Genomic DNA, 55289 nt, shown 5'->3' with positions numbered 1-55289 from the left:
GCAGGACTGGCCGGCCATGCCCTGGCCGCCCATGTGAGCCGCTGTCACGTTGATCACCCGTAGGGTGCCTGCCCACCGCCGGACGGCTCGTTAGGCTGACGGTCATGGAGTCTTGGGCGGGACACGAGGTGCCACGGCTGCCGGGTGACGGCGAGCCGCTGCGCTTGTACGACTCGGCGCGACGCGGCGTGCATCCCAGCCGCCCCGACGGCGCGGCGGCCAGCATGTACGTCTGCGGTATCACCCCGTACGACGCCACCCACCTCGGCCACGCCGCCACCATGATCACGTTCGACCTGGTCCAGCGGATGTGGCGCGACGCCGGCCTGACCGTCCGGTACGTGCAGAACGTCACCGACATCGACGATCCGCTGCTGGAGCGTGCGGCCCGCGACGGCGAGGACTGGAAGGTCCTGGCCATGCGGGAGACCGCGCTGTTCCGCGAGGACATGGAGGCGCTGCGGATCATCCCGCCGGAGCACTACGTCGGCGCGGTGGAGTCGATCCCGGACATCGCCGAGAAGGTCCTCGTCCTGCTCAAGGACGGCGCCGCGTACCGGCTCGACGACGGCACCGGCGACGTGTACTTCGACGTCTCCGCCGCCCCGGCGTTCGGCTACGAGTCGAACCTGACCCGGGAGCAGATGCGGGAGATCTTCCCGGAGCGCGGCGGCGACCCCGACCGGGCCGGCAAGCGCGACCCGCTCGACCCGCTGCTGTGGCGCGGCGCCCGCGAGGGGGAGCCGTCGTGGCCCGGTGGCGAGCTGGGCGCGGGCCGGCCGGGCTGGCACATCGAGTGCGCGGTGATCGCGCTGAACCTGCTCGGTGACCGGATCGACGTGCAGGGCGGCGGCAACGACCTGCTCTACCCGCACCACGAGTACTCCGCCGCGCACGCCGAGCGGCTCACCGGCGAGGCGCCCTTCGCCGCCCACTACGCGCACGCCGGCATGATCGGCCTGGACGGCGAGAAGATGTCGAAGTCCAAGGGCAACCTGGTCTTCGTCTCCCGGCTGCGGGCTGACAAGGTCGACCCGATGGCGGTGCGGCTGGGCCTGATGTCCGGGCACTACCGCGCCGACCGCGCCTGGACCGACGAGCTGCTCACCGCCGCGCAGGCGCGCCTGGACCGCTGGCGGCGGGCCGCCGCTGCGCCCGCCGGGCCGTCCGGGGCGGAGTTCCTGGCCGGGGTACGCGCCCGGCTCGCCGACGACCTCGACACCCCGGGTGCCCTGGCGCTGGCCGACGACTGGGCCGACCGCGCCCTGGCCGGTGCCGGCGACGACGCGCAGGGGCCGGCCCTCTTCGCCGACACCGTCGACGCCCTCCTCGGCGTCCGCCTCTAAGCCTGTCCGGCGGCGGCCCGCCCGGGGCCGCAGCCCATGATTCAGTCGCATTTTCCGACACGACACGCCGTCCCCGGCGTCGGAAAATGCGACTGAATCATGAAGGTCGGGCCTGCCGGGCGGCTGTCCGCCCCGACGGCAGGCGTCAGCCGAGGACCAGGCCGGGGTCGGGGTCCTGGTCGGGGGCCGGGGCGGGGATCTGGTACTCCTCGGTGAGGGTGGTCATCGGGCCGGGCCAGGTGGCCTGGGCGACCTCGATGGGCTTGCGCCGCTCGTCGTAGGCGATGTGCAGCAGGTGCAGCACCGGGGTGTCCGGGCGGATCTGGAGGGTCTCCGCCTCCTCCCGGCTGGGCTGGCGGGCGCTGATGGTGTCGGTGGCCGAGACGTACCGGCGGCCGGTGGCCTCCTCGGCCTCCTGGTAGAGCGGGCGGCCGAACGCCTCGGCCCGCTCCAGCGACGTGCCGGCGGTGTCGGCCGGGAGGAACCAGGAGGCGCCCACCTCGACGGGCGAGTCCTCGGTGCGCACCAGGTGCCGGCGGCAGAGCAGATCGGTGCCGTCGGCCACCCCGAACGCGTCGGCGACCTCCGGCGGGGCGGGGGCGCGGCCGACGGAGACGAGTTGCTGCTTGTACCGGGCGGCCAGGTCGGTGTGGTAACCGCGGAAGCCGCCGTAGCGGCCCCGGGAGAGCCGGTTGAGCCGGCGGCGGGTGCCTCGCACGTACGTACCGGAGCCGGGCTTGGTGATCAGGATGCCCTCGACCCGCAGCTGGTCGACGGCGCGCTGCACGGTCTGCTTCGCCACGCCGAACATCTCGGCGATGGCCGGGATGGACGGCAGCCGCTCGCCCGGTGCCCAGTCGCCGCGGCGCACCTGGGTCTTGAGCTGCGCGGCGATCTGCCGATGGGGGAACTCGGCGGCCCCCGGGTTGATCTGCACACCGCCTCCTCATACCACTAGGTTCCTAGGATGCCCTACGGGGCGTGACCCGCGCCACCCCGGACACGCACGAAAAACGGCCCCGGACGCGATCGTCCGGGGCCGATGACTCAGCGGGGGAGAGGCGCTACCAGGAGCCCGCCGTGGGGCCGGCGGAACCGCCCCGGCGGCGCAGGTACTTCTCGAACTCCTGGGCGATCTCGTCCCCGGTCAACGGGGTGATGCCGGCGTCGCCGACCCGCTCCTCCAGCTCGCGGACGTACTCACCGAGCTCGGCGTCCTGCTCGGCGGCGCCGCGCACCCGCTGCTCCCACTCGGCGGCCTCCTCGGCCAGGTCGGCCATCGGCACCGGCAGGTCGAGCACCTCCTCGACCCGGTGCAGCAGGGCGAGGGTGGCCTTCGGGCAGGGCGGGTTGTTGGCATAGTGCGGCACGTGCACCCAGAACGACACCGCGTCGACCTCGGCGCGGGTGCAGGCGTCCTGCAGCACGCCGACGATGCCGGTCGGCCCGTCGTACCGGGTGGGGGTGAGCTGGTAGCGCTGCGCGGCCTCGGCGTCGGAGGCGCTGCCGCTGATCGGCAGGGGACGGGTGTACGGCACGTCGGCCAGCAGCGCGCCGAGCAGCACCACCCGCTCGACCTCCAGGCTGTGGCAGATCTCCAGCACCTGCTCGCAGAAGGTGCGCCAGCGCATGCTGGGCTCGATGCCGCGGATCAGCACCACGTCCCGCTCGGTGCCCTCCGGGCTGGCGACCATGAACTTCGTGGTGGGCCACTCGACCCGCCGGGTCTCACCCTCGGCCATCGTGATCGTCGGACGGCTGACCTGGAAGTCGTAGAAGTCCTCCGGGTCCAGCTCGGTGACCGGTCGGGCCTGCCAGACCTGCTCGAGGTGCTCCACGGCGGCGGTGGAGGCGTCGGCGGCGTCGTTCCAGCCCTCGAAGGCGGCGATCGCCACCGGGGACCGCAGCACCGGCAGCCCGTCGAACTCGGTCACGCCGTCACCTCACCCTGCTCGTCGCCGACGGCGCCGGGCGCCGACCCGGTCCTCCGCCCGCCGTGCACGGTGGCGTCCCTGATGTCCTTCACGTCCGTCAGCCTACGTGGCGGCGCCAGGTGCGGCCCGTCGGCCGCGCCGGTCCACCGCACCGGCCGACCGCCGAAAGGGTACGAAAGGGATACGTGTTGCGGTGGGCAGAATGTGGGACCGGCGGTGGCTGTCGACCGATCGCCCGGTCGTCGCATTAACCTGGACCGGTGCGGACTTCGTTGCTGGATGTGCTGGCCGACCGGATCCTCGTCGCAGACGGGGCGATGGGGACGATGTTGCAGGCTGCCGACCTGACCCTCGACGACTTCGAGGGCCTGGAGGGGTGCAACGAGATCCTCAACGTCACCCGCCCGGACGTGGTGCGCGGCGTGCACGAGGCGTACCTGGCCGCCGGGGCGGACTGTGTGGAGACGAACACGTTCGGCGCCAACCTCGCCAACCTCGCCGAGTACGACATCCCGGAGCGGATCCGGGAGCTCTCAGCCGCCGGCGCGCGGATCGCCCGGGAGGCGGCCGACGCGTACGCCACCGCGGAGCGGCCCCGGTTCGTGCTCGGGTCGATCGGGCCGGGCACCAAGCTGCCCACCCTCGGGCACACCGCCTACGCCACGCTGCGCGACGCGTACCAGGAGAACGCCGCCGGTCTGATCGAGGGCGGCTCGGACGCGCTGATCGTGGAGACCTGCCAGGACCTGCTCCAGGTCAAGGCGGCGGTGGTCGGCTGCCACCGGGCGATGGCCGAGCTGGGCCGGAAGGTGCCGATCATCTGCCACGTGGCGGTGGAGACCACCGGCACCATGCTGGTGGGCAGCGAGATCGGCGCGGCGCTGGCGGCCATCGAGCCGCTGGGCGTGGACCTGATCGGGTTGAACTGCTCGACCGGCCCGGCCGAGATGGGCGAGCACCTGCGCTACCTGTCCCAGCACTCCCGGATTCCGCTGTCGGTGATGCCGAACGCGGGCCTGCCGGTGCTGACCGCGGACGGGGCGTACTTCCCGCTGACCCCGGTGGAGCTGGCCGACGCGCTGGAGCGGTTCGTCACCGAGTACGGCGTGACGCTGGTCGGCGGCTGCTGCGGCACCACGCCGGAGCACATCCGGGTGCTGGCCGAGCGGCTGCACGGCGCGACCCCGGTGCCGCGCGAGCCGCGGCACGAGCCGGGCGTCTCCTCGATCTACCACCCGGTGCCGTTCGCGCAGGACGCCTCGGTGCTGATGGTGGGGGAGCGGACCAACGCCAACGGTTCCAAGGCGTTCCGCGAGGCCATGCTCGCCGCCGACTGGCAGGCCTGTGTGGAGATCGCGCGCAGCCAGGCCCGGGACGGCTCGCACCTGCTGGACCTCTGCGTCGACTACGTCGGCCGGGACGGCACGCAGGACATGCGCGAGCTGGCCGGGCGCTTCGCCACCGCCTCCACCCTGCCGATCATGCTGGACTCCACCGAGCCGGCGGTGATCGAGGCGGGGCTGGAGATGCTCGGCGGCCGGTGCGTGGTCAACTCGGTGAACTTCGAGGATGGTGACGGGCCGGAGTCCCGCTACGCCCGGGTGATGCCGATCGTCAAGGAGCACGGCGCCGCCGTGGTGGCGCTGCTGATCGACGAGGAGGGGCAGGCGCGGACCGCCGAGTGGAAGGTCCGGGTCGCGTCCCGCCTCATCGAGGACCTCACCGGACGGTGGGGGATGGACCGCTCCGACATCCTGATCGACGCGCTGACCTTCCCGATCGCCACCGGGCAGGAGGAGACCCGGCGCGACGGCATCGAGACGATCGAGGCGATCCGGGAGATCGCCCGCCGCTACCCCGGCGTCAACTTCACCCTGGGCATCTCCAACGTGTCGTTCGGGCTGAACCCGGCGGCCCGGCAGGTGCTCAACTCGGTGTTCCTGCACGAGTGCCAGCAGGCGGGCCTCACCAGCGCCATCGTGCACGCCAGCAAGATCCTGCCGATGAGCCGCATTCCGGACGAGCAGCGGGAGGTGGCGCTGGATCTGATCTATGACCGGCGCCGCGAGGGGTACGACCCGGTGCAGCGGTTCATCGAGGCGTTCGAGGGCGTGGACGCGGCGTCGGCGCGGGCCGGGCGGGCCGAGGAACTGGCCGCTCTGCCGCTGGACGAGCGGCTCAAGCGGCGGATCATCGACGGCGAGCGCAACGGCCTGGAGGCCGACCTGGACGCGGCGATGGCCGGCGGCCGGTCGCCACTGTCGATCATCAACGACCTCCTCCTCGACGGCATGAAGGTCGTCGGCGAGCTGTTCGGCTCGGGGCAGATGCAGCTGCCGTTCGTGTTGCAGTCGGCCGAGGTGATGAAGACGGCGGTGGCCTACCTGGAGCCGCACATGGAGACGGCCGAGGACGGCGGCAAGGGCCGCATCGTGCTGGCCACTGTCCGCGGCGACGTGCACGACATCGGCAAGAACCTGGTCGACATCATCCTGTCCAACAACGGCTACGAGGTCGTCAACATCGGCATCAAGCAGCCGATCAACGCGATCCTGGACGCCGCCGAGGAGCACCGCGCCGACGCGATCGGCATGTCCGGCCTGCTGGTCAAGAGCACCGTGATCATGAAGGAGAACTTGGCCGAGATGGCCTCCCGCGGGGTGGCCGAGCGGTGGCCGGTGCTGCTCGGCGGGGCCGCGCTCACCCGCGCGTACGTCGAGGACGACCTGCGGGCGATGTTCCCCGGCCAGGTGCACTACGCCCGCGACGCCTTCGAGGGGCTGTCCCTGATGGACCGGGTGATGACCGCCAAGCGCGGTGGCGCGCCGGTGGTCGACCCGGAGCGGGAGGCCGCCCTGGCCGCCCGGCGGGCCCGCCGGGAGCGGCAGCGCACGATGGTCAGCGAGGCGCTGCCCGAGCTGCACGACGCTTCGGTCCGTTCCGACGTGGCCACCGACGTGGAGGTGCCCACCCCGCCGTTCTTCGGCACCCGGGTGGTCAAGGGCGTGCCGCTGGCCGACTACGCGGCGCTGCTCGACGAGCGGGCCACCTTCCTCGGGCAGTGGGGGCTGCGCGGCGCCCGCGGCGGCAAGGGCCCGTCCTACGAGGAGCTGGTGGAGACCGAGGGCCGGCCCCGGCTGCGCTACTGGCTGGACCGGCTGATCGCCGACAAGGTCCTCGAGGCGGCGGTGGTGTACGGCTACTTCCCCGCGTACGCCGAGGGCAACGACCTGGTGGTGCTCGACGAGAACGGCAGCGTCGAGCGGGCCCGCTTCTCGTTCCCGCGGCAGCGGCAGGAGCGGCGGCTCTGCCTGGCCGACTTCTTCCGGCCCAAGGGCGACCAGCTGGACGTGGTGGCGTTGCAGCTGGTCACCGTCGGGCAGCCGATCAGCGAGTACACCGCGAAGATGTTCGCCAGCAACGAGTACCGCGACTACCTGGAGGTGCACGGCCTGTCCGTGCAGCTCACCGAGGCGCTCGCCGAGTACTGGCACCGGCGGGTCCGCGCGGAGCTGACCCTGCCCGGCGGTCGTACCGTGGCCGACGACGACCCGGCGGACCTGGCCGGGCTGCTGCGCACCGACTACCGGGGCTGCCGGTACGCGTTCGGCTACCCGGCCTGCCCGGACCTGGAGGACCGGGCGAAGATCGTGGAGCTGCTGGGCGCGGAGCGGATCGGGGTGCAGCTGTCCGAGGAGTTCCAGCTGGTGCCGGAGCAGGCGACGGACGCGATCGTGGTGCACCACCCGGAGGCGAACTACTTCAACGCCAAGTGACGCTGTCACCCTGCCTGAGCTGCGCAAACATGGCTTCGAAGCCCTGCTGGGCCGTCGCCAGGCCGTCGGGGTCGGTCGGGCCGTGTCCGAAGGCGGCATCGATCGCCCGGCGGGTGCGGTTCTCGCTGGTCGGCAGCAGGTGGGTGTAGACCCGCAGCGTGAAGCCCGGGTCGGCGTGGCCGAGGTACAGGGACAGCGCCTCCCGCCAAGGTCTGAGCAGGTCTTAGGCCGACCGGCCGCCGGCGGTGTCGGGTCTCGGGACATCCGTAACAGATCAGTCTCGGGACATGGGTTACACGTCCGACTGGAGGATCTTTCGCTACGGGACCTTGCCACCGTCCATGGTGCGGAAGCCCAGGCGTGTGACAGGCCGGAGATACCGAAGTCGAACACGGGGTGATTGTGCCGCCGGAGCCTGTGTCTGGGCACGTAGCGAAGGCGTCTGATAGCAATCGGAGTCGATCAGCTTGGGTGACCGACTGAGTGACGATCGGTACGCACGCCGACGGACGGGCTCGGACGACATCGGATTGGCGCAGCAGGTCAGCAGGGCGACAGGGCGACAGGGGCAGCTCGCCACCCGCCGCTCATTCGTTCGGGACGAAGCGGTTCCCTTGGATTGGTTTGTCGCTCTCCGACTACCTTGATCCGGCCGAGGTGATCCACGGATGCCCAGCGACCACGGCACCGTCTAGCTTCCGCGGGTCGATGCTCCATCGGCCTGCGAGCGTGAGCACGGTTTCCTCATCCGGCCACGGCGAAGTCTCGTCATCCTCGTCCCACGGTTCGTCCTCGTCGTAGGTGGCCTCGCCTACGTCTAACAGCACCACGCCTTGGTCGCCGAGATACACAGTTTCCTCGCCCGGCCACGGCGAAGTCTCGTCATCCTCCTTTGACTGTTCGTCCTCGTCGTAGGTGGTCCCAACTCCGAGCTCTTGCTCTTCCACTGTGGGCTCGCCTACGTTGAACAGCACCTCGCCTCGCTCGCCGAGATAGGCGAATGCCCGTTCCACAACGCCGCCCCTGGCGCGTCCCCAACCGTGATACTCAATGACGCGATGAGTTCCGAAGTACTGAACCTCACCTAATAGGTGGCTTATCGCCGCCAGCCAAGCGGCAAATCGGTCGTCTTCAGGTGCGGGCACATCTCTTGAAGCAGCAAGCGTCCAGCCATCGAGCGGCGGTGTGAGAAGCCATTGCCCGTGACCGGCGTAGGCAGCGGCGACCGCATCGCGCCAGGTGGTCGGAGTGGGACGGCTGAGGTTCAGCGCGGCAGCGACAGCGTCGGCGGCCCGGTCACGCACCGCGAGCCACTGAAGCTTGTAACCGAAACCGAGCGCGGGGTCGGGCATTTGGCCATCGTAGGTGCCTGGCAAGGGCCTCGGGCGGGCCGCGTGCCCGTTGTGTGCTCGACACAGCGGTCAACAGGGGGACGCACAGGCACGCAACGTCGCCGGGGATCGACAGTTGGCAGCGATGTTCCAGGTGACGCGACTACCCGCCGTACAGATCAACACGATTCCCAAGCTGATGCGCGGCACCTTGCAACCTGGCGGTGGGGTTGAGGTCGACGGAGCCGCTTCGGGTCAGGGAGCATGTAGCGGTGAGTTTTGATCTTGTGGTCCTGGCGGTCGAGCCTTGCACGACGGCAGACGATGTGCGGCAGATGGCCGATCACTGCAACGGCATGGAACACCGAGACGGTGAGCCTGACCAGCGGATTGTCTCCTTCTACCAGGAACTGTGCGCGCGATTTCCGGATCATCCGCCGTACGACCCGGAGTCGCCCTGGATGTCGGCACCTCTCGGTGTCGGCATCGACCACGTGAGGATGAACATCAGCTACTCACCGCGGGGCAGCGAGGCGGTAGACGTCGTCCTGGACCTGGCGGAGCGGTACGGCCTGGTTATCTACGACCCTCAGGGTGACGAGGTCACCGGCTTGCGTGGGGACTACGAGGTCCCGGTGACCGGGTGACTAACTGAGTGACGACCGGGATCGACGTCGGCGGACAGCCGTGGACGCCGGGGGACCGATCTCGCAGCTCACCTGTCGCGGGGGAGCAGGTCAGGCGGTTGTGTTGGTTGCCGGGGGGTCAAGGCGTCGCCCCGGCCACACGGGTACCGCAAGATGGTGGCGTGATGACCGAGCCCGTCACCGTCGGCCGGATGGAGCTGATCGATGACCTGGAGGGGCTGCCCGGCGGCTTCGATGGGTGTCTTCTTGCCCTGACGTTGGAAGTTCCGGCCTTCCTTCGCGTTGGCGATGTCTGGTGGGTTGAGGACGAGATGCTGTACGTCCAGCGAGGGGATGTCCCGGCCGTGGCGCATCCGGGCCGCCTCGAATGGCGCCGGAAGTGGTAGGGCGGAGGCCGCGGGGCAAACAGGGGGCACAGACCCGTCAAACGTCGTCAACCAGCGAACAACCTTGACAGCCCAAGAAGCTGGGTGAGCAGGTGCCGAACGGTGTCGCCGCTGGTAGCAGGACAGGCGCACTGAGTTCCGCTTCAATATCTGTACCTGCGGCAGAAGGCTGCCTTAGCCGAGACCGTCTTGGTTGGCCTCACTCCCAAGCACCTCGCCGAACCACCACCCGGGTCGGTCAGACTCTTGCCAACGCACTGTCAGAGTGCAGCCGCCGGACTCCTGAATGAAACCAAGCAGCGCTGCCTGCGCTTGCGTCGGAGAGACGTCAGACGGCAGGGAGAGAGCTCCGTCCAACACGCCCTTGCCGGAATACACGGCGTACCGCCACTTCGGTGCGGCGCGGTAGAGCACTAGACCGGTCGGCCGGCGCAGGGCTGCACGCCAGTCGGCGCGCCCAGAAGCCATGCCACATTGTGGCATCGCAGGTGTTCCTCTGAGGGGCCGCAGACGCGACAGCAACAGTGACAGCAACGGGTCCGAACAGAGACAGCCAGGGCGAACACCCCGTGGACAGCCGGCCGACGTCGGCGACGTGAACGGACGCCGGCGGACGATGCGCGCAGTTCTTACAACCGAGGGATCGCCCTCGGCGCTGACCGCCACTAGTGTTCGCGCCGTGAACCTCACGATCGACGAGAGCAGCCGCCAGGTACGAGAGTTCGTCTGCCACTGCTGCAACACGCCGGCGGACCGGACTTGGGCCAACATCTACGAGGGCGACACTGCTCTAGCCGCCTACTTCGCGAGTTGCTACCACCACAACGGGGTGCACGAGGTCTGGATCGATGCCATCTTGGGGAGCTGGGGCCACGACCGCTTCGACGATCACATCACCTTCGGCTGCCGGGTTGGCCCTGTAGTTGGCTCGCCGACGCCTGCTGCGACGCTCGTCAACGGTGGCGAGGTTGCAGGCGACAGTCCGATCTTCGGTCGCAAGCTCAGCCGTGAAGAGGGGCTGAGCCACCCTCGGCTCTCTGAGTTCTGGCAGGTCGTCGACTTGGTTCTGGAGCAGGATGACCTCGTCCGCCGCCATGTAGACGGGCCGGTGGCACAGGATGGTGCGCAGCCCGCCGAGTGACCCCGCCCGCTCATCGACGAGTAGCCACGTGAGTAGCCAAGGCAGTGCATCCCGGCGGACATCTCCGTAGGTTGGCGGATTCGTTGAGCAGCGCCGGGCGACATTGACCGAGCCTCGCCCGCTGCTGGCAGTTTGGGGGTCTGGCAGCGGCTGTCGACAGCTACGGTGACAGCAACGGATCCCGACAAGGTCAGCCGCAGGCGGTCGGGCGCGGACAGCCGCCCGAGGTCACGGACGCGGACGGACCCTACCGAACAGAGCGCCCAGACCTTACAAGCGAGGGGTCAGGCACCGCCCTGAAGGCTGGACGTGGGCGACTAGCCGGAGACATGCGTCCGGGCACTAGCCGCCGAAAGCCTCGGCCATCAGGGTAAGCCGGTGGATCGGCGATTCCGGGTGCCGAGGGCTGTGCTGGCCGAGGCAGACGGGCAGGCCCTTGCGTTCGGTCCACTCGCTGTCGCCCCAGAATCGACGGCCTCCGGCCAGTAGCTCCCCGGCAACTTCGTTCTGTTGCTGTTGGGCTCCGATAGTGGTGACGGCCGAGGCGACTACGTTGTTGGCCCCGCTTGGGATACCGGCGTCACCCACGGCTGGAAGGAGTAGGAGGAGACGTTCCGCCTGGCTGCGCATCGAGTCCGGTTGGTTGGCTGTCATGAGCAGTTCCGACCATGGGAGGGCCGGCCCGTGGAAACCTCCCTCTAGTGCCGCGGCGATGATCAGAGCATCAGATCCCGCCGGCTGAAGCAGGTAGTCCCATCCCGAATCGTCGTCAAAGTTGCAAAAGAGGATGTACAGGCGGTGGCCTCGGGCGAGGTCCATGGTGATGACCGGCCAACTGCCGGCCTGGTGCATCTCCTTTGCGTAGACCTCGACATCCGCTGGATCGATGCCGAAGGCCACCGCAGCGGTATAGGAGCCGCCTACGGAGAGCAGGAACGCTGGCCAGAACAAGGGGTCATCGAGCCAGGGCGTGGCGTCTACGAGCACGGACGGGTCAACCGGCGGTGCAAAGCCACCGAGATAGCCACGCAGAGGCATCTAGCCATCCTTGCAGACCATGCTGGTCGCCTTGGCCGTCCTCACCGTCCGAACTCGCCCCGCCGGCGGCAGAGATGCCGGCAGCGGTAACACTACCGACGCCAATTGTTTGCGCAGCTCAGCGCCCGAGTTCACCAATTTCGCCCGACAGGCCGAGAGGCGGGCGACAGTTCAACGCCAACTGATCACCGCGGGCACCCTGACCTGCGACCGAGCACCGAGAGCTGGGCATGCCCGAGGACGACATCGCGATCACGCTGAGCCACGACCAGGCGCTGGTGCTGTCAGACTGGCTCGATCGCGTCATCGGGACGCAGGCGTTCGACCGCCTTGTCGACGACCCTGCCGTCTGGTCGGCGTTGTACGGCATCAGCGGTCCCTTGGAGACGTCGCTGCCTGAGCTGTTCATGCCCGACTACAAGACGCGCTTGGAAGCTGCTCGCGAACGCCTCCGGGGGAGCGGGCGGCCCACGACGGGTGAGTGACAGCCTGGGTGACGACAGGAGTGGACGCGGCTGGCCGAGCCGGGACTGCTACGTGATTCCCGCGTGCAACATCGACGCGAGCTTCGCTGGGAAGCCCTCCTCGAGCGGCAGTTGGCGCAGCACGACGCGGACCCAGACCGCGCCCGCGAGTGTGTCCATGATGAGCATCGGGTCGGCGTCGGCGGCCAGTTCGCCACGCTGGGCGGCACGCGTGAAGATCGGCATCTCGGCGGCGAGGCGGTCGGCGAAAAATGCCTTCGCGTATGCCGACAGCTCGGCGTTCTGTGCGGCGGCGCCGAACGCGGCGACCGCGACGGCGGCCGATTGCGGCTCGGTGAGCAGCCTGACCAGTGCCCGGACGAGGGCCGTCAGGTCGCCGTGCAGGCTGCCGGTGTCCGGTGCGGTGAACCGCAGCAGGGGTGCGTCGATCAACGCCGCGCCGAGCAGCGCGGCCTTGGACGGCCACCAGCGGTAGATGGTGGTCTTGTTCACGCCGGCGCGCTCGGCGACACCCTCGATCGTGAGCCGCTCGTACCCGCGTTCGGCGAGCAGGTGCAGCGTCGCGTCGAGGATCTCCGCGGTCCGCCGCGGTCCACTTCCGTCAGCCATGACCGGGAGCCTACACTAGAATTGCAACGCAACGTTGCGTTGGATTAGCGAAGGGGGCGCCATGGCCGCAGCCGGCACGATCCCTACGGTGTTCGTCCACGGCATCCGGCTCAGCGGCAGCATGTGGGGGCCGGTCGCCGCACTCGTCGGCGGCCGTACCGCCGCGCCGGACCTGCCCGGCCACGGCACGAGGCACGCCGAGCGGTTCACCACGCACAGCGCGGTCGAGGCGATCCTTGCCGCCATCGACGATGTGGGCGGTCGGGCCGTGCTGGTCGGGCACTCGCTCGGCGGTTTTCTGGCGATCGCCACCGCCGCCCGATACCCGGACCGGGTCGCGGCCCTCGTGGCAGGCGGCTGCACCGTCCGGCCACGCGGAGCGTTCCTCTCCGTCTACCGCCTCATGGCCCGGCTCGCGGCGGGCAACCCGGAGGTCGCCGACCGGGTCAGCGCGTACGGATTCCGGCGAGCGCTGCCAGGCCCGATCGCCGAGGCGATGATCGCCGGCGGCATCCGATGCGCGGTGATGCCCGAGGTCGTCGCGGCCATATCCGCGTTGGACCCGATCGCGGACCTCCGCCGTTATCCGGGACCCGTGCTGCTGTTCAACGGCGCCCGTGACCCGTTCCGCGCGGACGAGCGACAGTTTCTGGCCACCGCGCCACACGCCCGCCTCGTGCTCGTCCCGCGCCGCGGCCACATCGGCATCATGGCCGAGACACCCACCCTCGCCGGACTCGTCGCGACCGCGGGCGTATCGGTCGCACCAGCCCCGCAGCCGTTCCATGCGCCTCGACGGTCTAGCAACGATCACGAATGCGGGGCCGCCGTCGATGGCGCATGATTTGGCGAATGCCGCGGCCCGCGGGATGCACGATCCAGTACGCGGCTAGCTCGTCCGCCGATCACGGCTGGCGTGCCGGCCAGATCCCTCGCCGGACGAGGCGGTCAAGGTGATCGAGCAGCTTCACCTCACTGCGAGCGAGCCTGTCACGCTCCGGCATGGACAGATCGGCAAGCAGGTCCGGGAGGTGTTCGTTCCGCGGTACGAAGACCATGGCGGCGGAGTACTCGCGGCAGATCGAGCACCACGCCACGCCGACGCGGCGCTCGTAGAAGCTGTCGGAGGGCGCGTACAAGCGGTACCGGTAGGAGTAGATCTCGCCGGCACACTCGGCGGTGTCCCCACCACGGACCTCGTGAACCGTGCTGACCTTCGACCATGCCCACCTGGCAGACCTGTGTCCCATGGCCTTGATCCTCCCCGGCGGCACGCCCGAGCCCCATCCTGAGCTGCCGCGAGACTCGCCGTGGCCATGGCACGGCGAGGGCCTCGATCAGGTGTCCAGGTCGGTAAGCGACGGGTGGTACCGCCGCAGCCGGATGCCGAGCGTCAAGATCCGACGCGGGTAGAGATCACCACGATCGCCGTAAACATGGTCAGGAGGGAAGGTCCAGGCGAGCGACGGCCCCGATCTCCACGAGCTGGGCCGGCAGGGCAAGTTCCACCACGCCACTGGCGGTGCTGGTCGGACGGTGGTCCCCGAAGTACCGTGCGTGTGCCGCAGCCGCGGCGTTGAAATGTTCGCGCAGGCCCACGACGAGGACCGTGGTCTCCACCACCTGGCGCCGGGAAGCGCCGAAGTGGGCCAGCACCTTGTCCAGGTTCTCGAACGTCGCCTTCATCTGGGCGTCGAAGTCGCCCTCTCCCACGAAGTTCCCCTCGGCGTCGTGTGCGAGCTGCCCCGAGATGTAGATCGTGTCGCCGACCTGCATCGCCTGGCTGAATCCGAACTGACCCTCCCAGGGAACGCCGTAATTGAAAGACTTCACCGTGGCGCTCAAGAGCCCTCCATGTGAGATGAAGTAATGCGTGTCCGCGCAGCAACTACATAGGCGGGGTGGCCTCCGCGTCAGGCTGGGGAGTCATTCATACGGTCGGAGTCGAAGGACTTCGCTGCGCAGGTGGCACGGCCTTCGCTTCCCTCGATGCGCTGGCGCCGCACGTCGACCGTGGCCTTTCGAGGAAAGATCCGTGGCTGTGAGAAACCAGCATTCGCCGGCTCCTGAACTGCGCGGGCAGGCACGTTTCTTTCTTGGCAGCCTACGGGAGGCAGTGGGCATGCGGCGCCGAGTTGGCGGATGATCCAACGCCGCGGGAAGGACTGCGCCGCTCCTGCTGGGGTCCTTGGGCGGCAGGCTCCTAGGACGCCTGGCGGACGGGCATGTCGGCCCGCCAGGCGTCGGCCAGGTCGCTGAGGGGGACGTCGAGGGCCTGGCTGAGGCAGACCACCGTGCCGAACGCCGGTGCGGGAAGGCGGCCGGCCTCGATCTTGCGCAGCGTCTCGGGGGAGATGCCGGCTGCCAGGGCCACCTCGACGAGGCTGCGGCCGGCCCGCGCGGCCCGGAGGGCGACTCCGAGGCGTCGGCCGGCGGCGATCTGTTCGGCGGTGAGCGGCTGGCGAACCATGTCAGCAGGATATCCCGCCGGAGCGTCCCGACCTGGCGTGGTATAAAAATACTGGGTATAAAAATACCGCATCCGGAGGGGGAGGCTGTCGTGATCGAGCTCAAGTCCGCCGAGGAGATCGGCCGGATGGCGGTGGCCGGCCAGTTCGTCGGCGAACTGCTCGCCGAGCTGAGCCGTCTCGCCGCAGTCGGCGTGAACCTGCTCGACCTCGAACATCACGCCCGCCGCCGGATCGCCGAACGCGGCGCCGAGTCCTGCTACTGGGACTACGCCCCTTCGTTCGGCCGCGGCCCGTTCCGCAACGTGCTGTGCCTGTCGGTGAACGACGCGGTGCTGCACGGCCTGCCGCACGACGACGTGTTGCGCGACGGTGACCTGCTCAGCATCGACATGGCGGTCGGCATCGACGGCTGGGTCGCCGACTCCGCGCTCTCCGTCGTCGTCGGCACCCCCGACCCGGCCGACCTGAAGCTGATCGAGGCCACCGAGGTCGCGCTGGAAGCCGCCATCGCCGCCGCCCAGCCCGGCGGCCGCCTCGGCGACATCTCCGCCGCGATCGGCGAGGTCGCCCACTCCTACGGTTACGGCGTCAATGCGGAGTTCGGCGGCCACGGCATCGGCCGCACCATGCACGAGGACCCGCATGTCTCCAACAACGGCCGCGCCCGCCGCGGCATGAAACTGAACCCCGGCCTCACCATCGCCATCGAGCCCTGGTTCTGCCGCTCCACCGACAAGATCAGGTTCGACGACGACGGCTGGACCATCCGCTCCGCCGACGGCTCCCGCACCGCGCACTCCGAGCACACGGTCGCCATCACCGCGTCCGGCCCCCAGGTCCTGACCCGCCGCCCCGCCCACGACAGCACCCCGGCCGGCCCCACCAGGAAGTCCGCCACCGCCTCCTGACCCACGTGCCCGCCTCGGCCTGACCCAGGGCGGGGGATCGCCTGCTGAAGCACCAGGGTTCCGCCTATCCGCGTCGGCGGCCCCGACCGGCGTGGTACGACTGCGTCAACAGTGGCGCGAGGCGGAGCGGAAACGGGCGGCAGATGACGGTCGGTGGCCTGCGTGGCCTGCTCCGCGGCCGCGAGGGGGAGCTCCTACTCGACCTGGTGTACGTCTTCGCACTCACCGGGATCTCGGAGCGGCTGATCGCGGACCTCACCACGCAGCGCCCGGCCGTGCTGCCGGAACTCGGTCAGACGGCGTTGTTGCTGCTGGCCTTCTGGTTGACCTGGGTCCGCGCGGCGCTCGTGACCAGCGCCTTCGACCCTCGACAGCCGTTGATCAGGCTCGTGACCGTCCTGGCCATGTTCGGCAGCATGATCATGGCGGTGACGCTGCCATTCGCGTTCGGCGATCGAGGCGTGGTCTTCGCGGTCACCTACGTCGCCGTCCAACTCGGCAAGTGCGTCGTGCTCCTGCTCGGCCGGTACGACCGTGAACGGCACACCCCCGTGCGGGCACTCTGCTGGACAGCGGTGTCCGCCGTACCCTGGATCGCCGGGGCGGTTCTCGTCCCGCAGAGTCCCATGCGCGGGGTCCTGTGGACGTTGGCGCTGACGTTGGACTACGCGGGGCTCGCCCTCGGCTGGCCCGTTCCGCGACTTGGCCGCACCCGTGTCGACGACTGGAAGCTCGCCGGCGAGCACGTCGCCGAGCGATTTCAGCAGTTCATCGTCATCGCGCTCGGCGAGACGATCCTGCTCACGGGAGTGACGTTCGCCGAGGAGTTCAAACCCGATCGTGTGGTGCCGAGCGTCGTGTCCTTCGCCAGCACGATGCTGATGTGGCGAATCTACTTCCACCGCGCTGGGGCGGTGCTGCCCACCGCCATCGAGGCCATCCCCAACCCTGCTCGGCTCGGTCGGTCCGGCTTCCACACCCATCTGATCATCGTGATCGGCATCCTCGCGACCGGCGTCGGCCACGCACTGGTCATCCACCATCCGGCCCACCATGGTGATCCGCTGTGGCTCGCGGTCATCCTCGGTGGGCCCGCGCTCTTCCTGGCCGGGCGGGCCCGCCTCGAATACGAGGTGTTCGGCCGGGTGTCCCCGTCCCGGGTCAGCGGCCTTTTCGCGCTTGCCGCACTGGCACCCGTGATGCTCCGTCTGCCGCCGCTGATCGCCACCGGCAGCGCAGCCACCGTGCTGGCCGGCATCGCGGCATGGGACACGCTGCGCGAGCGGAAGAACCCAGGTGAGGCGCCCTCGCCGCCGCAGTCGACCCGACGGCAACGCTGAGCGCCGCCGAGCAGACTCCGGACCGCATCCGACCCAGGCTCGCTCTGCTCCTCCTGAGCTGCGTGAACAGCTCAAGGGCCAGCGGTACGCCCGGACCTGTGCGGGCCCGGCCCGGAATCGAATGATCCCGGGCCGGGCCGGACTCGTCGGCCGATCAGTGGAACGCGGCGGCGAACATGCCGGGCTGGTAGGAACCTCCCTGCTGGTGCACGATCACCGCGAGCCGGTTGGCCGCGTTGATCAGGGCGACCAGGCAGACCAGCGCGGCGATCTGGTCGTCGTCGTAGTGGTCGCGTACCCGTGCCCAGGTCTCGTCAGAGACGCCGTGGTGGGCGTCGGCGAGCCGGGTGCCCTCCTCGGCGAGCGCCAGCGCGGCCTGCTCGGCCTCGGTGAAGACGGTCGACTCGCGCCAGGCGGCGACCAGGTTGAGCCGGACCGAGGTCTCACCGGCGGCCGCGGCCTCCTTGGTGTGCATGTCGATGCACCACCCGCAGCCGTTGATCTGGCTGGCCCGCAGCGACACCAGCTCCTGCGTGGTTCTGGGCAGCGGCGACTGATGGATCACCAGGCCGGCGTTGGCGAAGCGCGCGAAGAACTTGGCCGCCATCTCGTTGTCGAGCATGTTGAATCGAACGTCCATGAGTTCGTCCTTCCTCGTGGTGTGGCACGGGACGGACACGAGATGCCGGCGATCAGGTGCGTGTGACAGCGTGGCTCACGTGACGCCCGCCACAACCAGGCTTCGATGTCACACCACCGCCGGGCCCGGCATCTGGTGGGTGACACAGTCGCGCGTGAACAGGAGTCACCCATGATCGGCACGTCGCAGACCGCACCCGACGATCGGGGCAGGGGCAGCAGCGGCGACGAGCGCCCGGACCTCGCCACCGAGGCGTTCGTCGCCCACCGCAACCTGCTGTTCACCGTCGCCTACGAGATGCTCGGCTCGGCCGCCGACGCCGAGGACGTGCTGCAGGAGACCTGGTTGCGATGGGCCGGCGTCGACCTCGGCACGGTGCGGGACCACCGTGCCTACCTGGTCCGGATCACCACCCGCCAGGCACTCGTCCGGCTGCGTACGCTCGGCCGTCGCAGGGAGTCCTACGTCGGTCCGTGGCTGCCCGAGCCGCTGCTCACCACGCCGGACGTGGCTGAGGACGTGGCGTTGGCCGACAGCGTGTCGATGGCGATGCTGCTGGTGCTGGAGACGCTCACGCCGACCGAGCGGGCGGTGTTCGTGCTGCGCGAGGTGTTCGACGTCGGGTATGACGAGATCGCCGAAGCCGTCGACAAGAGCCAGGCCGCGGTCCGCCAGATCGCGCACCGGGCCCGGGCACACGTTGCGGCGCGTCGACCGCGCGGGGTCGTCTCCGCGGTCGAGGCCCGGGACGCGCTCGAGGCGTTCCAGCGGGCGACCGAGACGGGCGATCTGCAGAGCCTGCTCGACATCCTCGCACCGGATGTCGTCCTCCTGGGTGACGGTGGCGGGATCAGGCAGGCCGTCCCGCGGCCCATCGTGGGGGCCGACAAGGTGGCCCGCCTGCTGGCCGCCGGGTTCGGCAGGCTCGCCGGCACGGCGTCGCTGCGGCCGGCGCAGGTCAACGGCTACCCGGCTCTGATCCTCTGGCAGGCCGGCGAGATCGACACCGTTGTGGCGGTACGCATCGACGACGGGCTGATCAGCGGGCTCTACGCCGTGCGCAATCCCGAGAAGCTGTCGCACATGGAGCGGGCGACCGCCCTGCGCCGCTGACTCGTGACGCGGGCGGTTGCCGAACGCATTCCAGGACGTCAGGGCCGCTCAGCCGGCACCAGGGCCCCGTCCGAGCGCTGCCGTCTGAAGAACTCCACCGCCGCGACCCCCGACAGGACGATGACGGTGCCGAAGCTCAGGACCAGGTTCGAGAGGTGCGGGGTGGCCGGCGCGAGGGCGGCGGCGGCGAGGACACCGATCACGTGCGAGAGCGGGATGCGTCCGAGGACCTCATGGTCGAGGGCGGCCCGCCCGATCAGGAACAGCGCCGCGCCGCCCAGCATGAGCGCGATGATGGTGTCGTCCGGCCGCTCCGTCGGATGCTCGATGACGTGCTTGAATCCGGCGGCGACGCCGACCACGCCGACCACCATGAGCCAGTGGACGTACGGGTTGGTCTGGACGAGCCGTTCCCGGTGCGGGGACTGTTCGATGGCGGTCCTCAGCCTGGCCCCGGCTCCCCGGGCGTAGCTCCACCACAGCAGCATGGCCGCGACGAATGCGGTGGCGAACGCCGTGATCCGACCCGTACTGAACGGCATGTCGCTCAGCGTGAGGACCGTTACCAGGATGAGCTCGCCCAGGCTGAGGACGTAGATCTGCTGGTACCGCTCGGCCAGGTGCTCCGGCACCACGTCGTACTTGGGCAGCGGCGGTCGGCCGGGTATCGGGAACCGCAGACCGAAGCCGAGGTAGTCCACGGTGAGAGCGGCCAGCCACACGGTCAGACGCGTGCCGGGAGAGGTGACCAGGCCGCCGACGATCCACAGGACGCCGGAGACCGTGGTCCAGAGCAGGACGCGCTTCGATCGTTGCTGCTCCGGCCGGCCGCGCAGCGACGGGATGACCACCAGCGCCCGGCCCCAGTTGATCCCGGCCCAGGCCGCGCCGAACACCAGGCCGTGGTCGGTGAACGCGGTCGGCAGGGCGGCGGACATCAGCATGCCGCCGAACATGACGCCCAGGATCACGAGCTGGACGGGTCGTTCCTGAGGGCTGTAGAGGTCGGTGAACGACGTGGTGGTCACCCAGACCGCCCAGAGCGTCGACAGGGCGAGCAGTGCCTGGGCGATGTGCGTCCAGCTCTGCTCGGCCGCCATCTTCTCCGAGGCCAGCGTCAGGGTGGCGATGAGCGCGAGGTCGAAGAAGAGCTCCAGCAGATCCGTCCGCTGGGAAGCACCCGGCGTCCGTGTTATCGGCCGGCGTCCACGATCCATCACTTCGGCCTTCTCGATCTCGCGACGCCCGGCCCGAGCGCCGGGGGAACGTCCAGGCCGTCGGCCGACCGGAGCTTCCCGGGTACGCCACAGGGCAGCGGCCGGTGCTCCCGGCTGGCTTCACACCGCCACGGTCAAAGGTAGTAGACCCGAGGGCGGCCGACCGGCGATTGTCGAAGTGTGAGGGGCGCCGGTGCGGGTCAGGCGCGCCGGATGCCCAGCGCCCGCGAGGGCGCGATCCAGGTCTGCCAGTAGGCGCGGACCGGGCACGACACCTCCAGCGCCACCGTCTCCTCGTCACCCACCTGGACGGTCAGCGTTTCGCTGCGCGTCCAGTCGAGGCTCGCCTGGACGAGGTACTGGCCGCTCGGCACGGTCACGCTCGTCGACTGGCCGGGCCGTATCCCGGCGACCCGGCGTCCGTCCACCGTCACCAAGATCCGCCTTAGCAGGGCAAAGTCGTGCGGCGGTCGGCTGAGGAACAGGGTTGCCATCGGGTCTCCGCTCTGACCGGGCCGGTGTCCGCCAGGATCGCACAGCTCAGCCGACGGGCTTCTCCCAGACCGAGACCTGCTGGCGGCTCTCGCCGGTGAACGGCGCGCGGTTCCAGCCGTCCCAGCGGTCGTGCAGCCGCAGCCCGTCGAGCCGGGCCATCAGGTCCAGCTCCGCCGGCCACATGTACCGGAAGGGGATCGACCGGTACTCCGCGCAACCGTCGACGACGCGGACGTAGTTGGAGCTGGTCGCCGGACCGTACCGTCGAGGCCCGCGCGGACGCCTGCCGTTCACCGGTCGTCCAGGGGCGCGCGATCCCGGTACGCCGTCAGCCCGGCTCGGGAAACTGTCGGGCGTGCCGGGCATCATCCGGTGCGACGCGTACGAGGAGATTCCACAGAGAGGGACGGCATGGCTGAGGTGCTGTTGTTCCACCACGCGCAGGGGCTGACACCGGGTGTCCGCGACTTCGCCGACCGGCTGAGGAGGGACGGGCACACCGTGCACACCCCGGACCTCTACGACGGGAAGACCTTCGAGACCCTGGACCAGGGTGTGGACTACGGCCGGCAGGTCGGGTTCGACGTGGTCATGGAGCGCGGCCGGCTCGCGGCCGAGGGGCTGCCCGCGGGGCTTGTGTACGCCGGGTTCTCGCTCGGGGTCATATCGGCACAGCTGCTGGCCCAGACCCGGCCGGGCGCGAAGGGCGCCCTGCTGTTCCACAGCTGCATCCCGACCTCGGAGTTCGGCGGGAAATGGCCGGCCGGAGTACCGGTGCAGGTGCACGGGATGGACGCCGACGAGTTCTTCGTCGACGAGGGGGACCTCGATGCCGCCCAGGCCCTCGTCGCGGCGACCCCGGACGCCGAGCTGTTCCTCTACCCGGGTCCGCAGCACCTCTTCGCCGACTCCAGCCTCTCCTCCTACGACGAGCCGGCCGCCGCGCTGCTCACCGAACGGGTGCTGGCCTTCCTCGGCCGCGTGGGGTAGGCCCGCGCCGCCTGCGGAAGCCGCGTTCGCGCTGCGCCGGTCACCGGCCGGTGGGTTCGTACCAGCAGGTCCGTTGAGCGCTTCGCCCTGCGTACCGTCGCGGGTGGTCCTGTCGGCAAGCGCGCGGCCGCCGTCCGTGCCAGGCAGGCGCGGACGGCGGCCGGTGGTGGGTCAGGCCGGTAGGCGCCAGACCTGGTTGGCGCCGCCGAAGCAGTCCCAGATCTGCAGCCGGGTGCCGTTGGCGGAGCTGTTGTCGGTGGCGTCCAGGCACTTGTTCGACTGCGGGTTGCGCAGCGTGCCGTTGGCCTGTGCCTGCCAGACCTGGGCGCCGGTGCCGTTGCAGTCCCACAGCTGGACCTTGGCTCCGTTGGCGGTGGAGCCGCTGGTCACGTCGGCGCACTTGCCCAGGGCCCGAAGCGTGCCGTTGGTGGCCACCGTCCAGGTCTGCGCGGCGGTGCCGTTGCAGGTGTAAAGCTGGATGGGGGTGCCGTTGGCCGTGTTCGCCGCGGCGACGTCGACGCACTTGCCGCCGATGCCGGTGATCGGGCCGGTCGGTCCGCCCGGGCTCGTGCCGCCCATGACGGTGTCGTAGATCGCGCTGACCAGCGAGGTCGAGCCGGTGGTGTCCTGGGACAGTTCCCAGTTCATCATGCCGCCGGCGTTGGCCAGTGCCCACTGGGTCTTGCGCTTGACTGTCGGGATGCCGTTGTAGCACTGCTGTACGCCTGCGACGGTCGTGCAGTCCCGATTGGCGTTGGCCGGGTCCATGCTGACCAGCGCGGAGTAGGTGTAGTAGCCGGGCCGGCTGTAGAACGGCACTCCGAACACCGCCTTGCCGGCGGGCAGGCCGCGCGACTTCCACAGGTTCATGCTGCTGACCGACCAGTCGTAGTTGGCGTGCGGGCTGCCACCGTCGTACGCCATGATGTTGAGCCAGTCGACGTAGCCGAACACCGCGCTCGGTACGCCGTCGACGTAGTAGCCCTCCGCGACCACGGCGGCGGTGAGGAGTTTCCCGCGGCTGTGCAGTGCGCTGCTGAGCTGCTGCATCAGCAGGGAGTAGTTGTTGGCCGACGCGCCCGGGTCGGGGTACTCCCAGTCCATGTCGACGCCGTCGAGGTTGTACTGGTTGACGAAGTTGACGACGTTGTTGACGAACGCGCTGCGGGTGCCGGAGTTGGCGGCGAGCGCCTCGAACGCGGAGTCGTTGCCGTCGTTCCAACCGCCGACAGCGATCGACACCTTGACGTTGTTGGCGTGCGCGAGCGACACGAGCGAGGAGAGCTTGCCGGGGTTCTCCACCGGCCGCAGGCTGCCGTCGTTGTTGGGCAGCACGAATGCGTAGTTGATGTGGGTGAGCTTGCTGTACTGGACCGTGTTGACGTTGCCGGCCCAGGACGGCATGTAGCCGACGCTCTTGAAGTTGTTGGGCAGGACCGCGGCTTCGGCCGGGACCGGGGCCAGGGTGAGGGCCGCGCCGCCAGTGATCAGCGCGAGCAGTCCGGCGGCCAGGGCGCGGAGACGGCGGGGACGTGGTGAGGACATCGAGGGCCTCCCGTTGGGCGGGGCGCGGCGTCCTGCCGCCCCGGCCGGCGCTGGGTGGGACAGCCGCCGGAACGGGCGTACGAGCAGGACAGGGACGGGCTCCTCGAGGAAGGCAAATCTTAAGGAGTATTAACTAAAGCGTCAACATCCTCATCGATGGGTCGGCAGCGAGTCGGGAAGCCCGAACCCGGGGAAGTGCTCGGCCCCGAGGAACGACGTGATCGCGTCGATCCGCCCGTCGCGCAGCGTCAGCACGTTGATCGACCACGCCCGGTACGCCCCGACGTCGTCGGTGCGCAGGTACGACGCCACCGCCGGTTGCCCGTTCGCGCTGGTCGTGCGGTGCTGCCAGCTCCCGCAGCGGGTCATCGGCAGCTCGCGGGCGAAGTCGCCGACCGCCGCCAGCCCCCGGTACCAGTGCGGCAACGGCGGCATCGACCAGGTGACGTCCTCAGTCAGCAGGGCGACCAGGGCTTCGGTGTCGCCGTTCTCCAGGGCGGTGGCGTAGCCGGTGACGATCTCCCGCAGCCGGGCGTCGTCGATGCTGCGCAGGGTCTGCTGCTGGCTGGCCGGGGGCACCCGGTCGGCGACGAGCCGCCGGGCGCGGGCCAGCGCGGAGTTCACCGAGGTGACCGAGGTGCGCATCATGGCGGCGATCTCGGCGGCGGAGAACCCCAGCACCTCGAAAAGCAGCAGCGCGGCCCGCTGGTTGCCCGGCAGGTGCTGCAACGCCGCGACGAAGGCCAGCTCGACGGCCTCCCGCTGCTCGTAGCGGGCGTCGGGGGCGGCCGGACCGCCGGTCAGCCCGCCGTCGGGGTAGGGGCCGAGCCAGGCGACGTGACCGGCGGGCACACCGTCGAGCACCGCCCGGTCGCTGGACGGGCCGAGGTCGACCGGGAGCGCCCGGCGGCCCCGGCCGGCCACGACGTCGAGGCAGGTGCGGGTGGCCACCGTGTACAGCCACGAGCGCACCGAGCTGCGCCCCTCGAAGCGCGGCAGCCCGCGCCATGCCCGCAGCAGCGCCTCCTGCAGGGCGTCGTCGGCGTCGTGCGCGGAGCCGAGCATTCGGTAGCAGTGCGCGTGCAGCTCGCGGCGCAGCGGCGCCACCAGCTCCGCGAAGGCGTCCTGGTCGCCCGCGCGGGCCCGATCCAGCGCCGCGCCGGCGGCGCCGTCGGCGACGCGCGGAGAAACAAGGCTCACGAGCGACGATTCTGCCGTACGGCGGGAGTCTGCATCCCGAACGCGCACGCCACGACCGGGAGGAACCGATGAGCAGCACGTCCACCACATCCGTCAGCACCGCGACCCTGGAGGTCCCCGACGGCCGGCTGCACTACGAGGTACGCGGCCGGGGGCCGCTGGTGGCGCTGGTCGCCGCCCCGATGGACGCCGAGGCGTTCGCGCCGCTGGCCGACCTGCTGGCCGCCGACCACACGGTGCTCACCACCGACCCGCGCGGCATCAACCGCAGCCGCTTGCACGACCCGCACCAGGACTCCACCCCGCAGCTGCGCGCCGACGACGTCGCCCGGCTGATCGCCCACCTCGACGCGGGCCCGGCCGCGGTGCTCGGCTCCAGCGGCGGCGCGGTCACCGTCCTCGCCCTCGCCCAGGCCCACCCGGAGCGGGCGCACACCGTCATCGCCCACGAGCCGCCGCTGCTCGGCCTGCTCGACGACCGGGAGGAGCTCTTCGCCCGGGAGGACGCCATGGTCGCCACGTACCTCGCCGGCGATCGGCTGGGCGCGGGGCGGCAGTTCCTCGCCACCGCGAACATCGCGCTGCCCGAGGAGGTCGTCCAGGCCATGTTCGGCGGCGAGCCCGAGCCGCAGGCCGCCGCCGACGAGCACTTCCAGTACGTACACATGATCGCCGGCACGACCCGGTTCGAGCCGGACGTCGCCGCCCTGCGCGAGGGGCCGACCCGGGTCATCGTCGGCCTGGGTGAGGAGTCGACCGGCGAAGTCTGTGACCGCACCTCGCGGGCGCTGGCCGAGGCGCTGGGTGTCGCGCCGACGATGTTCCCCGGCGGGCACGTCGGCTTCGCCGAGGACCCGCCGCGATTCGCCGCCCGCCTGCGGGAGGTGCTCGCCACCCGCTGACCCGCCCCGGCGACGTGGGACGGCATCCGCATCAGCGACACCGCTGCGACGACCGGCCCTCGGCGCGCAGACTCGACGCAGGGACGGTGGGAGGTGGGCGTGCGCCGGATCGTGGAGCTGCTGTACGAGGGCATGCGCCGGATGTACCCCGGCGACCGTCCCGGCCGGCTGGCGCGAGTGCTGCACCGGGTGGACGCCGCTCAGTTCGCCACCGGGGTGCTCGCCCCGCGCCGTGCGGTCACCCTGGAGGTACGCGGGCGGCGCACCGGCCGGAGGATCGCCGTACCGGTGGTGGTGGCCGACGTCGACGGCGACCGCTACCTGGTGTCCATGCTGGGGGAGCACGCCGACTGGGTGCGCAACGTGCGGGCGGCGGGCGGGCGGGCGGTGCTGCGCCACGGCGTGCGGGAGCACGTCCTGCTGCGGGAGATCGACGTGGCGCGGCGACCCCCGATCCTGCGCCGCTACCTCGAGCTGACCCCGGTCGCCCGGCCACACCTGCGGGTCGACCGCCGCGCCCCGCCGGCGGAGTTCGCCGCGGTCGCCGCCCGGCATCCGGTGTTCCGGGTGCAACCCGCGCCGCGCCCCTGACCGGTCTCGATCAGGTAGACATCGGGCGTCGAATCACGGCACGCCGTTGACGGCGCCGCCGGCCTCGGCTTCGCTGTGCCCGCAGGCGGCGGCGACCGCCTGCGGGAACGGGGGAGACGGGGATGGCATCCACGGTGGAGGAACCGGCGCCACGACGGGGAAGCGGGCGCGGGTGGCTCGCGGTGCTCATGGCCGGGGCGTTGCTCGGCGGCGCGGTCGGGTTGCTGGGCCTGCGACCGCGCACCGACGGCCCGTCGGCGGGGGAGGCCGGCGCGCCCGCCGTGGCGCCCCGGGACCTGCCGGCCCGGCTGCCGGCCCGGCTGGATCCGCCGCCCGCCCTGGCGGACCTGCCAGCCGGCCGCGCGGTCGGACCGGCCGCCTTCCTGTACGACGTCCAGCCGCCGGACGCCGCCGGTGAGGCGGCCCGGCCCATGCGGCAACGCGACATCCACCTGGTCACCCGCTCGGGCGAGCAGTTCCGGGTGGGCCGTACCCCGGCCGAGCTCGGCCCGGTGAACCAGTCGCTGTCCCCGGACGGCCGGTGGCTGGCCGTACGCCGCGGCGGCCAGTGGTGGATCCGGGACCTGACCGACACCACGGAGCGGGCGGTGCCGACCGGGTACGCGCTGTGGCGCTGGTCCACCGACTCGGGTGCCGTCGTGCTCGCCGAGCTGTCGCAGTCGAGCCGCGCCTTCTCGGTGCTCTCCATGCGCGACGGGACGCTGCGCCGGCTGGACGTGGCGGCCACCCCGCTGACCGACGTGGTCACCCTCGTCGACGGCCGGCACCTCGTCCTGGTCGACCTGACTCCGGTTGCTCCGGGCGCCACGGCCCCGCCGGAGCTGGCCGTCACGGTGCGCGACCTCGCCACCGGCGCCACCCGGACCGTGCCGGTGCTGCGGCCCGGGCAGCTGGGTCCCGGCGAGTCCTTCAACGCGATCGTGCCGCTGCTGTACGGCGGCGGGACGCCGGCCCGGGTCTGGTTGCAGGTCGGCCGCCGGGACCTGCAGCCGACCGACCTGCCCGAGGGGGCGCCGGCGATCCCGGCGACTGCGCTGATCGGGGTGGCCGTCCCCGCCGGGGAGCCGGCCGGGCGGATCGATCTCGCCCTGCTCGGGTCCGGCGTCGCCGAAGGGTACGAGGGCACCGTCGGCGCCGACATCGTGCTGACCCGCTGGGCGAAGGGGCGCACCGAGCTGGTCGCCGTCGAGCCGGGCAGCGACAGCCGCCGGGTGCTGACCACGCTGCCGCAGGCCACCCGGGTGCTGGTGCCCGGCGGGCAGTGGTGAGACCGGCTCAACCGGCCTCGGCCAGGCGGGCGGCGCGCCCGTACAGGTAGCGCTGCTGCGGCAGGTTCATCGACCGTCGCGCCGCCTCCTCGTACGCCGACCGTGCCGCGTCGAGGTCGCCGGTGCGTTCCAGCAGGTGCGCGCGGGCGGCGGGCAGCCGCGGGTCACCGGCGAGCCGTGGGTCGTCCGCCAGCCCGGCGAGCAGGTCGAGCCCGGCGGGCGCGCCGCGGGCCATCGCCACCGCCACCGCGTGGTTGAGCGCCACCACCGGGTTGTCCGACAGACCGGTCAGCACCTCGTAGAGCGCTTCGATCTGCGGCCAGTCGGTCTGTTCCGCGCTCGGGGCCTCGTCGTGCACCGCCGCGATCGCCGCCTGCACCTGGTACGGCCCGACGTCGCCGCGCGGCAGTACCGCGCTGACCAGGGCGACGCCCTCGGCGATCTGGTCGGCGCGCCAGCGGCTGCGGTCCTGCTCGGCCATCGGGACCAGCTCACCGCCCGGCCCCACGCGGGCCGGGCCGCGGGCGTCGGTGAGCAGCATCAACGCCAGTAGGCCGGTCACCTCGGCGTCGTCGGGGAGCAGCCGGTGCAGCATCCGGGTGAGCCGGATCGCCTCGCCGGACAGGTCGACCCGGCGCAGCAGCGGCCCGGACGTGCTGGCGTACCCCTCGTTGAAGATCAGGTAGAGCACGTGCCGGACGGCGGCCAGCCGGGCCTCCCGGTCGGTGCCGGTGGGCAGGCCGAACGGCACGCCGCTGTCGCGGATGCGCTGCTTGGCGCGGGTGATCCGGCGGGTCATCGTGGGCTCCGGGACCAGGAACGCCCGGGCCACCTCGGCGGTGCTCAGCCCGCCGACGGCCCGCAGGGTCAGCGCGATCTGCGCCGCCGGTGGCAGCTCGGGATGGCAGCAGAGGAAGAGCAGCACCAGGCTGTCGTCGTCGGGGGCCCGCCGGTCCGCCGGGGGAGCGAGCCACTGCTCGGGCGGCAGCCGCCGGGCGACGTCGTCCTCGCGCCGCCGCCGGGCCTGTTCGCTGCGGAGCAGGTCGGTCAGGCGCCGTGCGGCCACGGTGATCAGCCAGGCGCGCGGATCATCGGGTACGCCGTCGACGGGCCACCGGGTCGCGGCCGCCAGCAGCGCCTCCTGGGTGGCGTCCTCGGCGGCGTCGAAGTGCCCGTAGCGGCGCACCACCGCGCCGAGGACCTGCGGCGTCAGGTGCCGCAGCAGGTCCTCGACGGCTTCGGCGCTCATCAGCCGTTCAGGTCCTCGATGCCCTCGGCGACCGGCCGCACGTCCACGTACTCGCCCTCGGCGTCCGGGTTGACGAACCGGGCGGCGATCTGGGTGGCCCGGTCGAAGCTGTCGCACTCCACGATCGTGAAGCCGGCCAGCACCTCCTGCGTCTCCGGGTACGGGCCGTCGGTCACCACGGGCGCGCCCTGGCGCAGCTGCACCCGCCGGGCGTGCACCGGAGCGGTCAGGCCCCGGCCGTCCACCAGCTCGCCGGACTCGGCGATCTCCTTGTGCACCGCCTCCATGTGGGCGTGCATCGCCGCGACCTGCTCCGGCGACATCGGCGGCGGGTTGTCGCCGGGGCGGCCCGCCATTGCGTCGTAGTCGCGCTGCGAGCCGTACAGCATGATCATGTACTTCACGGTGTCGCTCCTCTCGGTGGGCCCGGGTGGGCCGTCACCGGGAACGTCGGAGCCGCCGGGCCGAGCCGGACAACAGGTCAGGGCCGGGCGGTGACCCGAGTGACGAACGCCTGCCAGGCGGCGTGGCTGAAGGCCAGGGTGCCGCCCGCGCGGTCCTTCGTGTCGCGGACGAGGATGACGCCGGGGAGGTTGTCAGCGACCTCCACGCAGGCGCCGCCGTTGGAGCTGCTGCGGGAGCTGGTACGCCACCGCGCGCCGGTCAGGTCATCCATGCTCGTGCTTTCAGGAGATCGATGGTCTGGTCGCGCGGAAGCGCCACCGACCTGACGGTATCCCAGACCGCCCACAGGGGAGCAATGTCGTTGGTGATGCGACCGGCCGACTGGTCGTCCAGGTAGCCGACCTCCTCACCATCCGGTGTCGTCGCGATGATGAACGGTCCCGCCTGGCCGGGATGGAGCCCAGCGCGTAATGGCAGCACGTGCACCATGACGCTGGGCCGCTGCGCCATCCTGATCAGGTGGTCCATTTGCGGGTGCATGACGTCCGGGTCTCCGCGTCGAAGCGCCGCTTCGTCGATCACGAAGACCGCCAGCGGTGGCCGTGGACGGTCGAAGACGGCGGCCTGCCGACGAAGGCGGTTCTCGACGTAGCTCTCCGCCTCTGCCATCAACGGTCCACTCGCCAGGACGGCACGGGCGTAGTCCTCGGTCTGTAGCAAACCGGGCAGGACAGCGGACTCGTACCATCGCAGCCCGGACGCTTCCCGCTCGATCTCTGCCCAGGGACGGAACCAAGCTGGCTCTCGCCGCTTCAGTACATCTGGCCACAGCTCCAATATGTCCTTGCCGAGAATCGCCGCGACCTGTGAACGGTGCCGGGTCTGCGGTATCCGCCCCTGGCTCACCCAGCGAGCAGCTGTCTTCGGATCGACGCCGACCTGCGCTGCGAGGCTGTCGGCAGTCTCACCGGCCTCGGCCATGGCTACCTGCACCGCCCGATTCATCCTGCTCCCCGCACCGATCGTCACTGATGTCCCAGGTACATAGTGCAACGCAGTGTGTTGATCCGGCAACGCTTGGCAAGGTGGCGATCGAGTACGGCGTGCCAGCTCCGCACACAGAGGAGAGTTGCCGATGCGATTCGCTGCCATCGCCCACCCGCCAAGCCGTAAGACCGCTCCCTTCCCGGTCTCGGCCGTCCTCCACCGGCGGCTGATCGAGGGCGCGGCCTCGTCCGGGTTGCACGGCCGGACCGTGCGCCCGGACGCCTCGATGGACGCACGGGAGCGTTTCGCGCTCCTCCGGGCGGCTCGCACAGTGGTGGGACGGTGAGCCGGCCGCTTCGACCGCACCTGCCGATGCGCCCGCTCTGGCGGTGTCGGGCCTGCGGCGCGGAGTGGCCCTGCCAGCCGGCGCGGTTGGCGCTGTTGGTCGAGTACCGCGAGGACCGCACCGCGCTGCTGGTCTACCTGAGCACGCTGATGGCCGAGGCGGGCGCACAGCTTTCCCAGCTCAATGGGCAGGCCGTGCCGGAGAACCTCACCGAACGCTTCCTGACCTGGGCCCGAGCCCGTTAGCCGGCGCAGGTCAGGGCACCACACCCGAGGCGAGCAGCGCGGCGGTGGGCAGGGCGAGCAGCCCGTCGGCGTCCCGGTAGCGGGCGGACAGTTGCAGGTAGCGGCGGCGCAGTGCCTCACGGGTCGCCTGCGGCTGCCGCTGCAGCAGCAGCCCCGGGATGCCGAGGCCGCTGGCCGGGCCGCTCCACCACTCGTCCGGGTCGGCCCGGTGCGTCCAGGTCAGCGTCCGGCACCGCACGTCGTCGAGCCCTGCCCCGGCGAGCAGGCCCGTCAGCCCCTCCTCGGTGCGCGGGAAGTCGCGCTCCGCCGCCACCCTCGGCAGCTCACCACCGTCCACGTCGGCGAACACCTCACCCCAGAGCCGTTGCAGGGGCGGCTGCGGCGAGGGCCAGACGGTGACGGCGATCCGGCCGCCGGGGCGTACCGTGCGGCGCAGCCCGGCCACCGCGGCGGCCGGGTCGCCGACGTGGTTGAGCACGAAGTTGGCCACGGCGGCATCCACTGCGCCGGTGGGCAGCGGCAGGTGCGGCAGGGCGGCGCGGACCAGCGCGGCGCCGGGTACGGACCGACGGGCGGCGGCCAGCATCGACGGCTCGGCGTCCACCGCGACCACCGTCGCGCCGCGCCCTGCCGCGAGCGCCGCGACCGTGCCGGTCCCGGTGCCCACGTCGAGCACCCGCATGCCGGCCCCGGCACCCGCCGCGTCCAGCAGCACCGCTGCCGGGTACGCACAGAGCCGGGCGAAAGTGCGCTCGTACGCTGCCGCGCGTCCGGCCCAGCGTTCCCGTTCGTGATCGTCGAAACTGGTCCCCGTCATGGGCGGGCAGCCTAGCGTCCCGGGTCTACCGTGGATCCATGGAAGTGTGGGTGATACTCGGGGCGTTCGGCGCGGTGGTGGCGGCGGCAGTCGGGTGGGTCGCCTGGCGGGACCGGGAGCGCACGGCCTCCGCGGAGGACCCGGTCGCCCGGCAGGCGGCGGTGGTGCGGCAGCAGCGCTACGAGCAGGTCCGGCACGTCTCGCAGGCCGACATACACGGTCGGGCCGAGCGCCAGTCCTGATGATCGTTATCCTTCGCCGGTGACGAGGTGGACCCGTCGGGTGCCGTGGCTGCTGGCCGCCGTTCCGATCCTGGTGCTGCTGGCTGCCTGCGGCGGCGTCGCCTGGCTGGCTGGCGGGGCGCTCGCCGCCGATTTGGCCTGTCCCTACCAGTTGGCCGAGGACAGGGCCAAGATTCGCACCGAGCGCGGGTTTCCCGCCGAGCAGGTGCCCGGCCTCGGCGAGTTCCTCGACGTGCACTGGCAGGTCGACACCCCGGCGAACCCGTGCTCCCGAGTCCCGGGGCCGACGGACTGGAGGTACCAGGGGGTGGTGCGGCTACGCCCGGCCGACGCGCGGGCGCTGGCCGCCGCGTACCCCTGGGAGCCGGCGGCCATCCAGCCGGCGGTCTGGCCCGGGTTGTCGCCGTACGTGCCGGCGGGCGTGCGGTGGCGGCACAGCGTGCGCTACGACGAGGGTTACGGGGGCACCCGGCACCTCCAGCTTCACCTGGACCCCGACCGGGCGGTGGCGCTGTTCGACCTCCGGGACAGTTGAGCACCGGCCGTCCGCCCATGGTCCAGGCGAGCGCCGCCCGGCATGATCAATCCACGGTCGGGGTACAGCGACCGCATCGGCCGCGACGCCTGGGAGGCACCTGTGACGGCACGCTCGGTACGGCAGTCGCGTGGCTCGCTCACGGCGGCGGTGGTGGCGCTGGTGGTGGCGGCCGGGTGCGCCGTCGGCGGGGTGTCGGAGAGCGGGCCGCAGCAGCCATGGGAACCCGCGCCGCAGCAGTCCCGGCAGGCCGCCTCGCCGGGTGCGCAGACCACCCGGGCCGACGGCACCACCAGTGTCGAGGAGTTCAAGACCGACATCGGCGAGGCCGTGGACGTCGCCGAGCGCTACTGGGCGGCCCAGTTCAAGGCCTCCGGTCAGCAGTTCCGCCCGATCCGGCGGATCGTCCCCTACCAGCGGGAGGGGGAGGTGGCCTGCGGCGGTCAGGCGCTGCCGCGCAACAACGCCGTCTACTGCTCCCGCGGTGACTTCATCGCCTACGACGTCAACTGGTCGGTGGCCGCGTTCCGGCAGGTCGGCGACGCGTTCGTGTTCTACCTGCTCGGCCATGAGTACGCCCACGGCATCCAGGCCCGCCTCGGCATCCGCTCCAGCTTCACCATCCAGCAGGAGTTGCAGGCCGACTGCATGGCCGGGGCGTACCTGGGTGACTCGGTCCGTTCAGGCGTCCTGAAGCTTGACGACGGTGACCTCGACGAGTTCCGCGAGGGGCTGCTCGCCGTCGGCGACGACCCCGACCAGCCGTGGTTCGCGGAGGGCTCGCACGGCACCGCCGAACAGCGCACCGACTCGTTCTTCCGGGGCTACGAGAACTCCCTAACCGCCTGCGACCTCGGCTGAACGGGATCGCCCAGGTCACCTTCGGCGGGGACGGCCCGGAGCGGTCCAGGCCGGGCTGAGAGGATCGCCCCGACCCCGTTCCCGCCCGAGGAGGCCTCCGCTGAGCAGCCCACACCCCGCCGCCGTGCTCTTCGACATGGACGGCACCCTGGTCGACAGCGAGAAGCTGTGGGACGTCGCGCTGCGCGAGCTGGCAGCCGAGTACGGCGGCACCCTCTCCGACGCCGCGCGCCGCGCGGTGATCGGCACCAGCATGGCCGAGTCGATGCGGATCGTGCACGACGACCTCGGCCAGCCGGAGCGCGACCCGCAGGTCAGCATCGACTGGATCAACGCGCGCATCCTGGAGCTGTTCCGTACCGGGCTGCGCTGGCGGCCCGGGGCGATGGCCCTGCTGCGGGCGGTACGCGCCGCCGGCATCCCCACCGCGCTGGTCACCTCCAGCGGGCGTCCGCTGGTCGAGGTGGCGCTGGACACCCTCGGGCGGGACAGCTTCGACGCGGTGGTCTGCGGCGACGAGGTGGACCTCGCCAAGCCGCACCCGGAGCCGTACCTGACCGCCGCCAAGCTGCTGGGCGTGCCGATCGGCCGGTGCGTGGCGATCGAGGACTCCGCGACCGGGGTGGCCAGTGCGCTCGCCGCCGGGGCGGCGGTGCTGGCGGTGCCGGTGGAGGTGCCGATCGCGCCGATCGAGGGCGTACACCAGGTGGAGAGCCTGACCGCGGCGGACCTGGAGCTGCTGGCGGCGCTGCTCGGCGAGCCACCGGCCTGACCTACGTGCGAAGGGGCCCCGCCGGTCGGCGGGGCCCCTTCGTCGTGACGTGCCGCGGATCAGTCGTGGGCGATGGCGCCCAGCACGTTGATCCGCGCGGCGCGCACCGCGGGCAGCACCGCGGCGATCACCCCGATGATCGCGGCCAGCCCGAGGAAGAGCCCCATCTGGCCCCAGGGCAGGACCAGGTCGGTGATGCCCTCGTCCTTGAGCGCCTCGACCACCGCGGCGCCGAGGCCGGTGCCGACCACCACGCCGAGCAGCGCGCCGAAGATCGAGATCACCACCGCCTCGACGGTGATCATCCGCATGGTCTGCGCCCGGCGCAGTCCGATCGCCCGCAGCAGGCCCAGCTCGCGGGTCCGCTCCAGCACCGACAGGGCCAGGGTGTTGATGATGCCGAGCACCGCGATCACGATGGCCAGCGCCAGCAGGATCTGGATCATCCGCAGCGGGGTGTCGAGCTGGCTGGTCTGCTGCTTGATGAAGGCGGCCCGGTCGGCCACCGACACCTCGGGGCTGTCGGCGAGCAGCGTCTCGACCTGCGGCTGCACGTCCGCGACTTGGGTGCCGGGGGCGAGCTGGATGAAGGCCATGTTCGGCTGCGGGACGGCGAAGTCCTTCGCCGCTGCCGCCGGCAGCAGCACCGGGTTGGTGAACTGCGAGCTCTCGTAGATCCCGCTGACCGTGTAGGTGCGGGGCTCGCCCCGCGACAGCTGCACCGTCACCTGGGAGCCGACCGACACGTTGCGCGACTTGGCGGTGTCGGAGCTGAACATCATCTGGTCCGGCCCGAGCCGGCTGATGTCACCGGCGGTGGCCTTCGCCCCGAAGATCTGCTGCAACGCCGCGGGGTCGCTCGACGCCGCCGCCCAGGTGCGCTCGCCGCCGATCACCGCCATGTCGCCGTACTCGCCGTCGACCAGCCGCACGCCCGGGATGGCCGCCACCTTGTCCAGCACCGCCCGGTCGAAGCTCGGCGGGCGGGGACCGGTCTGCGAACCGGCGATCACCAGCTCGGCCTTGATCTGGTTCTCGGCCAGCTTGCCGATGCTGCCCTTGGCCGAGTCGAGGATCACCGTCACGCCGGTGACCAGCGCGATGCCGACCATCAGCGCGGCCGCGGTGATCGCGGTGCGGCGCGGGTTGCGGCCGGAGTTCAGCCGGCCCAGCTTGCCCGGCACCGACCAGGAGAAGATCGCCCCGAGCAGGGACACCACCGGCCGGCTGATCAGCGGGGTCAGCAGCGCCACCCCGATGAAGGCGAAGAGCACCCCGCCGAGGATGGTGGTCAGGGTGTTGTCCCCGGCGTTGCCGCTGAGCCCGAGGAAGAGCAGCGCGGCGCCGATCGCGGTGACGATCGCGCCGGCCACCGTCACCTTGGTCAGCGGGCGGTCCGGGGTGGCCACGTCCTGCATCGCCGCGATGGGCGGGATGCGCGACGCCCGCAGCGCCGGCAGCAGCGCCGCCACCACGGTGATCACCAGACCCACCGAGAACGCACCGATCACCGCCGCCGCCGGCACGCCGATGCCAGCCAGGGCGAGCCCGCCGGCGAGCTTGCCGAACAGGTACGCCAGCAGCGCGCCCACCCCGATGCCGGCGGCCAGGCCGAGCACGGAGGCGATCAGGCCCACCGCGATGGCCTCCAGCACCACCGAGCCGATGATCTGCCGGCCGCTGGCCCCGATGGCCCGCATCAGGGCCAGCTCCCGGGTCCGCTGCGCGACGATGATCGAGAAGGTGTTGAGGATGAGGAAGGTGCCGACCAGCAGCGCCACCGCGGCGAAGCCGAGCAGGATCTTGTTGAAGAAGGAGAGCCCCTCCTTCAGCCCCGCCGAGGCGTCGGCGGAGAGCTGCTCGCCGGTCTTGACCTCGTAGTCCGCGCCGACGGCGGCCGCGATGTCGTCGCGCAGCGCCGCCGCGCTCACCCCGTCGGCGGCCTTCACGCTGATGTTGGTGAAGACGTCCGGCTCGCCGAGCATCAGTCGCTGCGCCACCGGGGTGGTGAAGGCGACCTCGTTGGCCCCGCCCAGGGAGTCCCGGTCACCGCTGTAACCGAAGACGCCCACGATGGTGAACTCCTTCTTCGGCTCCAGGGTCAGCACGCCCACCCGGTCGCCGACCTTCACCTTCGCCGCCTGGGCCAGCGCCCCGTTGACGACGATCTCGTCGTCGGCGCGCGGCGCGCGGCCCTCGCGCAGCTTCACCAGGTCGTTCTCGCCCACCCAGTTCTCACCGAGCTGCGGCGGCCCGAACGAGGTGACCACCTTGCCGTTGCTGCCGATCAGCCGGGCGCCGTCGGCGGCGACGATCCCGGTCGCCTCGGCCACCCCGCCGACCGTGCGTACCTTCTCCAGCGCCGCGGCCGGCATCGCCGCGGCCACCTGCTCACCCTCGGTCTCGCTGAGGGCGATCTTCGGCTTGGCGGAGACGTTGACGTCGACACCCTCGTACGCGTCGGCGAAGACCGCGTCGAAGGAGCGGCCCAGCGTGTCGGTGAGCACGAACGCGCCGGAGACGAACATGACGCCCAGCACCACGGCCAGGCCGGAGAGGATGAGGCGCACCTTGCGCGCCAGCAGGCTCTTCCACGTCGCGCGGAACATCAGCGCGCCACCTCGGCCGGGGTGTCGAGCTTCTTCATGGTGTCCAGCACGGTGTCGGCGGTCGGCTCGATCAGCTCCGAGACGATCTGGCCGTCGGCGAGGAAGATCACCCGGTCGGCGTACGCGGCGGCGGTCGGGTCGTGGGTGACCATCACGATGGTCTGGCCGTGCTCGCGTACCGAGTTGCGCAGGAAGTTGAGCACCTCCGCGCCGGAGCGGGAGTCGAGGTTACCCGTCGGCTCGTCCGCGAAGATCACCTCGGGCCGGGCGACCAGCGCCCGGGCGCACGCGACGCGCTGCTGCTGACCGCCGGAGAGCTGCGCCGGGCGGTGCCCCAGCCGGTCCCGCAGCCCCACCGTGTCGATGACGGTGTCGTACCAGGCCGGGTCGGGCTTGCGGCCGGCGATGGAGAGCGGCAGCAGGATGTTCTCCTGCGCGGTCAGCGTCGGCAGCAGGTTGAACTGCTGGAAGATGAAACCGACCTTGTCCCGCCGCAGCTTCGTCAGGCCGGCGTCGCCGAGCCCGGTCACCGTGGTGTCGCCGATGTGCACCGTGCCCCGGGTGACCGAGTCCAGCCCGGCCAGGCAGTGCATCAGCGTCGACTTGCCGGAACCCGAGGGACCCATGATCGCCGTGAACCGGCCGCGCTCGAACTCGGCGCTCACCCCCCGCAGCGCGGCGACCTGCGCCTCGCCGCTGCCGTACACCTTCCACACGTCGCTGGCCCTGGCCGCGGCCTGCGCCTGCCGGCCTACCGTCGCGGTCACGTCATCTACCTCTTCCGTCTTTATCTGCGGTGTCCCCGCCGCCCCCGCTTGGTCGGTGGGGCTGGTCCAATCCTCCGTGCCGTGCCCGCCGGATCCGTCCGCCCAGGGGCGGACCCGGTGCGGATTTCCCGCTGCGGGTCGGCCCGGAGCCCGGCTCAGGGTTGCCCCTGAGCCGACGGCCGGTCGAACGTGTTTCCACCCGCCGGGACGGCGGCGAAACCGACGCTAGGACCTGACGTCACGTCATGGTCAACCGCGCCGCGCCGTCTTTTGTGACGGTAGGTGACGACGACAACCGCGCCGTCGCCCCGCCGGCGGCTTTCCGCGCACGCTGCGCGACGTAGCCGCCTCACGCCTTCGGGCGCACCAGGCCCGACTCGTACGCCAGCACCACCGCCTGCACCCGGTCGCGCAGCCGCAGCTTGGTCAGCACGTGCCCGACGTGGGTCTTGATGGTGGTCTCGCTGACCGACAGCGCCGCGGCGATCTCGGCGTTGGACAGCCCCCGCGCGACCTGCACCAGCACCTCCCGCTCCCGTTCGGTGAGCGTGTTGAGCGCCTTCGGCGGGGTGGCCGCCGGGTCGGGCAGCACGTCGGCGAAGCGGTCCAGCAGCCGCTTGAGGATGCGCGGCGCGACCACCGCCTCCCCGGCGGCGACGGTGCGGATCGCGGTGACCAGGTCCTCGGCCGGCACGTCCTTGGCCAGGAAGCCGCTCGCCCCGGCGCGCAACGCCCCCACCACGTACTCGTCGAGGTCGAAGGTGGTCAGGATGAGCACCCGCACCGGCAGCCGGGCGTCGACGATGGCCCGGGTGGCCGCCACCCCGTCCATCCGGGGCATCCGGATGTCCATCAGCACCACGTCCGGCAGCAGCCGCCGGGACAGCTCCACCGCCTCCTGGCCGTCCCCGGCCTCGGCCACGATGTCCAGGTCCTCCTCGGTGCCCAGCACCATCCGGAAGCCGGTACGCAGCAGCGGCTGGTCGTCGGCGAGCAGGATCCGCACCGGCCGCGCCGCCGCCGTACCGTCGCTCATGAGCTCTCCCTGTCGTACCGCTGGTCGTGCCGGACGGCCCGGCCGCCCGCGTGCCGGGCGCCCGGGTGCTCCGGCGTCACGCCGAGGCCCCGACCGGCTCCATCGGGATCCGCGCCGAGACCCGGAAACCGCCACCCGGGCGCGGACCGGTCCGCAAGGTCCCACCGTAGAGGCCGACCCGCTCCCGCATGCCGACCAGGCCGTGCCCGATCCGGTCGGGTCCCGGACCGGGCCCGCGCCCGGTGTCGGTGACCTCCACCGTCAGGTAGCCGGCGGCGACGGTGAGCCGCACCTGCGCGGTGGCCTCGCCGGCGTGCTTGAGCGCGTTGGTCAACGCCTCCTGCACGATCCGGTACACCGTCAGCGACACGCCCTCCTCGACCGGCCCGGGCGTGCCCTCGACGTGCAGCGTCACCGGCAGGCCCGCCTCCCGCACCTGCTCCACCAGCGCCTCGATCCCCGCCAGGCCCGGCTGCGGGGTCAGGTCCGCCGCCGGCTCCGCGTCGGTGCGCAGCACGTCCAGCAGGCGGCGCATCTCGCGCAGGGTGACCCGGCTGGTGTCCTCGATCGTGGCGATCGCCTCGTCGGCGGCGTCCGGGTCGCGGCGCAGTACCCGCCGCGCCCCGGTGGCGAGCACCCCCATCACGCTGACGTGGTGGGCGACCACGTCGTGCAGCTCCCGGGCGATGCGGCGGCGCTCGTCGGCGACCGCCTGCTCGGCCAGGGAACGCTGGTTCTCCTCGGCCACCCGGGCCCGCTCCCGCAGCGCCCGCACCGAGGTGCGACGCGCCTGCACCGCGCGCCCCACCGCGTACGACAGCAGGGCGATGAGCAGGTTGTTCAGCAGCAGGTAGCCGGGGCTCACCGCCAGCACCCCCTCCGGCGGGGCGATGAGGTTGGCCGCCGCCACCGGCACCCAGAGCAGCACCGCGGCGAGCGCCGCCTGCCGCGCCGGCCGGTGCGCGGCCATCGTGTACGTCAGCACCATGAACGCCAGGCTCTGGGTGCCGGGGGCGAGTTTCATCAGCACCGGCAGCGCCAGGGTGGCCACGGCCAGGCCGACCGCCGTCCACGGGGCGACCCGGCGCAGCGCCACCGGGGCGGCCGTGAGCAGGCTCCAGGCCAGCGCGGCCGGCATCCGCCCGGGCCAGAACTCCGGCGGGGTGAGCAGGAGGAAGGCGATCTCCAGCAGCACCAGGGCGGCGGCGAAGAGCGCGTCACCGGCGAGCGGTCGGCGCTGCCACCATCGCGCGGGTGCGTCGGTCATACCGGAACGCTAGCCGCCGCCCGGCGCGACAGGTCGTCGCGGACGGTGAACCCGGGCTCCTCCTCAGGGAGGAGACGGCCTCCGCCAGCCGGTGCGGCGCGCCGGCCGGGGACGCGCCCGCCGGTGCACCTTTCGCGATCGCCGTCCGGGGGCGAGCTGCGAGGACCGGGTGCGGACCCGCACCCGGGGCCGCCCGTGCCGTGCCGCTGCGGGGCCGTCAGGCGGGCGGACCGGCGCGGGTGGGGGTGACTCACTCGTCGGCGCCGGGGGCGGCCGGGCCGGAGCGGGCGTCGCGCAGCGGGTCGGCCGCCGCGGACCGGTCCGGGAACGGCGGCGGGGTGCCGCCGAAGGTCGGGCAGTGCGCCTGGTGGCTGCACCAGTCGCAGAGCCGGCTCGGCCGGGGGCGGAAGTCCTGCCGCTCGGTGGCCTGCTCGATCGCCTGCCAGAGCGCCACCACCGTCCGCTCGAAGCGCAGCAGCTCCTCGGCGTCGGGGGAGTAGTCGCAGACCTCCGCGTCCTTGAGGTAGAGCAGGCGCAGCACCCGCGGCACCACCCCCCGGGTGCGCCACAGCACCAGCGCGTAGAACTTCAGCTGGAACAGCGCGCGGGCCTCGAACGCCTCCCGGGGCGCGCCGCCGGTCTTGTAGTCGACCACCCGCAGCGCGCCGTCCGGCGCGACGTCGAGGCGGTCGAGGTAGCCCCGGATGAGCAGCTGCTCGTCGACCACGGCCGAGATCAGGCTCTCCCGCTCGGCCGGCTCGAGCCGGCGCGGGTCCTCCACCGCGAAGTAGCCCTGCAGCAGCGCCGCCGCCGAGCGCAGGAACTCGGCGGTGCCCGCCTCGTCGCCCGGGTCGAACAGCCCGGCCAGCTCGGGCTGCTCGGTGACCAGCCGGTCCCACTGCGGGGCGACCAGGCCGCCGGCCGCGTCCGGGGTGCGGCCGCCGGCCGGCAGGTCGAACAGCCGCTCCAGCACCGCGTGCACCAGGGTGCCCCGAGCCTGCTCCACGGTCGGGCGCTCGGGCAGCCGGTCGATGCTGCGGAACCGGTAGAGCAGCGGGCAGGTCTTGAAATCCGCCGCCCGTGACGGCGACAACGACGCCCGGACGGTGGCCGGCAGCGCTGCCGCGGGAGGGGCCTGCTGGTCGATCACCGGTTCCGCCGTCATGCCCCGAAGGTTAGGGCACCGGTGTGACAGGGCGGTGATCGCCGCACCGGAGCATGATCCGTACCGCGTAGCATCGGGGCGGTGAACTCCCGCACCCGCGCGCCACGCCGGCCCGGCCGGCGTACCGGCCTGACCGTGGGCCGGGTGTTCGGGGTGCCGCTGCACGTCAACGTCTCGATGCTGCTGCTGACCCTGCTGGTCACCGTGGCGTACGCCGAGTTCGCCCGCGACCGGCTCGACCTCGGCCCGCTCGGCGGCTATCTGATCGGCCTCGGCTTCGTCGTCTCGCTGCTCGGCTCGGTGCTGTTGCACGAGCTCGGCCACGCGCTGACCGCCCGCCGGTACGGCATCGGTGTGCGCGGGATAACCCTGGAATTGCTCGGCGGCTACACCGAGATGGAGACCGACGCGCCCACCCCCCGGATCGACCTGCTGGTCTCCTTGGCCGGGCCGGCGGTCTCCGCCGTGCTCGGCGCGATCGCCGTCGGCGTCACCGCGGCCCTGCCTGCGGGCACGCTGGCCCACCAGCTGGCCCTGCAACTGGCGCTGAGCAACGTGATCGTCGCGCTCTTCAACATCTTGCCCGGGCTGCCGCTGGACGGCGGCCGGGCGCTGCGCGCCGCGGTCTGGGCGGTCACCCACGACCGGCACCGGGCCACCGAGGTCGCCGGCTGGGTGGGACGCGTGGTCGCCGTGGGCACCGCGGTGCTGGTGGTGCTGCTCACCGTCGAGCGGCTGCTGGTGCCGCTGGCCCTGCCGCTGATGCTGCTGGTCGCCGTCACCCTCTGGCGCGGCGCCGGCCAGTCCATCCGGTACGCCCGGATCGGCCGCCGGGTCCCGCTGATCGACCTGGCCCGGCTGGCCCGGCCGGTCTTCGGCGTGCCCACCGGCACCCCGTTGGCCGAGGCGCAGCGCCGGCGCGCCGCGCAGGCGCCGGCCGGGGCGGCGGTCACCGTCGTCGACGGCGCCGGCCGGCCGGTCGCCCTGGTGGACCCGGCCGCGGCGGACCGCGTACCCCTGGAGCGCCGGCCCTGGGTGGCGGTGGACGCGGTGGCCCGCCCGCTGGACCGGCTGCCCGCGCTGCCGGCCGGACTGTCCGGCGAGCGGGTGATGGAGACGGTCCAGAGCCACCCGGCCGCACAGTACGTGGTGACGGCAGGCGAAGATGTGGTCGGCGTTCTGCACATCGGGGATCTCGCCCAGGTCCTCGAACCCACACGGAAGATGAACAGGTGACCGCAGCACATCCCCCCGCTCTCCCGGCCCAGAACGGCACACCGGTGCCGGCCGCCGTCGCAGACCTGCCCCCGGTGCACCGGGGGCCGTTCCGCCCCGGCGACCGGGTGCAGCTGACCGACCCGAAGGGGCGGATGCACACGGTCGTCCTGGAGCCCGGCAAGGCGTTCCACACGCACCGCGGCATCCTGGAGCACGACACCCTGATCGGGCTGCCCGACGGCAGTGTGGTGACCACCACCGGCGGTGGCACCGCGTTCCTCGCGCTGCGCCCGCTGCTGTCGGACTACGTGCTGTCCATGCCGCGCGGCGCGCAGGTGATCTACCCGAAGGACTCGGCGCAGATCGTCGCGATGGGCGACATCTTCCCCGGTGCGAAGGTGCTGGAGGCGGGCGCCGGTTCCGGGGCGCTGAGCTGCTCGCTGCTGCGCGCCGTCGGCACCGGCGGCGAGCTGCACTCCTACGAGGTGCGCGACGACTTCGCCCAGATCGCCCGGCGCAACGTCGAGGCCTTCTTCGGCGCCCCGCACCCGGCCTGGACGCTGCACGTCGGCGACGTCGCCGACTGCCCGGAGACCGGCTTCGACCGGATCATCCTGGACATGCTCACCCCGTGGGAGACCCTCGACATGGTCGAGCGGGCGCTGCTGCCCGGCGGGGTCTTCATCGGCTACGTCGCCACCACCCCGCAGCTGTCCGAGCTGGTGGAGGCGCTGCGTGAACGCGGCGGCTGGACCGAGCCGCGGGCCTGGGAATCGCTGGTGCGCGACTGGCACGCCGAGGGGTTGGCCGTCCGCCCGGACCACCGGATGATCGCGCACACCGCGTTCCTGGTCTCCGCGCGTAAGCTCGCCCCGGGCGTCACTGCCCCGCCGCGGCGTCGCAAGCCCAGCAAGGGCGCCGAGGCGTACGCCGAGCGCAAGCAGGCGCTGCGCGAGGCGGCGGCGGCCCGCGAGGCCGCGGCCGCCCGGGCCGCCGAGGTGGACTCCGCCGCGGCGGGCGGGACGGACGCGTCGTGACGGGGGAGCGGGGCGGCTGGGAGTGAGCGGGCGGATTCCGCCGGCCGGTGCGGGTCGGCGGCGCGACCTGGGGGAGATGGCATGAGTCGGCCGGGCTTCGGCGGTGGGGATCTACCGGCGGTGTTCCCGGACTGGTCGCCCTACCAGGACCTCGAATCGGCGGCGCGGGCCTACCTGCGGGACCCGGACATCGCCCTGGAGGCGCTCGGTGGGGTGCTGCGCGGCGCGTCCGTGCTCGGGTTCACCCTCGAACGCTTCGTCAACGAGGTCAACGGGGTCTGGCAGGAGGTCGTCGTCTGCGACGGCAGCCGGCTGGTGCTCTGGCACGGCGAGGACGTGCCGCCGGGGGAGGGGCCGCCCGGGTCGATGACCTCGTCGTTGCGGGTGGTGCCGGTCTCCACCGTCACCGAGGTCGGCTGCCGGCGGCGGCTCACCCGCGCCGAGAGCGGCGAGGTCCGGGTGGACAGCATCGACGTCTACCTGCTGCTGACCTCGCTGGACGAGGCGCCGCCGGGCGACGAGATGGTCGGCGCGCCCCGGCACGACGCGCTGCGCTTCGGCAAGACGCTCGACGACGGCGGGGCCGGCCAGATCGCCCGGCTGGAGGAGTTCGCCCGGCTCGTCGCCTCGGTGGTGGGCCGCCCGGTGCTCTGAGGGCGCCGCCGCACGCGCGCGGGGCCGCGGACGACGTCGTCGTCCGCGGCCCCGTTCGTCGCCCGCTGGGCGGGTCAGTCCTCCTCGGCGTCCGGGCCGGCCACCGCCACACCGTCGCTGCCGCGTACGACGTGGATGCACTCACCCGGGCACTCCTTGGCGGAGTCGATCACCTCGAGGCGCAGGTGCTCCGGCACGTCGACCCGGCTGCCCGGGGCCAGCCGCAGCTCGCCGTCGGGGCCCTTGACGTACGCCAGGCCGTCGACGTCGAACTCGAAGACCTCCGGCGCGTACTGCACGCAGAGCCCGTCGCCCGTGCAGAGATCCTGGTCCACCCAGACCTGAAGCTGGTCCGTCACGACCTCCGCCACGATGCACCCCCCATGTTCTCCCGTCCCACGCCCCGACGGTACCTGAACGGCCGTACCCGCCCCGGAGGCGACCCTTGGCGATCAAGGTTCGGTGACGAGGGCGTTGCGTAGGACCGAATCGGCCTCATAGCGGCTAGTGTTAGGGCAGAACGTTCAAGCCCCCCGGGGAGGTGGGACGTGGCACGCAGCGACGACGCGGACTCGCGCGCCGCACGGTGGGAGAAGGAAGCCCACGATCTCTCCACGCAGGTCGCGTTCCTGCAAGAGGAACTCGCTCTGGTGCGGCGCAAGTTGACCGAAAGCCCCCGACACGTCCGGCAGCTCGAAGAGCGGCTGGCGGCCACCCAGGCACAGTTGGCGCGGCTGACCGAGAACAACGACCGGCTCGTGAGCACCCTCAAGGAGGCTCGCGCGCAGATCGTGACGCTCAAGGAGGAGATCGACCGCCTCGCACAGCCACCGAGTGGCTACGGCGTCTTCCTCGCGCGGCACGACGACGGCACGGTGGACATCTTCACCGGCGGACGCAAGCTCCGGGTCGCCGTCTCGCCCTCGCTGGACGCCGCAGAGCTGCGGCGTGGCCAGGAGGTCCTGCTCAACGACGCGCTGAACATCGTCGACGCGTTCGGTTACGAGCGGGTCGGTGAGGTGGTGATGCTCAAGGAGATCCTGGCAGGTCCCGACGGCAGCGCCGGTGACCGCGCGCTGGTGGTCTCGCACTCCGACGAGGAGCGCATCGTGCACCTCGCGGAGACCCTGATCGGCTCGGCGATCCGGGCCGGCGACTCGCTCATGATCGAGCCCCGCTCGGCGTACGCGTACGAGCGGATCCCGAAGAGCGAGGTCGAGGAGCTGGTCCTGGAGGAGGTGCCCGACGTCGACTACGGCGACATCGGTGGCCTCCAGTCGCAGATCGAGCAGATCCGCGACGCGGTGGAGCTGCCCTTCCTGCACGCCGAGCTGTTCCGCGAGCACCAGCTCCGGCCGCCGAAGGGCATCCTGCTCTACGGGCCGCCCGGCTGCGGAAAGACGCTGATCGCCAAGGCGGTGGCCAACTCGCTGGCCAAGAAGATCGCCGAGCGCCGAGGTGAGGAGAAGCACACCAGCTTCTTCCTCAACATCAAGGGTCCTGAGCTGCTCAACAAGTACGTCGGCGAGACCGAGCGGCACATCCGGCTGATCTTCCAGCGGGCCCGCGAGAAGGCCGGCGAGGGCACCCCCGTCATCGTCTTCTTCGACGAGATGGACTCGGTCTTCCGCACCCGTGGCTCCGGCGTCTCCTCCGACGTGGAGAACACCATCGTCCCGCAGCTGCTCAGCGAGATCGACGGTGTGGAGGGGCTGGAGAACGTCATCGTGATCGGCGCCTCCAACCGGGAGGACATGATCGACCCGGCCATCCTGCGTCCCGGCCGGCTCGACGTGAAGATCAAGATTGAGCGTCCGGACGCCGAGGCGGCCAAGGACATCTTCTCCAAGTACATCCTCTCCGGGCTGCCCCTGCACCCGGACGACCTCGCCGAGCACGGCGGTGACCCGCAGGCCACCGTCGCGGCGATGATCGACGCGGTCGTGCTGCGGATGTACTCCGAGACCGAGGAGAACCGCTTCCTCGAGGTGACCTACGCCAACGGCGACAAGGAAGTCCTCTACTTCAAGGACTTCAACTCCGGCGCGATGATCCAGAACATCGTCGACCGGGGCAAGAAGATGGCCATCAAGGAGTTCCTCACCTCCGGACGCAAGGGCCTGCGCCTGCAGCACCTGCTCGACGCCTGCGTCGACGAGTTCCGCGAGAACGAGGACCTGCCCAACACCACCAACCCGGACGACTGGGCCCGGATCTCCGGCAAGAAGGGCGAGCGGATCGTCTACATCCGCACGCTCGTCTCCGGCGGCAAGGGCGCCGAGGCCGGCCGGTCCATCGAGACCGCCAGCAACACCGGCCAGTACCTCTGACCGGACGACGACGAAGGCCCGCGGCACTCGCCGCGGGCCTTCCTCGTATGTCACGACACGTTCACCCGGGCGATGCGTCCCCAGGGGGTGGAATGCCGGACTCGTCGGTAGACTGCCGACACCGCCGTCGACCCGTCCGAGGAGCTTCGTGTCGTCCGAGCTCACCGTCATCGACCCGCCGGCCACCACGGCGGTCGAGGACGCGCACCCGCGCACCCCCGCCCGGCGCCCCTGGCGCCGCGTGCTGGTGGTGCTGGCGGCCCTCGTGGCGGCCTGGGGCGTACCCGTCGTCACGCACGCCCTGCACCGCGACTGGCTGCTGCCCCCGCTGGTGCTGCTCGCCACCGCGAGCATCCTGCGTGGCGGCCGTACCCTGCTCGACCGGCTCGTCCTCGCGCTCGCCCTGCTGCTGGGCGCCACCACCGCCGGCGGGCTGGTCTTCGCCGTCTGGCCCTGGGGCATGCGGCCGGTGCCGTTGACCGGCCTCGCGCTCACCGTGGTCGTCCTCACCGCCGCCGCGCTGGGCCGACGCCCCCACCTGCCGCGCCCCGGCGTGGTCGACGCGTTCCCCGTCGCCGGCACCGCCGCGCTGCTGGTCTACCTCTCCGCGCCCTGGCGGCGCGCCACCGACCTCGCGGACCAGCTGACCATCCTCGCCCGCGGCGAGGACAACCTTCGGCACCTCGCGCTCTTCGACGTCCTCGGCCGCCTCGGCGGCTACGCCTTCGTCGACCCCGCCGCCGCCAAGGACCTGATCCTCTCCCAACTGCTCTACTACCCGCAGGGCTGGCACCTGGCGGCCGCCATGCTCGACGGCTTCCTCACCCCCGCCGGCACCGCGCCCCGCGGCCCGGCCGCCGTCGACCACTACGCCGGCTGGATCATGGCCGGCTTCGGACTCCTCGTGCTGGTGCTGCTCTGGGCCGCGCACCGCATCTCCGGCCCCATCCACCTGCTGCACCGCACCGTGCTCACCGTCGTCGTCGGCGCGCTGATCCTCGGCACCCAGCTGCCCCGGCTGCTCGTCTCCGGCTACCCCACCGAGGTCCTCGGGCTCGCCCTCACCGTGCTGCTCGCCGCGCTCGTCGGCCGCCCGCTCGCCGGTACCCGCGAGCAGGTCGTCCTGCTCGCCGCGCTGCTCGTCGGGATCGGCTTCACCTACTACCTGTTCCTCCCGCCCGCCGCCGTGCTGGTGCTGTGCTGGGCGATCGGGCACTGGCGGGAGGCGCTGCGCCGCTGGTTCACCGTCCTCGCCGTCGGCCTCGTCGCCGCGCCCCTCGCCCTGCTCGCCCCCCTGCTCGGCGTGCTGCGGGCCAAGCAGACCGAGGCGCTGGCCGTCGGCGGCGGGGTCGAGGCCCGCACCGAAGCCTGGCGGGCCCTCATCTGGCTGGGCGGCATCGTCGGGGTGGCCCTGCTTGTCCAGGTCCGCCGCGCCGACCCCACCTGGCGGCGCTGGCTGCTCGTCTCGGCGGTCGGCGTCGCCCTGCCGCTGGGCATCGCGCAGTACAACACCAGCGCCGGCGTCGAGCCCGGCTACTACTTCATCAAGTCCACCCACCTGGCCACCGCGCTGCTCGTGGTCGGCGCCGCCGCCGTGATCCGGCTGCTGCCCGTACCCCGGCCCGCCTGGTCGCTGCGCGGCGTCGGCTCCACCGCCGCCGGTGTCCTCACCGGCGTCGTCGTCATGGTCGTCACGGTGGCCCTCTGCGGCGTCACCGGCTGGCACCCCAGCCTGCTCATCGCCAACGAGAAGACCTGGACGCAGCGCTGGGTCCACCAGGACCTGCACCTGCCGTCCAGAGAGGCCTGGGTCTGCGCCGCCGCCCAGCAGCGCTTCCCCGAGCTGCCCGACACCACCACCATCATCCTCGACCGCGGTCCCTACCGCGGCTACCTCGGGACCCTCTGCTTCGACGCCCTGCACGGCACCACCGCGCGCACCGAAGCCGGCGTCTACAACCTGGACTTCCTCGAACCCGACCGGACCGACCAGATCGTCCGGCGGGTCTCCGGGCCGATCCGCTTCATCACCGCCGACCCCCGCGCCGAGCGCCGGGTCCAGCGGCTGATCAGGAAGGACCCGTCGCTGCGCCACCGGATCAGCTGGGTCCCCCTCGCCGTCCCCGAGTGCGACGTGCTCCCCTTCGTGGCGGCCCCCACGCCCGGCGCCCCACTCGCGACACCACTTCCGGCTGAGCCGGCGTGCCCCCCTGCGCGCTGAGGCGGACTACGCTCGACGTGACGCACGGACCGGGTCGGCGAGCGGAGCGGGTAGGTCGATGAGCGTAAGACGGATCATGGGCACCGAGGTCGAGTACGGGATCTCCGTGCCGGGCCAGGCCGGAGCCAACCCGATGGTCACCTCCTCCCAGGTGGTCAACGCCTACGGGGCGCGCCCGGAACTCAACCGGGGCGGCCGCGCGCGATGGGACTACGAGGAGGAGTCGCCGCTGCGCGACGCCCGCGGCTTCACCTACTCCGGCGCCGCGTACGACCCGGCCGAGGCGCTCGCCGACGAGGACCTCGGCCTGGCCAACGTGATACTCACCAACGGCGCGCGGCTCTACGTGGACCACGCCCACCCCGAGTACTCCACGCCTGAGGTGACCAACCCGCTGGACCTGGTGCGCTGGGACAAGGCGGGGGAGCGGGTGATGGCCGAGGCGGCCCGCCGCGCCGCCACCATCCCGGGCACCCACCCGATCCACCTCTACAAGAACAACACCGACAACAAGGGCGCCAGCTACGGCGCGCACGAGAACTACCTCATGCGCCGGCAGACGCCCTTCGCCGACATCGTGGCGTACCTGACGCCGTTCTTCGTCACCCGGCAGATCGTCTGCGGCGCCGGCCGGGTCGGCATCGGCCAGGACGGCGGCCAGAGCGGCTTCCAGATCTCCCAGCGGGCCGACTTCTTCGAGGTCGAGGTCGGCCTGGAAACCACCCTCAAGCGGCCCATCATCAACACCCGGGACGAGCCGCACGCCGACGCCGACAAGTACCGGCGGCTGCACGTCATCATCGGCGACGCCAACCTGTCGGAGATCTCCACCTACCTCAAGCTCGGCACCACCGCGCTGATCCTCACCATGATCGAGGAGAAGGCGCTCGGCGCCGACCTGGGCATCGCCGACCCGGTCAGCGAGCTGCGCGCGGTCAGCCACGACCCGTCGCTGACGCACCTCATGCGGATGCGCGACGGCCGGCGGCTGACCGCCCTGGACGTCCAGTGGGCGTACCTGGAGCGGGTCCGGTCCTTTGTCGACGACCGGTACGGCGACGACGTCGACGAGCAGACCGCCGACGTGCTGGACCGGTGGGAGAGCGTGCTCGACCGGCTCGGCCGCGACGCGTTCCTCTGCGCCGACGAGCTGGACTGGGTGGCCAAGCTGCGGCTGCTGGAGGGCTACCGGGAGCGGGAGAAGCTGGGCTGGGGCTCGCACAAGCTCCAGCTGGTCGACCTGCAGTACTCCGACGTGCGCCCGGAGAAGGGCCTCTACCACCGGCTGGTGTCGCGCGGGTCGATGAAGACGCTGCTCGACGACGAGCAGACCCGCACCGCGATGGTCCAGCCGCCGGAGGACACCCGCGCCTACTTCCGGGGCCGCTGCCTGGCCCAGTACGCCTCCGAGGTGGTTGCCGCCAGCTGGGACTCGGTCATCTTCGACGTCGGCCGGGAGTCGCTGGTCCGGGTGCCGATGATGGAGCCGGAGCGGGGCACCCGCAAGCACGTCGGGGCGCTGTTCGACCGGTGCGCGAGCGCCAAGGACCTGCTGGAGACGCTCACCGGCGGCTGACCGCCCGCCGACGTACGCCCGTCGGGTGCCGTGGACCGGCGCGCGACGGGCTTTTCGTCGCTCGGGCGAGGTAAGTTCATCGCAGACGATCGTGGAGGAGGCAGCCATGGCCACTCGTGACAGCGGCGGGCAGTCGCAGTCGGACAAGGCCCGTCAGGGCGAGGAGATCGAGGACGTCACCACCGAGGCGAACCCGGAGGTCGCCGAGCGGCACGCCGAGATCACCGAGGACGTCGACGACCTGCTCGACGAGATCGACTCCGTCCTGGAGGAGAACGCAGAGGAATTCGTGAGAGGATACGTCCAGAAGGGCGGTCAGTGAGCATAATGCCCGATTCGCCCCTCGAATCGGGCAGGGCGTGTCCGCGGTGCAAGCTGGCTCTCCCTCTCACTGAGTTCCGTCGCGAACGCCGACGGGTGGGCGGGCTCGCCTTCTACTGCAAGGCGAGCGCGAACGCCCCGCTGCGGCTCGGGCAGTAGGAGTTCGACGAGCTCCTGGCCGAACGGGGCGGCGTCTGCGCGATCTGCGGCGGCGCCGACCCGCAACACCTGGACCACGATCATCGCACCGGATGGGTGCGCAAGATACTCTGCTTCATCTGCAACGGTGGTCTTGGCCAGTTCCGTGACAGTCCCACGAGGCTGGCCAGGGCGATCACGTACCTGAGAGGAACCACGTGGCAGCGGGCTTTGATCCATCCGGGCGTCTACCAGATGTGTTCACCAACGCGGGGACGTCCTCCTTCACCTCGTTCCTGAGCAGGGTGGCCCCCGAGATGCTGCCCGGCCGACGGCCGCTGCCGCCGGGCATGGCCGCCGACATGGCGCCGCACGCGACGACCATCGTGGCGATCTCGGCCGCCGGTGGCGTGGTGATGGCCGGCGACCGGCGAGCCACCATGGGCAACCTGATCGCCCAGCGCGACATCGAGAAGGTGCACCCGGCCGACGCCTACTCGCTGGTCGGCATCGCGGGCACGGCCGGCATCGGCATCGAGCTGATGCGACTGTTCCAGGTGGAGCTGGAGCACTACGAGAAGATCGAGGGCGCGATGCTCTCGCTCGACGGCAAGGCCAACCGGCTCGCCTCGATGATCCGCGGCAACCTGGGCGCGGCCATGCAGGGGCTGGCGGTCGTGCCGCTCTTCGCGGGCTTCGACCTGGCCGCGAAGGACCCGGCGACGGCCGGCCGGATCTTCAGCTTCGACGTCACCGGCGGCCCCTACGAGGAGACCGGCTACGACGCCATCGGCTCCGGCTCGCTCTTCGCCAAGTCCGCCCTGAAGAAGCGCTTCCGCGCCGGGATCTCCCTCGACGACGCGGTCCGGCTCGCCGTCGAGGCGCTCTACGACGCCGCGGACGACGACACCGCCACCGGCGGCCCGGACCTGACCCGCCGGATCTACCCGGTGGTGATGACGGCGACGGCCGAGGGCACCCACCGGCTCACCGACGCCGAGACGGCGGCGATCGCCGAGGCGGTCGTGGCCGCGCGGATGGAGAACCCGGGCGGCTGAGGCCCCGCTCCCACCTCACAGTCAGCAGTCGTCAGCACAGCGCCCGAAGGAGAACCGCCGCCGTGGCCATGCAGTTCTACGCCTCGCCCGAGCAGATCATGCGCGACCGCTCCGAGCTGGCCCGCAAGGGCGTCGCCCGGGGCCGCAGCGCGGTGGTCCTGAGCTATGAGGGCGGGGTGCTCTTCGTCGCGGAGAACCTCTCCAGCGCCCTGCACAAGGTCAGCGAGATCTACGACCGGATCGGCTTCGCTGCGGTCGGTCGTTACAACGAGTTCGAGAACCTGCGCCGGGCCGGGGTGCGGATGGCCGACCTGAACGGCCTGAGCTACGACCGGCGCGACGTCACCGGACGGGCCCTGGCGAACGCGTTCGCGCAGACCCTGGGCGCCATCTTCACCGAGCAGTCCAAGCCGTTCGAGGTGGAGATCTGCGTCGCGCAGGTCGGCAGTTCCGCCGAGGACGACGAGCTGTACCGGATCACCTACGACGGTTCGGTCAACGACGAGCCGGGCCGGATGGCCATGGGGGGTCAGGCCGAGGCGATCACCGGGGTGCTCAAGGCGGAGCACCGGCCGGACATGTCGCTCAGCGAGGCGGTGCGGGTGGCCGTACAGGCGCTCAGCAGCGTCGGCGGTGAGGGCGGGGCGGCCCGGACGATCGCCGCCAACCAGCTGGAGGTCGCGGTCCTGGACCGGCGCCGGATGGGGCGTACCTTCCGGCGGGTCACCGGGGCGGCGCTGACCGCGCTGCTCGACGGCGACGCGGCGGGCGACGCCGCGCCCGCCGGTGGCCGGGCGAAGACCCCGACGGTGCCGACCGAGGAGGCGCACAAGCCGACCACCTCGGCCGGCTCGGCGGACCTGGAGGGTCACCCGGAGCAGACGCCGGAGGCGTAGCGGTTCGTGCTGTCGCGGGGGCCGGGGATCTTCCCCGGCCCCCGCGCCGTCTTCGGCCCGGGACGAACCGCCGGAGCGCGTGCTGAGGTCGCGTTCACGTCCGGGGGCGGCTGATGAGTCGGGAGAGCACGATCACGCTCTCGGTGCCCCCGATGACGGCCGACGCCCGCATCCGCTGGATGGCCTGTTCGAGGTGCGCGATGTCCTCGGCCTGTAGGTGGATCATCGCGTCGGCCGCGCCGGAGATGGTGCACGCCTCGATCACTTCGGGGATCTTCTCGAGCTCGTGCCGCAGCTCGTCGGGGGTCGGGTTGCCGGCACAGTGGACCTGGACGTACGCCTCGGTGCGCCAGGCCAGCGCCTGCGGGTCGATGACTGCGGTGAACCCGCGGATGGCGCCCGCGGCGACCAGGCGGTCGAGCCGTCGTTTGGCCGCCGAGGGGGACAGCCCGGCCGCCTTGCCGATCTCGGCGTAGGTGCTGCGGGCGTTCGCGACCACGCACCGGATGACCTCCTCGTCGATACGGTCCACGGCACCGAACTCCCTCCGTCATGTTGCGGCTCTCCGCGCAAAGAATCGTCGGCCGCCCACGATCTATGCAAAGAACCGTAGGGTACCGGCAAGTTCTGGCGATTGTTTGCACCGCAGCGCCTGGATAGATTCACAGCGCCACATCGCCGTTGATCACGAAGGGGCGGGCGCACCATGGCCACCACGCTCACTGCCACCGAGGCCGCCGCCCTGGCCGCGGTCGACGAAGCGGGCATCGCCCGTACGCTGCTGGAACTGCTCGCCGTCCCGAGCGTCACCGGCAGCCCCGCCGAGTCCGAGCTGCAGCACGTCCTGGCCCGGCGCCTGGACGCGCTGGGGCTCGAGGTCGACCTGTGGGCGATGGATCTGCCCGCGCTGCGCGCCGATCCCGAGTTCCCGGGCACCGAGGCGCCGCGGGACGAGGCGTGGGGGCTGGCCGCCGTCACGCCCGGCGGAGGCGACGGGCCGACTCTGGTGCTGCAGGCTCACGTGGACGTCGTGCCGCCCGGCGACCCGGCCCAGTGGCGCGGGGACCCGTTCGTCCCGCAGGTCGCTAGGGACGTGGTGCACGCGCGGGGCGCCTGTGACATGAAGGCGGGGCTGGTCGCCAACCTCGCCGCGCTCGCCGCGATCCGCGCGAGCGGCGCCCGGCTGCGCGGCCGGATCGCCGCCCACTTCGCCGTCAGCGAGGAGGACGGCGGGCTCGGCGCGTTCGGCACGCTACGACGCGGCCACACCGGCGACGCGTGCATCATCACCGAGCCGACCAGCGGCGACCTGGTCACCGCCAACGCCGGCGCGTTGACCTTCCGGATCGAGGTGGCCGGCAAGGCGACCCACGCCAGCACCCGGGACGCGGGGATCAGCGCGATCGACGCGTACCTGCCGATCCACGCGGCGCTGGCCCGCCTGGAGACGCGGCGCAACACCGCGCCCGACCCGCTGATGAGCGAGCACCCGATCCCGTACGCCCTGTCGGTGGGCACGCTCCGGTCGGGCGACTGGGCCAGCAGCGTGCCCGACCTGCTCGTGGCCGAGGGCAGGTTGGGGGTACGGCTGGACGAGGACCCGGCGCAGGCCCGGGCCGAGCTGGAGACCTGCGTCGCAGAGGCCGCCGCCGCCAACGCGTGGCTACGCGAGCACCCGCCCACCGTGACCTGGCCGGGGGGCCAGTTCGCCAGCGGCCGCCTGGCACCCGGCAACCCGCTGCGGGAGCTGGTACGCGACGCGCACGCCGACGCCGTCGGCGGCCCGCGACTGCGCGAACGCGGCGCGCCGTACGGCAGCGACCTCCGGCTCTACACCGGGGCCGGTGTGCCGACCCTGCACTTCGGACCCGGCGACGTACGCCTCGCGCACGGACCCCGCGAGCAGGTCCGGGTCAGCGAGATCGTCGCCGCGACCCGCGTGCTCGTGCTCGCGACGCTGCGCGCGGTCGGCGTCCGGTAGCAGCGGGCATGCTCGCCGGACGGCGACGGCCGCCCGGCGCTGCCGGACGGCCGTGTCACCCGAGGTGCGTCAGCGCTTGCGCAGCAGCGGCTTGGCCAGGGCCCAGTAGCCGGCGGCGATGGCGTTGAAGATGCCCATGCCGGGAGGCGAGTCGACGTTCGACGGGGCGACCCGGGCGGTCATCAGCTCGGCGACGACCCCGTCGGGCACGGTCCGCTCGTCCTGCAGCTGGCGGCGGCGGGACTTCAGCCAGGCCCGGTTGGTCCAGAGCCAGCCCCAGCCACGGAACTTCTGCTTCGTCCAGCCCCCGGCGAGCGCGGCGGCGAGCATGGCCGCCTCGGTGAGCAGCAGGACCGGGGCGAGCACCACCAGCGTCCGGGTCTCGTACGCGGTGAGCAGCGTGACCAGCCGGTTGCGCTCGACCAGGTAGAGCTTGAGGGCGTTGCGGGAGAACTCGTAGTGGTGCCGCACGACGGCGTCCGGGACGTACTCCAGCCGCAGCCCGCGCTGCCAGAGGCGCAGGCTGAGCTCGGTGTCCTCGTGGTAGGCGAAGTACTCGGCGGCGAAGCCGTCCAGCCCCCGCCAGAGCGCCCGGTTGATCACGAAGCAGCAGCCGCTGAGCGACGGCACGGTGGTGCGCACGGCGTGCGCGCCGGCCGGCTCGCCGTTGCCGCCGGCCCAGGACAGGCCGGTGAAGTGCAGCGGGTTGCCGGAGGTGTTGATCAGCTCGGGGTTGTCGGCGAGCCGGATGGAGGCCATCGCCGCGCCGACCCCCGGTTCGCCGGCCACGGCGACGACCTTGGCGAGGGCGTCGGGGGCGACGATCGCGTCGGAGTTGACGAAGGCCAGCCACTCGCCGGTGGCCTCGGCGGCGCCGACCCGGCAGCCGCCGGAGTAGCCGGTGTTCTCCTCGGGGCGGATCACCCGGACGCCGGGGAAGCCCTTGACGACGTCGATGCCGTCGCCGGTGCAGCCGTTGTCGACCACGATCAGCTCGATCTCGACGTCGGTGCTGTCCAGCACGGCCCGGGCGGCGTCGACCAGGTACGGCTCGGCGCCGTAGGCCAGCATCACCGCGGTCACCTGCGGGCGGGTCATCGGATGCCTCCGGATACTCCGGTCGCCAGGGCGTCGTGTCGTTCTTGTTGCCGAGTGGGGCCCC

Annotated in this window: 58 protein-coding genes (1 of these 58 running past the window's edge); 31 read left to right on the top strand and 27 right to left on the bottom strand. The window is 71.8% G+C overall.

Going from position 1 to position 55289, the window contains the following annotated elements; all coding sequences use genetic code 11:
• Positions 1 to 37: the end of an SCO1664 family protein gene (locus ACSNN7_RS03295; RefSeq protein ID WP_436679007.1), read on the top strand. 782 nt of this gene lie to the left of the window's left edge; 37 of the gene's 819 nt are visible here — the last part of the coding sequence; its start codon lies off the left edge, out of view; the stop codon is at positions 35 to 37.
• 67 nt (positions 38 to 104) lie between these two features.
• Positions 105 to 1346: a cysteine--1-D-myo-inosityl 2-amino-2-deoxy-alpha-D-glucopyranoside ligase gene (gene mshC / locus ACSNN7_RS03290; protein WP_436679006.1), complete on the top strand. Its 1242-nt coding sequence runs from the start codon at positions 105 to 107 to the stop codon at positions 1344 to 1346.
• 145 nt (positions 1347 to 1491) lie between these two features.
• On the opposite strand, the gene ACSNN7_RS03285 is transcribed toward mshC, so the two are convergent.
• Together ACSNN7_RS03285 and ACSNN7_RS03280 are read right to left on the bottom strand one after the other, a co-directional pair.
• A complete protein-coding gene (locus tag ACSNN7_RS03285) occupies positions 1492 to 2283 on the bottom strand; it encodes a GntR family transcriptional regulator (RefSeq protein WP_436679005.1) in 792 nt (263 codons plus the stop codon).
• A 127-nt stretch (positions 2284 to 2410) separates the two neighbouring features.
• Complete coding sequence (locus tag ACSNN7_RS03280) at positions 2411 to 3280, bottom strand: PAC2 family protein (protein ID WP_436679004.1); 870 nt, start codon at positions 3278 to 3280, stop codon at positions 2411 to 2413.
• Positions 3281 to 3540: 260 nt separating this feature from the next.
• Here ACSNN7_RS03280 and metH point away from each other — a divergent pair, with 260 nt between their 5' ends.
• Complete coding sequence (metH, locus tag ACSNN7_RS03275; RefSeq protein ID WP_436679003.1) at positions 3541 to 7056, top strand: methionine synthase; 3516 nt, start codon at positions 3541 to 3543, stop codon at positions 7054 to 7056.
• 638 nt (positions 7057 to 7694) lie between these two features.
• Here metH and ACSNN7_RS03270 read toward each other — a convergent pair.
• A complete protein-coding gene (locus ACSNN7_RS03270; RefSeq protein ID WP_436679002.1) occupies positions 7695 to 8408 on the bottom strand; it encodes a hypothetical protein in 714 nt (237 codons plus the stop codon).
• A gap of 251 nt (positions 8409 to 8659) precedes the next feature.
• Here ACSNN7_RS03270 and ACSNN7_RS03265 point away from each other — a divergent pair, with 251 nt between their 5' ends.
• The 3 genes from ACSNN7_RS03265 (at position 8660) to ACSNN7_RS03255 (ending at position 10561) form a co-directional block, all read left to right on the top strand.
• Complete coding sequence (locus ACSNN7_RS03265; RefSeq protein WP_436679001.1) at positions 8660 to 9034, top strand: hypothetical protein; 375 nt, start codon at positions 8660 to 8662, stop codon at positions 9032 to 9034.
• A 164-nt stretch (positions 9035 to 9198) separates the two neighbouring features.
• A complete protein-coding gene (locus ACSNN7_RS03260; RefSeq protein ID WP_436679000.1) occupies positions 9199 to 9420 on the top strand; it encodes a hypothetical protein in 222 nt (73 codons plus the stop codon).
• A gap of 679 nt (positions 9421 to 10099) precedes the next feature.
• Positions 10100 to 10561 carry a hypothetical protein gene (locus ACSNN7_RS03255; RefSeq protein ID WP_436678999.1) on the top strand — a complete coding sequence of 154 codons (462 nt, stop codon included), beginning with the start codon at positions 10100 to 10102 and terminating at the stop codon, positions 10559 to 10561.
• 342 nt (positions 10562 to 10903) lie between these two features.
• Here ACSNN7_RS03255 and ACSNN7_RS03250 read toward each other — a convergent pair whose 3' ends face one another.
• Entirely contained in the window at positions 10904 to 11599 is a 696-nt protein-coding gene (locus ACSNN7_RS03250) for a hypothetical protein (RefSeq protein WP_436678998.1), read from the bottom strand.
• A gap of 230 nt (positions 11600 to 11829) precedes the next feature.
• Here ACSNN7_RS03250 and ACSNN7_RS03245 point away from each other — a divergent pair, with 230 nt between their 5' ends.
• Positions 11830 to 12084, top strand: a complete 255-nt coding sequence (locus ACSNN7_RS03245) for a hypothetical protein (RefSeq protein WP_436678997.1) — start codon at positions 11830 to 11832, stop codon at positions 12082 to 12084.
• A 48-nt stretch (positions 12085 to 12132) separates the two neighbouring features.
• On the opposite strand, the gene ACSNN7_RS03240 is transcribed toward ACSNN7_RS03245, so the two are convergent.
• Complete coding sequence (locus ACSNN7_RS03240) at positions 12133 to 12693, bottom strand: TetR/AcrR family transcriptional regulator (protein WP_436678996.1); 561 nt, start codon at positions 12691 to 12693, stop codon at positions 12133 to 12135.
• A gap of 61 nt (positions 12694 to 12754) precedes the next feature.
• Here ACSNN7_RS03240 and ACSNN7_RS03235 point away from each other — a divergent pair, with 61 nt between their 5' ends.
• Positions 12755 to 13537, top strand: coding sequence for an alpha/beta fold hydrolase (locus ACSNN7_RS03235; protein WP_436678995.1), 783 nt, complete (start codon positions 12755 to 12757; stop codon positions 13535 to 13537).
• Positions 13538 to 13598: 61 nt separating this feature from the next.
• Here the strand turns inward: ACSNN7_RS03235 and ACSNN7_RS03230 are convergent, their stop codons facing one another.
• From ACSNN7_RS03230 to ACSNN7_RS03220, 3 genes are all read right to left on the bottom strand, one after another.
• Positions 13599 to 13832, bottom strand: a complete 234-nt coding sequence (locus ACSNN7_RS03230; protein ID WP_436678994.1) for a hypothetical protein — start codon at positions 13830 to 13832, stop codon at positions 13599 to 13601.
• A gap of 301 nt (positions 13833 to 14133) precedes the next feature.
• On the bottom strand, positions 14134 to 14538 hold the full coding sequence (locus tag ACSNN7_RS03225) for a RidA family protein (protein WP_436678993.1): 405 nt from the start codon (positions 14536 to 14538) through the stop codon (positions 14134 to 14136).
• 358 nt (positions 14539 to 14896) lie between these two features.
• On the bottom strand, positions 14897 to 15163 hold the full coding sequence (locus tag ACSNN7_RS03220; protein ID WP_436678992.1) for a helix-turn-helix domain-containing protein: 267 nt from the start codon (positions 15161 to 15163) through the stop codon (positions 14897 to 14899).
• 90 nt (positions 15164 to 15253) lie between these two features.
• On the opposite strand from ACSNN7_RS03220, the gene map reads away from it, so the two are divergent.
• Both map and ACSNN7_RS03210 read left to right on the top strand, forming a co-directional pair.
• Entirely contained in the window at positions 15254 to 16072 is an 819-nt protein-coding gene (gene map, locus ACSNN7_RS03215; RefSeq protein ID WP_436678991.1) for a type I methionyl aminopeptidase, read from the top strand.
• Between the two features lie 143 nt (positions 16073 to 16215).
• Entirely contained in the window at positions 16216 to 17412 is a 1197-nt protein-coding gene (locus ACSNN7_RS03210; RefSeq protein ID WP_436678990.1) for a low temperature requirement protein A, read from the top strand.
• 154 nt (positions 17413 to 17566) lie between these two features.
• Here the strand turns inward: ACSNN7_RS03210 and ACSNN7_RS03205 are convergent, their stop codons facing one another.
• A complete protein-coding gene (locus ACSNN7_RS03205) occupies positions 17567 to 18052 on the bottom strand; it encodes a carboxymuconolactone decarboxylase family protein (protein WP_436678989.1) in 486 nt (161 codons plus the stop codon).
• A 171-nt stretch (positions 18053 to 18223) separates the two neighbouring features.
• Between ACSNN7_RS03205 and ACSNN7_RS03200 the strand changes: the two genes are divergently transcribed.
• A complete protein-coding gene (locus ACSNN7_RS03200) occupies positions 18224 to 19165 on the top strand; it encodes an RNA polymerase sigma-70 factor (RefSeq protein ID WP_436678988.1) in 942 nt (313 codons plus the stop codon).
• A 38-nt stretch (positions 19166 to 19203) separates the two neighbouring features.
• Here ACSNN7_RS03200 and ACSNN7_RS03195 read toward each other — a convergent pair whose 3' ends face one another.
• From ACSNN7_RS03195 to ACSNN7_RS03185, 3 genes are all read right to left on the bottom strand, one after another.
• Positions 19204 to 20382 carry a low temperature requirement protein A gene (locus ACSNN7_RS03195; RefSeq protein WP_436678987.1) on the bottom strand — a complete coding sequence of 393 codons (1179 nt, stop codon included), beginning with the start codon at positions 20380 to 20382 and terminating at the stop codon, positions 19204 to 19206.
• Between the two features lie 200 nt (positions 20383 to 20582).
• Positions 20583 to 20876: a hypothetical protein gene (locus ACSNN7_RS03190; protein WP_436678986.1), complete on the bottom strand. Its 294-nt coding sequence runs from the start codon at positions 20874 to 20876 to the stop codon at positions 20583 to 20585.
• A 46-nt stretch (positions 20877 to 20922) separates the two neighbouring features.
• Positions 20923 to 21060, bottom strand: coding sequence for a hypothetical protein (locus ACSNN7_RS03185; protein WP_436678985.1), 138 nt, complete (start codon positions 21058 to 21060; stop codon positions 20923 to 20925).
• A gap of 228 nt (positions 21061 to 21288) precedes the next feature.
• On the opposite strand from ACSNN7_RS03185, the gene ACSNN7_RS03180 reads away from it, so the two are divergent.
• On the top strand, positions 21289 to 21867 hold the full coding sequence (locus ACSNN7_RS03180) for a dienelactone hydrolase family protein (protein ID WP_436678984.1): 579 nt from the start codon (positions 21289 to 21291) through the stop codon (positions 21865 to 21867).
• Positions 21868 to 22038: 171 nt separating this feature from the next.
• On the opposite strand, the gene ACSNN7_RS03175 is transcribed toward ACSNN7_RS03180, so the two are convergent.
• Positions 22039 to 23412 carry a glycosyl hydrolase family 18 protein gene (locus tag ACSNN7_RS03175; protein ID WP_436678983.1) on the bottom strand — a complete coding sequence of 458 codons (1374 nt, stop codon included), beginning with the start codon at positions 23410 to 23412 and terminating at the stop codon, positions 22039 to 22041.
• Positions 23413 to 23562: 150 nt separating this feature from the next.
• The gene (locus ACSNN7_RS03170) at positions 23563 to 24612 is read right to left on the bottom strand and encodes a sigma-70 family RNA polymerase sigma factor (RefSeq protein ID WP_436678982.1); all 1050 of its coding nucleotides are present in this window, start codon (positions 24610 to 24612) and stop codon (positions 23563 to 23565) included.
• 68 nt (positions 24613 to 24680) lie between these two features.
• On the opposite strand from ACSNN7_RS03170, the gene ACSNN7_RS03165 reads away from it, so the two are divergent.
• The 3 genes from ACSNN7_RS03165 (at position 24681) to ACSNN7_RS03155 (ending at position 27394) form a co-directional block, all read left to right on the top strand.
• Positions 24681 to 25514: an alpha/beta fold hydrolase gene (locus ACSNN7_RS03165; protein ID WP_436678981.1), complete on the top strand. Its 834-nt coding sequence runs from the start codon at positions 24681 to 24683 to the stop codon at positions 25512 to 25514.
• 99 nt (positions 25515 to 25613) lie between these two features.
• Positions 25614 to 26105, top strand: a complete 492-nt coding sequence (locus ACSNN7_RS03160) for a nitroreductase/quinone reductase family protein (protein WP_436678980.1) — start codon at positions 25614 to 25616, stop codon at positions 26103 to 26105.
• A gap of 122 nt (positions 26106 to 26227) precedes the next feature.
• Positions 26228 to 27394: a hypothetical protein gene (locus ACSNN7_RS03155; RefSeq protein ID WP_436678979.1), complete on the top strand. Its 1167-nt coding sequence runs from the start codon at positions 26228 to 26230 to the stop codon at positions 27392 to 27394.
• A 7-nt stretch (positions 27395 to 27401) separates the two neighbouring features.
• Here the strand turns inward: ACSNN7_RS03155 and ACSNN7_RS03150 are convergent, their stop codons facing one another.
• The 4 genes from ACSNN7_RS03150 to ACSNN7_RS03135 form a co-directional block, all read right to left on the bottom strand.
• Positions 27402 to 28643 (bottom strand): RNA polymerase sigma factor, encoded by a 1242-nt coding sequence (locus tag ACSNN7_RS03150; RefSeq protein ID WP_436678978.1) that lies wholly within the window; start codon positions 28641 to 28643, stop codon positions 27402 to 27404.
• On the bottom strand, positions 28643 to 29038 hold the full coding sequence (locus tag ACSNN7_RS03145) for a YciI family protein (protein ID WP_334454715.1): 396 nt from the start codon (positions 29036 to 29038) through the stop codon (positions 28643 to 28645). Before ACSNN7_RS03145 ends, ACSNN7_RS03150 begins: the two co-directional genes overlap by 1 nt.
• An 86-nt stretch (positions 29039 to 29124) precedes the next feature.
• Positions 29125 to 29319, bottom strand: coding sequence for a DUF397 domain-containing protein (locus ACSNN7_RS03140; protein ID WP_436678977.1), 195 nt, complete (start codon positions 29317 to 29319; stop codon positions 29125 to 29127).
• Positions 29307 to 30053: a DUF5753 domain-containing protein gene (locus ACSNN7_RS03135; protein WP_436678976.1), complete on the bottom strand. Its 747-nt coding sequence runs from the start codon at positions 30051 to 30053 to the stop codon at positions 29307 to 29309. The genes ACSNN7_RS03140 and ACSNN7_RS03135 overlap by 13 nt, the downstream gene beginning before the upstream one ends.
• A 324-nt stretch (positions 30054 to 30377) precedes the next feature.
• On the opposite strand from ACSNN7_RS03135, the gene ACSNN7_RS03130 reads away from it, so the two are divergent.
• Positions 30378 to 30626, top strand: coding sequence for a flavin reductase (locus ACSNN7_RS03130; RefSeq protein ID WP_436678975.1), 249 nt, complete (start codon positions 30378 to 30380; stop codon positions 30624 to 30626).
• A 10-nt stretch (positions 30627 to 30636) separates the two neighbouring features.
• Here ACSNN7_RS03130 and ACSNN7_RS03125 read toward each other — a convergent pair whose 3' ends face one another.
• Positions 30637 to 31443 carry a class I SAM-dependent methyltransferase gene (locus ACSNN7_RS03125; RefSeq protein ID WP_436678974.1) on the bottom strand — a complete coding sequence of 269 codons (807 nt, stop codon included), beginning with the start codon at positions 31441 to 31443 and terminating at the stop codon, positions 30637 to 30639.
• Positions 31444 to 31481: 38 nt separating this feature from the next.
• On the opposite strand from ACSNN7_RS03125, the gene ACSNN7_RS03120 reads away from it, so the two are divergent.
• From ACSNN7_RS03120 to ACSNN7_RS03105, 4 genes are all read left to right on the top strand, one after another.
• The gene (locus ACSNN7_RS03120) at positions 31482 to 31685 is read left to right on the top strand and encodes a hypothetical protein (RefSeq protein ID WP_436678973.1); all 204 of its coding nucleotides are present in this window, start codon (positions 31482 to 31484) and stop codon (positions 31683 to 31685) included.
• Positions 31686 to 31704: 19 nt separating this feature from the next.
• Entirely contained in the window at positions 31705 to 32220 is a 516-nt protein-coding gene (locus tag ACSNN7_RS03115) for a hypothetical protein (RefSeq protein ID WP_436678972.1), read from the top strand.
• A 102-nt stretch (positions 32221 to 32322) separates the two neighbouring features.
• Positions 32323 to 33081, top strand: a complete 759-nt coding sequence (locus tag ACSNN7_RS03110) for a neutral zinc metallopeptidase (protein ID WP_436678971.1) — start codon at positions 32323 to 32325, stop codon at positions 33079 to 33081.
• A gap of 124 nt (positions 33082 to 33205) precedes the next feature.
• A complete protein-coding gene (locus ACSNN7_RS03105; protein WP_436678970.1) occupies positions 33206 to 33853 on the top strand; it encodes an HAD family hydrolase in 648 nt (215 codons plus the stop codon).
• Between the two features lie 59 nt (positions 33854 to 33912).
• On the opposite strand, the gene ACSNN7_RS03100 is transcribed toward ACSNN7_RS03105, so the two are convergent.
• The 5 genes from ACSNN7_RS03100 to ACSNN7_RS03080 all read right to left on the bottom strand — a co-directional run bounded on the left by ACSNN7_RS03100 (position 33913) and on the right by ACSNN7_RS03080 (position 40697).
• A complete protein-coding gene (locus tag ACSNN7_RS03100) occupies positions 33913 to 36462 on the bottom strand; it encodes an ABC transporter permease (RefSeq protein WP_436678969.1) in 2550 nt (849 codons plus the stop codon).
• On the bottom strand, positions 36462 to 37229 hold the full coding sequence (locus ACSNN7_RS03095; RefSeq protein WP_334454516.1) for an ABC transporter ATP-binding protein: 768 nt from the start codon (positions 37227 to 37229) through the stop codon (positions 36462 to 36464). The genes ACSNN7_RS03100 and ACSNN7_RS03095 overlap by 1 nt, the downstream gene beginning before the upstream one ends.
• Before the next feature lie 349 nt (positions 37230 to 37578).
• A complete protein-coding gene (locus ACSNN7_RS03090; RefSeq protein WP_436678968.1) occupies positions 37579 to 38265 on the bottom strand; it encodes a response regulator in 687 nt (228 codons plus the stop codon).
• 76 nt (positions 38266 to 38341) lie between these two features.
• A complete protein-coding gene (locus ACSNN7_RS03085) occupies positions 38342 to 39532 on the bottom strand; it encodes a sensor histidine kinase (protein ID WP_436678967.1) in 1191 nt (396 codons plus the stop codon).
• A gap of 250 nt (positions 39533 to 39782) precedes the next feature.
• On the bottom strand, positions 39783 to 40697 hold the full coding sequence (locus tag ACSNN7_RS03080; protein WP_334454522.1) for a RecB family exonuclease: 915 nt from the start codon (positions 40695 to 40697) through the stop codon (positions 39783 to 39785).
• A gap of 144 nt (positions 40698 to 40841) precedes the next feature.
• On the opposite strand from ACSNN7_RS03080, the gene ACSNN7_RS03075 reads away from it, so the two are divergent.
• The 3 genes from ACSNN7_RS03075 to ACSNN7_RS03065 all read left to right on the top strand — a co-directional run bounded on the left by ACSNN7_RS03075 (position 40842) and on the right by ACSNN7_RS03065 (position 43606).
• The gene (locus tag ACSNN7_RS03075; RefSeq protein ID WP_436679104.1) at positions 40842 to 41933 is read left to right on the top strand and encodes a site-2 protease family protein; all 1092 of its coding nucleotides are present in this window, start codon (positions 40842 to 40844) and stop codon (positions 41931 to 41933) included.
• A gap of 44 nt (positions 41934 to 41977) precedes the next feature.
• A complete protein-coding gene (locus ACSNN7_RS03070) occupies positions 41978 to 42952 on the top strand; it encodes a tRNA (adenine-N1)-methyltransferase (protein WP_436679103.1) in 975 nt (324 codons plus the stop codon).
• Between the two features lie 81 nt (positions 42953 to 43033).
• Positions 43034 to 43606 (top strand): hypothetical protein, encoded by a 573-nt coding sequence (locus tag ACSNN7_RS03065; RefSeq protein ID WP_436678966.1) that lies wholly within the window; start codon positions 43034 to 43036, stop codon positions 43604 to 43606.
• 74 nt (positions 43607 to 43680) lie between these two features.
• Here ACSNN7_RS03065 and ACSNN7_RS03060 read toward each other — a convergent pair whose 3' ends face one another.
• The gene (locus ACSNN7_RS03060) at positions 43681 to 43977 is read right to left on the bottom strand and encodes a ferredoxin (RefSeq protein WP_436678965.1); all 297 of its coding nucleotides are present in this window, start codon (positions 43975 to 43977) and stop codon (positions 43681 to 43683) included.
• Positions 43978 to 44154: 177 nt separating this feature from the next.
• On the opposite strand from ACSNN7_RS03060, the gene arc reads away from it, so the two are divergent.
• From arc to prcA, 7 genes are all read left to right on the top strand, one after another.
• The gene (gene arc / locus ACSNN7_RS03055) at positions 44155 to 45936 is read left to right on the top strand and encodes a proteasome ATPase (protein ID WP_334454528.1); all 1782 of its coding nucleotides are present in this window, start codon (positions 44155 to 44157) and stop codon (positions 45934 to 45936) included.
• Between the two features lie 148 nt (positions 45937 to 46084).
• Entirely contained in the window at positions 46085 to 48157 is a 2073-nt protein-coding gene (locus tag ACSNN7_RS03050) for a hypothetical protein (RefSeq protein ID WP_436678964.1), read from the top strand.
• A 58-nt stretch (positions 48158 to 48215) separates the two neighbouring features.
• Complete coding sequence (gene dop / locus ACSNN7_RS03045) at positions 48216 to 49733, top strand: depupylase/deamidase Dop (RefSeq protein WP_436678963.1); 1518 nt, start codon at positions 48216 to 48218, stop codon at positions 49731 to 49733.
• A 106-nt stretch (positions 49734 to 49839) separates the two neighbouring features.
• Entirely contained in the window at positions 49840 to 50055 is a 216-nt protein-coding gene (locus ACSNN7_RS03040) for a ubiquitin-like protein Pup (RefSeq protein ID WP_238448154.1), read from the top strand.
• A gap of 173 nt (positions 50056 to 50228) precedes the next feature.
• Positions 50229 to 50492, top strand: a complete 264-nt coding sequence (locus tag ACSNN7_RS03035; protein ID WP_436679102.1) for an endonuclease VII domain-containing protein — start codon at positions 50229 to 50231, stop codon at positions 50490 to 50492.
• Positions 50411 to 51250, top strand: coding sequence for a proteasome subunit beta (gene prcB, locus ACSNN7_RS03030; protein ID WP_334454534.1), 840 nt, complete (start codon positions 50411 to 50413; stop codon positions 51248 to 51250). The genes ACSNN7_RS03035 and prcB overlap by 82 nt, the downstream gene beginning before the upstream one ends.
• Before the next feature lie 62 nt (positions 51251 to 51312).
• Positions 51313 to 52146, top strand: a complete 834-nt coding sequence (prcA, locus tag ACSNN7_RS03025; RefSeq protein ID WP_436678962.1) for a proteasome subunit alpha — start codon at positions 51313 to 51315, stop codon at positions 52144 to 52146.
• 94 nt (positions 52147 to 52240) lie between these two features.
• On the opposite strand, the gene ACSNN7_RS03020 is transcribed toward prcA, so the two are convergent.
• A complete protein-coding gene (locus ACSNN7_RS03020) occupies positions 52241 to 52678 on the bottom strand; it encodes an Lrp/AsnC family transcriptional regulator (RefSeq protein WP_436678961.1) in 438 nt (145 codons plus the stop codon).
• A 174-nt stretch (positions 52679 to 52852) separates the two neighbouring features.
• Between ACSNN7_RS03020 and ACSNN7_RS03015 the strand changes: the two genes are divergently transcribed.
• Positions 52853 to 54127 carry an ArgE/DapE family deacylase gene (locus tag ACSNN7_RS03015; RefSeq protein ID WP_436678960.1) on the top strand — a complete coding sequence of 425 codons (1275 nt, stop codon included), beginning with the start codon at positions 52853 to 52855 and terminating at the stop codon, positions 54125 to 54127.
• 69 nt (positions 54128 to 54196) lie between these two features.
• On the opposite strand, the gene ACSNN7_RS03010 is transcribed toward ACSNN7_RS03015, so the two are convergent.
• Entirely contained in the window at positions 54197 to 55225 is a 1029-nt protein-coding gene (locus ACSNN7_RS03010; RefSeq protein ID WP_436678959.1) for a glycosyltransferase family 2 protein, read from the bottom strand.
• Between the last annotated feature and the right edge of the window lie 64 nt (positions 55226 to 55289).

The sequence above is a fragment of the Micromonospora sp. URMC 105 genome, from assembly GCF_051386295.1.
GTDB lineage: Bacteria > Actinomycetota > Actinomycetes > Mycobacteriales > Micromonosporaceae > Micromonospora.
Note: the sequence above shows the minus strand (reverse complement) of the source record. Positions and strands in the feature narration are given on the sequence as shown.

Bases quoted from the DNA above. Each gene is read 5' to 3' on its own strand.
- dop (WP_436678963.1), top strand. From the start codon at position 48,216: ATGAGCGTAAGACGGATCATGGGCACCGAGGTCGAGTACGGGATCTCC.
- ACSNN7_RS03150 (WP_436678978.1), bottom strand. From the start codon at position 28,643: ATGAGCGCCGAAGCCGTCGAGGACCTGCTGCGGCACCTGACGCCGCAG.
- ACSNN7_RS03260 (WP_436679000.1), top strand. From the start codon at position 9,199: ATGACCGAGCCCGTCACCGTCGGCCGGATGGAGCTGATCGATGACCTG.
- ACSNN7_RS03205 (WP_436678989.1), bottom strand. From the start codon at position 18,052: ATGGACGTTCGATTCAACATGCTCGACAACGAGATGGCGGCCAAGTTC.
- ACSNN7_RS03085 (WP_436678967.1), bottom strand. From the start codon at position 39,532: ATGACCGACGCACCCGCGCGATGGTGGCAGCGCCGACCGCTCGCCGGT.
- mshC (WP_436679006.1), top strand. From the start codon at position 105: ATGGAGTCTTGGGCGGGACACGAGGTGCCACGGCTGCCGGGTGACGGC.
- ACSNN7_RS03120 (WP_436678973.1), top strand. From the start codon at position 31,482: ATGGAAGTGTGGGTGATACTCGGGGCGTTCGGCGCGGTGGTGGCGGCG.
- ACSNN7_RS03240 (WP_436678996.1), bottom strand. From the start codon at position 12,693: ATGGCTGACGGAAGTGGACCGCGGCGGACCGCGGAGATCCTCGACGCG.
- ACSNN7_RS03250 (WP_436678998.1), bottom strand. From the start codon at position 11,599: ATGCCTCTGCGTGGCTATCTCGGTGGCTTTGCACCGCCGGTTGACCCG.
- ACSNN7_RS03270 (WP_436679002.1), bottom strand. From the start codon at position 8,408: ATGCCCGACCCCGCGCTCGGTTTCGGTTACAAGCTTCAGTGGCTCGCG.
- ACSNN7_RS03140 (WP_436678977.1), bottom strand. From the start codon at position 29,319: ATGGATGACCTGACCGGCGCGCGGTGGCGTACCAGCTCCCGCAGCAGC.
- ACSNN7_RS03220 (WP_436678992.1), bottom strand. From the start codon at position 15,163: ATGGTTCGCCAGCCGCTCACCGCCGAACAGATCGCCGCCGGCCGACGC.
- ACSNN7_RS03190 (WP_436678986.1), bottom strand. From the start codon at position 20,876: ATGGCAACCCTGTTCCTCAGCCGACCGCCGCACGACTTTGCCCTGCTA.
- ACSNN7_RS03235 (WP_436678995.1), top strand. From the start codon at position 12,755: ATGGCCGCAGCCGGCACGATCCCTACGGTGTTCGTCCACGGCATCCGG.
- ACSNN7_RS03195 (WP_436678987.1), bottom strand. From the start codon at position 20,382: ATGGATCGTGGACGCCGGCCGATAACACGGACGCCGGGTGCTTCCCAG.
- ACSNN7_RS03245 (WP_436678997.1), top strand. From the start codon at position 11,830: ATGCCCGAGGACGACATCGCGATCACGCTGAGCCACGACCAGGCGCTG.
- ACSNN7_RS03125 (WP_436678974.1), bottom strand. From the start codon at position 31,443: ATGACGGGGACCAGTTTCGACGATCACGAACGGGAACGCTGGGCCGGA.
- ACSNN7_RS03180 (WP_436678984.1), top strand. From the start codon at position 21,289: ATGGCTGAGGTGCTGTTGTTCCACCACGCGCAGGGGCTGACACCGGGT.
- ACSNN7_RS03210 (WP_436678990.1), top strand. From the start codon at position 16,216: ATGACGGTCGGTGGCCTGCGTGGCCTGCTCCGCGGCCGCGAGGGGGAG.
- ACSNN7_RS03065 (WP_436678966.1), top strand. From the start codon at position 43,034: ATGAGTCGGCCGGGCTTCGGCGGTGGGGATCTACCGGCGGTGTTCCCG.
- ACSNN7_RS03090 (WP_436678968.1), bottom strand. From the start codon at position 38,265: ATGAGCGACGGTACGGCGGCGGCGCGGCCGGTGCGGATCCTGCTCGCC.
- ACSNN7_RS03010 (WP_436678959.1), bottom strand. From the start codon at position 55,225: ATGACCCGCCCGCAGGTGACCGCGGTGATGCTGGCCTACGGCGCCGAG.
- ACSNN7_RS03165 (WP_436678981.1), top strand. From the start codon at position 24,681: ATGAGCAGCACGTCCACCACATCCGTCAGCACCGCGACCCTGGAGGTC.
- ACSNN7_RS03175 (WP_436678983.1), bottom strand. From the start codon at position 23,412: ATGTCCTCACCACGTCCCCGCCGTCTCCGCGCCCTGGCCGCCGGACTG.
- ACSNN7_RS03200 (WP_436678988.1), top strand. From the start codon at position 18,224: ATGATCGGCACGTCGCAGACCGCACCCGACGATCGGGGCAGGGGCAGC.
- ACSNN7_RS03155 (WP_436678979.1), top strand. From the start codon at position 26,228: ATGGCATCCACGGTGGAGGAACCGGCGCCACGACGGGGAAGCGGGCGC.
- ACSNN7_RS03100 (WP_436678969.1), bottom strand. From the start codon at position 36,462: ATGTTCCGCGCGACGTGGAAGAGCCTGCTGGCGCGCAAGGTGCGCCTC.
- ACSNN7_RS03080 (WP_334454522.1), bottom strand. From the start codon at position 40,697: ATGACGGCGGAACCGGTGATCGACCAGCAGGCCCCTCCCGCGGCAGCG.
- ACSNN7_RS03135 (WP_436678976.1), bottom strand. From the start codon at position 30,053: ATGAATCGGGCGGTGCAGGTAGCCATGGCCGAGGCCGGTGAGACTGCC.
- ACSNN7_RS03040 (WP_238448154.1), top strand. From the start codon at position 49,840: ATGGCCACTCGTGACAGCGGCGGGCAGTCGCAGTCGGACAAGGCCCGT.
- ACSNN7_RS03145 (WP_334454715.1), bottom strand. From the start codon at position 29,038: ATGATCATGCTGTACGGCTCGCAGCGCGACTACGACGCAATGGCGGGC.
- ACSNN7_RS03015 (WP_436678960.1), top strand. From the start codon at position 52,853: ATGGCCACCACGCTCACTGCCACCGAGGCCGCCGCCCTGGCCGCGGTC.
- ACSNN7_RS03185 (WP_436678985.1), bottom strand. From the start codon at position 21,060: ATGTGGCCGGCGGAGCTGGACCTGATGGCCCGGCTCGACGGGCTGCGG.